The following is a 57671-nucleotide window of genomic DNA, read 5'->3' on the forward strand; positions in this document are numbered from 1 at the left end:
TCGCTTTTTAGGACAGCTGATTTACAACAAAGGGGGGCTACTTTTGAGAATTGGTGTGAAATAGATGAAAATGAGGGGGCGTAATCAGAAAATTACGCCATTTTGAAAATTGTTAGGACAGGTGTGAGGTAATCATAGGAATCTTATCCGCAGGTTAGGGGGGAGTTTGTAAATTCTACAGGAGTCACGTAATGGGGCTTATCTATGGCAGCTTGATTTTTGTACATTCAAATAAAGTTTCTGCTCTCGGTCAGGTTATCTCAAAAGCAAACCAGAGAGGAAATATTTACCTTTTTCAAGTCTTGCCAATTGAAAGAAACAAAGCCCATTTGCAGCCATAAAATTGTCATGGAAAAGCGATTGATAGAGATTCCCTTTATAACGACCCAAATGGCATAGTTGCCGCGTTACAAATAACGCATGTTTTTGAAAAAACGTTCGATGTTTAAAAATGCAACAGAGAACTAAAACTAAAGCCGCGGCGGAAGTGCGAAAATGATTTCGCCGTTTCCGAGGAATTCGCATTCCATCAGAGCATAAGGCAGAAAGAACGCATCTCCGCGATGCAGTTCCAGTATGCCATCGGCGGTTTTGAGCTGAAGATCTCCGGCGGTTATGACTCCAGCACGATGCATTTTTTCGCGGTTGAAGAAACGGTAACTTGTGGAACATTGCAGTTTCTGCACTTCAAAGTAACAGGCCAGCGAATAAGGAATCAGACGGGAGAGCGAAGCGTCAATTGCTTCCGGCTCCGGCGAACAGCGTTTCCGCAGTTCCGCTTCGGTTTCATTTGCAAAAATAAAACTTTTGAGCGCCTCCTCTGGATCGGCATTGCTCCAACGTTCCGACTCAGAAAGACGCTGTTTCCCGCAGAAAAATTCCGGTTGTACTACAAGGTCACTCGGTTCCATCACTTCGATGATCGTACAACCGCACCCGATGGCGTGGGGTGTACCGCCCGGTACGATGAAGCAGTCGCCCGGTTTAACCGTGAGCTTGTGGAGCATTTCTTTGCCGGTCGGAAAATCGCCGTGACGCGCTTCATCGAGGAACGTTTCCTTATCGAGTTTGTCATTGAATCCCAAGAGCAAATAGGGCGTTTCGCCATTCACCTCACGGGTGGCGACGACATACCACGCTTCGGTCTTGCCAAATTTCGAGTTGAAATAGCGCTCGGCATCCGGCACGGTCGGGTGCACCTGAATCGGCAGACGTTCCGCCGCGTCGAGAATCTTCATTAAAAGTACGGCATTCGCGCCGTGCTTGGCAAAGTGTGCTTCGCCAAGCGTGTTGACAGGATCTGCAGCAAGATATTCATGAAAAAACTGTTCGCTGCCGTCAGCGGTGATGATCTTGCTCAATCCCTGATTTTCAGCGGGATACTGCGGATTGTTCGCTTTGGAGGTTGACGCGATCCAGTCCTCGGGAAACGATCCGTCGCACTGCGTTTCTGCCCGACGCAAAGCATCAATGCCGCTACCGCCCTGATAGACACGCCACACCCGGTTCGGGGAAAATTTCACTGCATTCATTTAAAAAAATCCTTATTTATCCAAAATACTAAGATTGCATTTTATTTTGTATTATGGTATAATATAATAAGACAAAATCAAAACACAAGGAGACTTGATATGAAAAAGACAGAAATTTTTTCCGAAGGAATCGAAAAACTTCTGAAGTGGAAGTTTGCGCAGAAACGGATGACCGGCTGGTTCGAGTACCAGGAGTTGAAAATGAATATCCGCGTCAATTACACCGATCCGGATGCGCCGGAAAATCAGCCGGAAATCCTCTGCGAATGCGTTCGCCAGATGAAACTCTCGATTCCCGAAGGCAGTGTAATCGCCGGTACGCAGGATGATGCTTTCAGTCCGAGTTACGCCCTCATCAACCCAGCGTTTCAGATCGAAACTTTCGCCGGATACTGCGATCCCGTAGCAATCTACAACGACATTGAGCCGGACGCTGAATTTACGCGCGAACGGATCGAAAAAGTTCGTTCTTATTACGGTTCAAGCCGTTACACTAAAGCGCTCAGTGCGGTTTATGAGGCAACCGGTAAACTGACCGAAGAGGTCGCGTTTTTCGTCGAACCGGTGACTGGACACACGATTCCCGACTTGCGGCCGATCCTCAGAAACGGCATCGACAACGTGACCGTAGCAGAGAACGCTGCGCCGTTCCGCAAAGCGCTTGAAGCGGCAAAAGTCCTTGCCGCACGTTACGCTGAACTTGCGGAAAAACTCCAGATCGAACGCGCCAACGATGCCAATGAAGTTGCACGTTTGAAAGAGATCGCCGCTGCCTGCCGCCGTGTTCCTGCGCAGGGAGCGCGGAATCTTCACGAAGCGGTGCAGAGCGCCGCTCTCCTCTGGCAGGCGATGACGCTTGAACAGGCCCCGAATCCTTATGCGTTCTCGGTTGGCAACCTTGACCGGATTCTCGCACCGTACCTCGGCGATACGCCGCATGACGAAGCGGTCCAGTTGGTGCGTTCATTCCTCGCGTTTCTGATGGTCGGCGAGCGCTGCTGGGCAATTTCGCAGAACATTATGGTCGGCGGACGCGATGAAAAGGGCAACGATCTCACGTCCGAAATGAGTTACATCGTACTTGATGCGTTCTTTGTTTCCAACAATCCCCAGCCTGCATTGTCGGTCAAGCTTCATGCCGGAACGCCGGATGCGCTTTACCAGTCGCTTGGACGCTTCTTCTTCACGCCGGGGCACTCCACGCCGTCGCTTTTCAATGATGATATGATGTTCCGCATCCTCAAAACCAAGAAGGTCGCTCCAGCGGATATGCCAGACTACTCCATCGCCGGCTGTCAGGAGCCGCTCATCATGGGCAAAGAGAGTGCCAACACCACCAACAGTTGGCTGAACCTCGCCAAAGTACTCGAGTTGACGCTTAACGATGGCAAATCCCTGCTCTCCGGCGAAAAACTTGCGCTCGGTTATCAGGAGCTTGGATACACTTCGTTCAATGCGGTCGCCACCGATCTGGAAGCGGCGTTTTTCCGTCAGCTTGACTGGATTCTAAAGCAACTGGAACACGCCGCGAACGGTTGCACGGAAGCGATAGCCATCCAATCGGTTCCTTTCACTTCTGCTCTGATGGAAGGGTTGAAGAACGGCCGCGACATGCGCGATATCCGTCATCCAGGGGTCACCTACCATGCGAGCGGTTGTTTGATTCACGGCCTTGGAGTCGTCGCCGACTCGCTGGTGGCGGTCAAACACGGTTTGGCGGAAATGCCGGACTTCACGACAACGCTACTTTCGGCTCTGCAAAACAATTTTAAAAACAATGAGGCGTTCCGCTCTTATCTGCAAAACCTGCCCAAATACGGCAACGACGAAGCGGAACCCGATGAAGTTGCCGTACGGCTCTCCCATTTGGTCAGCGAAAAAGTTCACACATTGCGCAATCCAGCCGGAAATCCGTTTCTGCCGGACTATTCCACTCCGAGCACTCATTTACTTTACGGCTATCACGTCGGGGCGACGCCTGATGGTCGATCGGCGCGCGAAATGCTTGGTTATGGCATTGATCCTCGCCGCGAAAGCGTGCACAACGGTCGCATCGACCAGATTTTGAGTGAACGCAAGCTCGCCTTTGGCGATTTCACCGGCGGTTACGCTTCGCATCTCGGTATTTCACCTGAAGTTTTCCGCAACGGTACAACAACCGACGAAAAGATGAAAATTTTTTCAGAAAAGATCATTAAACCGCTTTTTCGTTTCGGAAATGAAGTAGAAAATGCGCCGTTCTATGTCTATTTTAATATCGATTCAAAAATGAATCTGCGCAAAGTACTGGCCGAACCGAAGAAATACGCACCCAACGGCATCTACATCATGCGCATTCACGGGACGTTTGTGAATTTTCTCGACCTTTCGCCCGCCATTCAAGAAGATATCATCGCCCGTCTAGACGCTGACGAAACAGTCGCGTAAGTTTGAGGTTGAGAATGCTTTTAACTGAAGAGATCTATCAAGCGCTGTTTCTGGCGGTGCTTACCGGCGAATTTAAACCGGGAGAGCGCTTTCTCACCGAACAGGAGGCGATGACACGTTTCGGCGCGAGCCGCATCACAATCCGTCGCGCATTTGCCCGGCTTGAAGAGAACCGTATCATTTCGCGACGCACCAAAGTCGGCGGAGTGGTCAATTCGGCCTTCGGCGCCGCCGAAGGTGCATTGCGAACGGTCGGCGCACTTGTACCGATCCGCGATCCTTTCGCCCGCGAATTTCTCCACACCTTGTGTGAGGAATCCGCAAGGCGTGATGCGATTACGACGCTCGAACCGGCGGAGTCCGGCGAGGAACAGAACCGCGCGGTGATGCGCCTTGTCCTCCACGGCGTGCGTGATCTTGTGGTGTGGGGCATCGACCGGACGCTTGACTTTGATCTCTTTCTGCGGCTCCGTATTCTCGGAGTGAATCTGGTGTTCTTCGACCGGATTCATCCGGGGACGATCGCCGATTACGTCGCATTGGATAATGCCGAAGCGCTCCGGCGGCTGACTACGCTGGCGCGAAAACGCGGCATCGAACGAATTTATTTTGCCGATCCGGGCAAACTTGATATCGACACCAGTTGCGAACGGCGCGAATTCTGTTACCGGTACTGCGTGGAAAACAAGATTGATTTTTCCGCTGAACTTCCTGCTGTGTTTCCGCCGAAAAGCGCGATCTTCGCGGTGAACGATCCGGCAGCGCTGAGTTGCGTGGGATACAATGTCCCTATATTCAGCATTGACGGCACGCCCGAAGCGGCAAAAGCTGGAATCATTTCCCTGCGTCAGCCGATGGCAGAACTGGCGAAAGCGTGTTTCCGCTCACTGCGCGAACAACGCAAGCTCGGGAATCACTGGCAGGCGCAGGAGTATCGAATTCCAGCGGAAAGATTGAAAAAATGAGAATATTCAACACGGGATACAGTACTGATTTTGATGGTCCCGGCACACGGCTGATTTACTATTTGAAAGGATGTAATTTCCGCTGTGATTGGTGTGGCGCTCCGGAGAGCATCTCCCCCGAAACTCAAATACTTCGCTATCCGGATAGAACCGCGATTGCCGGAAGCAATATAACCCCGGAAGAGATCCTTGAAAAGGTACTGGCTGCACGGGATTTCATCTCCGGCGTAACTTTCGGTGGCGGTGAACCTACACTACAATATCGGGAACTTGCCGCAACGCTGGAACTGCTCAGGAAAAACAATATTCACACAGCAATGGAAAGCAACGCTTCTACACCGGGGTTCCTGGAACTTGCCGTGATGGTCGACTGGTTGTTTTCCGATCTTAAGACGCTAGATAAAAACAAGTTCTGCAAACGTGTCAATCCAGATGTCGAATATGTGGAAATTGTGCGCGCTAATCTCTGTTTTGCTGCAGAGCATCAGTCGAATTTGGTGATTCGTATTCCGGTGATCGCTGGATTAAACGATGAGGACGGGGCGCAAAATCAGCTGCTTGATTTCTGCCGGGAACTCAGCGCGCTGCGGCGCAATGGTGTTCTGCATGTTCAACTGCTCCGTCAGCATCACCTCGGGAATGTGAAGTATCAGGCACTCGGTTTGCAATGTCGCTGTGAAAATACCGAGCCGCCACCACGGGAAAATCTGGAACGTTTTGCTGAAAAATTGAATGCAAATGGAATAAAAGTCTCTTTATTTGGTTAAAAAAATGAAACTTACTCTTGGAATCGATTTAGGAACGACCAAAGCCGCCGCCGTCATCGTTGATGAAAAACGCAATCTCCTCGCCGTTACCGGAGCCGCGCACAACGCCGCGCTTGCCACAGTCGCCGGCGGAGCAGAACAGGATGTCGCCAAGATCTTCGTGTGTGTGGAAAACATCTTGAATCAGTTGCCGGAAAATTTGCGGCGATTGATCGCCGCCGTCGGCATTACCGGACAGATGCACTCGGTTTTACTCGGTAATATTTCAACGATTTCACCGCTGGTTACGTGGCAGGATCATCGTTGCGGCGAAACGATGATCGCTGAATTTCAACAAAAGTCCGGCAGAACTCTGCGCGAAGGCTTCGGTGGTACGACGCTCGCCCGATTGGCTGAAAAGAATGCTCTCAAGAATTGGGATTTCGCGGCGACGGTCAGCGACTATCTCGCCAGCGTACTTACCGGGAACGACCGGATTTTTACTGATCCCACCCACGCGGCAAGCTGGGGACTTTATGATGCGGCATCGAGCAACTGGGATTTCAAAGCGGTCGATGCGCTCAACATCCCCCGGACACTGTTGCCGGAGATCCGTCCTTGCGGCGCGGTCATCGGCAAGGTTTGTGACGATGCGGCAAAACGGTTCGCCATTCCTGCCGGAATCCCGGTGATCAACGCAATCGGCGACAATCAGGCTTCGATTCTCGCCTCAGGTAACGATTTTTCGCGGGAAATCTACCTCACACTTGGCACAGGCGCACAGCTTTCACTGGTGATTGATGTGTTGCCGCCGGAAATGCCCGAAGAGATCGAAGCGCGTCCATTCCCGGGCAACCGGACACTGCTGGTCGCCGCGCCGCTCTGCGGCGGAGCCGCATTTGCATGGCTCGCGGATACGGTCAACACTTTCCGACGCGACCTCGGCGAGCCGGAACTCCCGAAAGGCGCATTGCTCGACAAGCTTGATGAACTCGCACTTTCCGCCCTGGAAAACGGCGAAGAGGAACTCGTGATCGCGCCGCATTTCCTCGGCGAACGCTGGAATCCGGCATTGCGCGGAAGCTGTGACGGTCTTTCTCTCGCCAACGCGACACCGGGAAAAATCGGCGCGGCACTGGCGCTCGGTATTGTCCGCAATCTGAAAGCTGGATTCGCATTTGAAGTTCTCGCGGGAAAAACGCAGATCATCGGTTCGGGCAATGCGGTCCGGCTTTTGAAGAGCATCCAGTGGGCGATCCGGCACGAATTCGGTCTGGACCTCTTACTTTCTGAAGCGCGCGAAGAGGCCGCCGTAGGCGCGGCACTTCAGGCCCAGCAATTTTAAGGAATATCTATGAAAAAGAAAGAACTTGGCTTTGTCGGCAGTGTCGAGCAACTCGCATACGTCCGCAGTAGTGTGCTTTCGGACGGGGCGGGACGCGGCAACCGGATCATCGATGTCAACACTGGAGGCGGTTTGCAGTTCACCATCCACCCCGACCGCGGTATGGATATTGTCGAATGCTCGTTTCTGGGGATCAACATGGTTTACCGTTCCGGCGGCGGCACGCGTTCCCGGCTGGAGTATCAGCCGCTGGGCACGGAGTGGCTGCGCAGTTTTCAGGGCGGGTTGCTGACCGGGTGCGGTATGCGCAATGCCGGCGTCGCTTCCGGTGAATGCGGTGTGCACGGCCGCCTTTCCAACACCGCCGCCGAAGATGTCTCCGTTTCCCGTGAATGGGAAGGAGAGCAATATGTGATCCGGATCCGCGGCGTATTGCGTGAATACCGGATGTTCGGCGAAGACCTCCGGCTGGTGCGCAACATCACCTGTATCGACCAAAGCAATATCATCACGATCGAAGATGAAGTTGAAAATCTCGCAGGACAGACGGATTATCTGCAAATGCTCTATCACTGCAACTTCGGCTATCCTCTCATCTCGCCCGCCGTGCGGCTCGAAGCACCGGAACATACGGTTGAAGCCCGGGATGCCGATGCCGCCGCCGGAATCGCCGTCTGGAATCAGATGCCCGCCCCCGTACCGGGCGCGGTCGAACAATGTTTCTATCACGATTTCAAAGACACGGCGGAAATGACGCTGAACAACAGTGAACTGAAGATCAAGGCGACAGTCCGCTGTGATACGGCGGAACTGCCGCGCATGGTGCAGTGGAAACTCTTTGACCACGGCAATTACGTCATGGGGATCGAACCGACTAACACACGCATTTCAGGCCGCGAAAATGAGATCGCAAAAAAGATCGCCCGGGCGATCGCTCCGGGCGAAAAGATCAAGTTCCGGATGCAAATAGAATTTGCCTCCACGAAGTGATTACACATCCCAGCTCAGACAGGCGCTTTCATCGGAATACCAGTGAAAGCGCTTTTCTTTGCCGTCAAAACGCCAGATTTCCGGAAGCGTATCCGCAAGCCAATTCACCGGTTCCGCCGCCACATCCTGCCGGGAGGCAACGGCAAAGAGCTGTTTCATTTCGGCAAACTCCTGCGCCGTAAGGCTTCCCGGACGGATCGAAGCGAAAAACGGCGTACTGCTGCAAGCGAGAAGTTCCGTCCATTGCCGATTTTTCTGCCACGGAATTTTTCCGGTGATACCGACGCAGTCCGCATCGACTTCAAAGAACGCCTTGTGCTGACAGAGCCGGAATGCGAGAGAATTCACTCCCATTTTGCGGGTCTTACCCCAGGCGTTGCCGCTGGTATCATCCCCGATGCGGGCAATGTGCATCAGTCCGGCGCCAAGATGTCCTATTGTGTTGCAACCGAGGATCAATGCACCGTTTGACGCGCCAAGGATCGCCTTGTAAAAATCGACGACGATCTCTGCGGAAGTTCTGGAACGGTCCGCAAAGTGCCAATTCTCTTCCGCCGCGAGCCACGGCGTCGCCTCCCAGCCCCAGCGCCCGAAAATATCGTTGGTCGAAAAATCGTGCTTGATGAGCTCATAGCCCCAGCCGGAGAGCCGCCGGATGTCCTCTTCGACCAGCGCGATCACTTCGGGCCGCGAGGGATCGAGCGCCCGGAGATTGGTGTGGTTGCGTTCCGGCAGTTTCCACATTTCCGGAATCGCCGGATCAATGTTCCACAAAGGACGCATCCAGATCCCCGGCCGGACGCCGCAACTGCGCATTTCATCTGCAAGTTTCTGCATATCAGGATATTTCTCGTTGCCGCATGTCCACGGCCCGGAGTTACCTGGTTTCTGGTGCATGATCTCCCAGCCGTCATCGATAACCATGAAAGGACGATTGGCCAGCCCCTCTGAAAGTGAAGCGATATAACGGCTGTCGGCCAGAATCTCCCCGTGCGAACTGTCGCCGTAAGCGTAATACCAGTTATTTCCGCCGTAGACAGGTGTGCGAAGCGGCAATGGATCACTGCACATGAGTTTACAGAAAGATTTGGCCGCATCAAACGGAGTTCCTTTTGGATATTCGGCTGAAACGACCACAGCAACGGCGATTTCGCGCCCCTTCAGGATCACGCCGCGTGTACCGTTGCGGAGGTCGAGAGAAAGCGTGATCCCGGCAGGATCAATGTTCCAAACCGCCATTGCGCCCGGACACACCCGTACACCGCAACCGGCGGTCACACCGGAAAAATGTGCCAGAAAATACCACGGCATGAAGCGGTGACTGTCGAACGTCCGCCATTGCAGATCGCCGTAAGCGCGTTCCCACGCGTCGCCGAGAAAGAGCGTTTCCGCAGGGAATTTATGTTCCCAACGCAACCGCACAAAGGTCACGGGTGTCGTATCAGCAGAAACCCGAATACCGATGCCGGAATTCTCCGGCTTCAATTTCACAACGATATCCTCTTTTTGCATTTCCGCAGTTCCGGCGAAACTGAACTGCGCGGATTCCGTAAAAACACAAAGGTGGTCTGGTATCTGTAATTGAAACATAATAAACTCCTGATATTGAAATTCTTAAATTGATTTTAACCCAATCGGACAGCAAGGATTCCGGCGAGAATCAGTCCGAGAATCAACAGCTGGCGCGACGAAACTCGGTCGCACAGTTTCAACGCGGAAAAAAGCCAGAAAAAAATGATCGCTCCGGAACAGCTTATCGCAAAGACCACGCCGGAACGGTGAAATTTCTCCATGATCTCCAGCGCCCCGAAAAGGATCCGGTAAGAGAGCAATGCAAGTACGCCCCAGACAATCCCGAGCCCCAGCGTCTTTCGGAGCAGTTCCGGCGCGGGACGGCCGCTTCGGATCATGCCCAAAGCGTAAAAAAGAGTGGAAACCGTCAGAAAGAGCGCCGATTTCAATGCCGCAGAGGTCTCGGAGCTTTCCACCGCCAGCAACAGCGCGATTTGTGATAGCCCGCAGGAGAATGAAGCCGCCGTCCCCAGCAGAAGCTCCCGGCCGGAAAGCAGAACACCGGAGCTTTTTTTTTCTTTGTCTTGTCTGCCGTTGGCAGAAAGGCAGATTCCGGCAACGATCAGCACAATTCCTATTAAATTCCACAAACTGATGATCCCGCCAAGAAAGAGCCCGGCAAAAAGAAAGGGGAAAATGAAATTTGTCTGCGGCAACGCATAGGCAAGCACTCTGCCGGAGGCTTTCAGATTGTACATCGCGATCATCTGTCCAAGCGAGTTAAAGAACGCTGCCGCAGTCAGATAAGGCAATAACAGCCGGAGTTCGCCTGCGCTTCCCGGCATCCGGAAACCGAGAGCACACCACGCCAGCAATGCGGCAGTCGCCGTACCGACCGTATAGAAACAGCAGATCGGACACCCTTTTCGCCGTGCCTGCGCAACCGAAGCCCCGAGCGCCGCCCAGACAACACCGAGCAACAATGATAATAAAAAACCTGCAGTCATTTCTCGTTATCTTTGTATTTTCAGAATCAATGCACGATGAAAACGCGGCAGAGTGATCTTCCCGTCATGAATTGCAAGCGCCCCGCGCGTTCCATCCCACGGAGCAAAGAACGATACACCGGAAACTGTTTGTGATGTAAGAGCAGCAAGCGGAATTTCCATTTCGGCAAGCAATTCGGGAGCAATCCCCTCGTTGAATTCATGCTGCCAGTCATTGCGTTTGTCGCGCAGAAGCCAGAGCTGTTGCGTTCTGCCGGAAAGTCCGTAGAAACGCAAACGGCCGGATTCCCGCTGATGCACTGTGAAGTTTTCACGCACAGGATCGACCCCGGCAACCGTTTCGGCAAAGAGCGAAAAGATCTTCCAGTGGTCATGCAATCCGATATAAAACTGATCCCAGTGCCAGAAGTGTCCGCATCCGGCGACGCCGCAGAAAAACGGCGTGAATACACCGTCAAAAAGAAGGATTCCGGCACGATCCTGTTCATAGAGGTGCGAAGGTCCCGAATGGTGATAGGCCGCCGCACCGGTTTCCGCGACAAAGACGGGACGTTCCGGGAAAAGTTCCAGTGTTTCCCGGGTTGCGTCGGCTTCGAGCAGATCGAGAGCGCCTCGGCAGATATCCAGATCCGCACCGGGTTCGAGATAACGGTGAATCTGTCCGACATCGATGCCGGGCACACGCCCGACTGCCGCATAGTTGGCAAAACTTTCGAGACAATCGAAGCTCCCGAGGCTCTGCATAATCAGCTGGCGCGGGAAGAGTCGGTGCATTTCTGCGACCATCATTTCCAGCCACGGCAGCCAGACATTGCGCGGCGCATCGACTGCATTGAGTTCGTTCCAAAGTTCCCACCCCATGACCGCAGGTTCACCGGCGAACTCCCGGCTGAGGATTTCCAGTTTTTTCAGCAGATTTTTCCGCGGAGCATCTTTGGTAAAATAATCGGTCATATTCTCACAGCTGCCGCCACGGCTTGTATGATAAATCGGCTGTTGAAACGTGACAGCCCCGGTAAAAAGTTCCCGTTCCTTACGCGGCGTCACTGTCCTGAAATGTTCGAGTGTGAACTTGATCCTGACATGATTTTTCTTGGCGATCGCTACGAGAGCTTTCATATTTTCGAGCTTTTCAGCGGAGAACATCCCCTCCAGCTCCGGCTCAAGGTTGAGCAAGGCAACTCCGCACCAGACCCGGATCAGATTGCCGCCATTTTCCGCGAAATGCCGGATCTCTTTTTCAAACATGGCGAGCGCTTCGCCGTCATCGGTGATGTAACGCTGAAAACAGAGATTTACGCCAATCGGCAGAAACGGAGCGCCGCTTTCATATTCAAAATAACGCGGATTACACGAACTGACCCGGATAAATTCATTATCGAACATCGTAAAACCCTTTCTTTATTTTTTATACGGATCGAATTACTTCACTCATAACACCCGTTGCCGTCGATGATTTGGCAACGGAAATAACTGCTGTTGACAAGATCGTTCAAATCCACTTTGCACTGCGTGAGCGTTTCATGCGGTGCAGGACCATCCATGCACTCCGGCTGCAAAATACTCCACCCGTGCCATGAATGTGAAATGATCTGCACGGTTTTGCACGCCGTGAATTCCTCGGAAAAGATGCCGTTTTCAAAACTCAACTTCGTAAACCGGGGGGCTGCGTCGTGTAAAAATTTCCGTTGCGGAGCGCATCAAGCACGCTCTCAAGGCAACCGCTCTTTTGCGCAGATCATCACCGGTGATCGGCAACACATCATATCCATGCGCCGCATAACAGTCGATGATCGTCTGCGGCTCTATTCCGCCGTCGGAACAGATCGTGTGCGTATGCAGAGCAGCATCACTCGGCAAGAATTCCGGTCGCCCAGATATCGCGGCGCAGTTCGTTTTCGGCAATACCGTTATAGACGAGACGTTCGGAAAGGCGGCTGCCGTGACCGGCATTGACGATCAGGTCGAATGCAATCTTTTTGCCGGAAGCAGGATCGAATCCGATCTCCTCCCACGGGATTGCAACTTCCATAACGAACCCCTTTTTATTGTTGCGCTCCACCGTTTTGCAAAAAGAAAGCGGTCTGGTATTACTCTTGACCGGACGGCCGTAATTGCGCCATGCGAATTCCGGCGTTTTACCGACATCGGCGCGGATCAAAAGCTGACGGTCTCCGGGCTGCATGCGTCCGGGAATCGCCGGATTCGCTCCGAGAAAAATCTCGATGCTGTCATCGCCATCGATCGGACAGCGTTTCTGCGGCTTTGCCGGACTGTTGTCGGGCATATAAACATGGCAATAGAAGAACTTTTCATCCCATCCGAAACGGAATTCGCCCCATCCTTTTTTCGTATGTTCCTGCGTCAACAAAGAAACATAGAGCGGTTCTTTGGAAAATGCGGCGTATTTTTTTTCGTCACCGTTCAGCGGCAAGGCATTGCGGACTTTACCAACCTTGACAACCCGGTCGCCGGCATAAAGAATTTTGTAAGGCGGCGCGGCAACCGGCCGGAGCTTCCTTTCAATGAGATCATAGACTTTGTTATTCGCCTGGGCCGCGGCATCGGTGAGCACTTTGTACGGACGGTCGCAGATGTTGAAAAGTCCGGTATTGAAGCGTTCTTCATAGAAACTGCTCCAGCCGCGTCCGGTATTGGATTCATCGAGCAGACAGAACCACTGCACACCGACAACACCGGGAGTTGCGGCGGCATTTTCGACATAGCGCCGGTATTGCGCCGCGCGTTCCTGCTGATTCTTCACATTGCGTACTCCGAAGAGTCCCTGCTCAGGACTGCCGAAGCTCCATTCGGAAAGCATCACAGGTTTGGCGCTGACAGCGGTCATATGCGCCACTTCCTTCGGCAGATAACCGTTGGTGTAATAGTTTGCGCTGAAAATATCACAGTGTTTTCCCATGGCTCTGATGACCCGGTCATAGCGGATCAGATGCGGCAGGATGCGTTCACCGAGATAGAGATGGTCGGGATCGACCTTCTTCAACGTCTTGGAAATGAGTGCAAAATAAGCATCCCAGTAAAATTCTTCAAATGCTTCAAGATCCTGTTTTGCCTCAGGAGTCCTGGCTTTCAGAACTGTTGTCGCGATCGCGCTGAAATCGGCGAAAGAGGTTTCCCAGTTTTTGTTGAACTGCGCGATTTTGCTGTTATAACGCTGTTTCATCCATTCGCTCATTTTCTTTTTGGCCGGAATGTTTCCGGTATTTTCCAGAAGCTGCTGCATGACCTGCGGGTAATTGACTTCATTTTCGGTATAATATCCGATCAATGCAGGATTTTTGAGAAAGGATTTTGTCCGTGCGGCAAACTCTTTTTCGAGCAGTTCGGCGTTTTGCGGCGCAAAGGGATCGATATGCCGATCGTTTCCGACCAGCGCGAAACCTTTTTTCCAGTAATGTTCCAGACACTTGGTGAACGCAAAACCAAGTTTATCGTTACCTTCAAAAACTTGCGTAAATTCGCCAAACGCATTGAATCCGAGATGCCTGAGACGTGTCACGATCTCTTTTTGCCACGCAACTTCATCATAGGAGCCATGCTTGCGGATCCAGTTCGCCAAATAGAACGAAACCGAATTTCCCCAGCGCGCCTGCTTGAATTTGCTGTCGGCGGTCGGGAGCCATTCATAAAGCTCCTCGCGTCCCTTGACCGGCGTGAACTCATTGCCCGGCATGGAGCTGCATACGCCGAGATGGAAATAGAGATTTCCCTCTGGATCGACGAGCATGATGCGGCCATTCAAAGCGGCGACTTTTTCCAGATGGAAAAATCCGGTTGCCGTCAAACCGTATTTTTCCCGCGATCCCGGCAGACTGCCGTAAAAAGTACGCTCCGGAATCGGGAAGGAGTCATAATACGCCTTGTCTTTCGCCATATCGGCTTTCAGCTCCTCTTCAGACCGGACCTTTTCCGGGAATTCAAGATCGACGAACTGTCCGAAACGGTCGATCTGAAACTCTGCGCTGCTCAAAACAGCAGCAAAGGCAGATATTCCGAATAACAGAAGTGCTTTCTTCATGTTCATTATTTTCCTTTTTCCTTTACAATGGATTCGTCAATGCTGACTTTTTTCTCGATCAGGTCATAAACACGGCTGTTGGATTCCGCCGCCGCATTGCAAAGCTCTTTGTACGGACGGTCGCATATATTGAACAACCCGGTGTTGAGCCGCTCGCCGTTGTAATCATTGAACCCGCGTCCGGTGAGAGCTTCATCAATGAGACAGAACCACTGTGTGCCGATCACATTCCGGTCGGCTGCGGACTGTTCGGCGTAAAGCCGGAAACGCTTCGCACGCTCTTTCTGGTCGGCAACGTTGACGACACCGGGCAATCCCTGCTCCCGGCAGCCGTAGTTCCATTCGGAAAGAATGATCGGGCGTCCGGTGAGATTCGCCAGTTTCTGAATCATTTCCGGGTCATAATGTTCTGTGTAGTAATTGGCGCTGAAGACATCGCAATATTTCCCCATGATCCGATTCACCAGATCATTGTGAAGCTGGTTGGTGTGAATGCGTTCCCCGAGATAAAGATGATCGGGATCGACCTTTTTGAGTGTCGTGGAGACAAGCCTGAAATAAGTATCCCAGTAAAATTCCTCAAAGAAAGCCAGCGCTTTTTTTGCTTCCGGCGTTTTCGCTTCCAAAGCGGTTGTCGCAATCCGATCGAAACCGGCAAGCGAGATGTTCCACTCTTTGTTGAAGATCGCAATATTGTTCTTGTAATACTCCTGCATCTTCCGGGCAAACTCCTGCTTGGCGGAAAAGGTATCGCTCCGCTTGAGCATCTGCGGCATCACCTCATGATAGAAAACCTCGTTTTCGGTATAAAATCCGATCAGTCCCGGATCATTGAAATAGGACTTCACGCGGCTTGCAAACTCTTTTTCGAGGAGCACGGCATTTTGGGGATCAAAAGGATCAATCGAACGCCCGGCAGTGATGGAGAATCCTTTTTTCCAGTAATGCTCAAGACACTTGGTATAGGCAAATCCGAGTTTATCATTGCCGGGGAAAATCTGCGAGAACTCCCCGTAACCATTGAAGCCGAGCCGCCGCAGACGTTCCACGATCGTTTTCTGCCACTTAACCTCATCATAAGAGCCGTATTTGCGGATCCAGTTGGCCAGATAGAACGATGCGGCTTTCGCCCAGCGTGCCTGCCTGAAATCACTATCGGCAGTCGGCAGCCATTCATAGAGCTCTTCGCGCCCTTTGACCGTGGTGAATTCATTGCCCGGCATCATACTGCAGACGCCAAGGTGAAAATAGAGGTTGCCTTCCGGATCGACCAGCATGACGCGACCATCGAGTTCTTCAATCTTTTCGAGGTGGAAAAATCCGGTTCTGGTCAGATTGTATTTCTCTTTTGAACCCGGCAAACCGCCGTAGTAAGTGCGTTCGGGGATCGTGAAAGATGTATAATATACATTGTGTGCATCGACATCAGCTTTCAGCTCCGCATCGGAAGTGATCTTATCCGGAAACTCCAGCCCGACGGCCTGCCCGTAACGGTCAACTTTAAATTCCGCGCTGTTCAAAACGACAGAAAACACCGCGAGAAAAAGCGCCAAAACTGTCTTTGAAAGATTCATTTTTATCTTCCCGGTTGCATCAGTTTTCCAAGACCATCTGCCCCCAGAAATCGCGGCAGCAGTAGTTTTCCTCAAGCCCGTTCCAGACGAGCTTGTCGCCGCGTTCGTCGTTCTGTGCAGTACTCAGCACAACAGCAGTATCGAAGCGGAGACGTACACCGGCTTCCGGCTTGATGCCCAGCTCTTTCCATGGAACAGCGAGTTCCATGCTCCAGCTTTTCCCGTCGGCGGAAACCCGGCATAACCGCAACGGCACTTGAGCTTTATGCAGTGTCGCGCCGTTGACGCACCACAAGTATCCGGGATCATTTCCGGGGGTGGCGCGCACCAGCAGCTGACGGTCGCCGGGTTGCATTCTGCCGGTCGAAGTCAGATCGGTTCCAAAAAAGAGTTCGATTCCGTCTCCGAGACAGACATGACGCTTATGATTGTTTGTCGCAGGAGTCGTATCCGGCACGGTATAAAGGATATAAAGGTAATTTTCATCCCATCCGCAAATGAAGTCTGCGGTATTTCCTGTTTTTCCGTCGACCGACCGGCGGAGCACTTCGCCGGGACGGCCCGGATATTTGGCGCGGTTGCCGTCGATCTTCGCACCCGGTTTGACCTTGCCGACCGTAAGAACATATTTTTCGGCGCGGATCGCTTTAGCTTGCGAAAGTTCTGGCGGCGTAGCCTTGCCTTCAATCAGATCATAGGTCAGATTGTTGGATTTTGCCGCGTGTGTGATAAAAGTCTTGTACGGGCGGTCGCAAACATTGACGAAGCCGAGGTTGAAACGTTCGCCGTTGAAATCCTCCCAACCGCGTCCGGTGTTGGATTCGTCAAGCAGCGCAAAGTACTGGTGGCCGATCACATAGGGCGAGGCAGCGGCATTTTCGGCGTAACGGCTGTACGCTTTGCCGCGCTCTTCTTGATTTTCCACATTACGGACGCCGAAAAGCCCCTGCTCCGGCGAACCGTAACTCCATTCGGAAAGCAGAAGCGGGCGGCCGCTGAGTTCAGCCAGACGTTTGATTTCATCGTGCGAAAATTCATCGGTGTAGTAATTGATGCTGAAAATATCGCAGTATTTCCCCATCGCCTTGATGACGGCGGAGTTGTAGGTCTGCCCAATGAGCATGCGTTCGCCCAGGAACAGATGGTCGGGGTCGATCTTTTTGAGTGTTCCGGCAAGCAGTTTGTAGAATGCGTCGAAAAACACTTCTTCAAATGCCGCCGCATCGGAGTTCGCCGCGGGAGTATTCGCCGCCAGCGAAGCGGCGGCAACCTCATCGAACGAAGCAAAACTGCTCTGCCAGTTCCGGTTGAATGCGGCAATGTCGTTTTTGTAACGGTCGCGCATCAGCGAAACGAAACGTTCTTTCGCCGGAGAAGATTTTTCCGAGGCGAGCAGATCGGTGATGACACTGCTGTAAAAGCGTTCGTTTTCGGTGTAATAGCCGATCAATTCGGGTTTGCCGATATATTTTTTCATTTTTTGGGCAAAGACTTTTTCCAGCAGCCCGGCGTTGTACGGGTCAAAGGGATCGATGAAATCAGCCGAAACCAGATGAAACGGCGCTTGTTTCATGTAGCGTTCGAGACAGGCGGTCACGGCGAAACCAGTATCGGCATTGTTTCCGAAGATCGAGGTGAATGCGCCGTGAGAGTTGAATCCCCAGCGGCGGCAGCGTTCGATCATCTGTCTTTGCCATGCGGCAAGATCGTAAGAACCGAATTTGCGGATGTAGTTCGCAAGGTAAAACGAAACTGTCACATCGGTGCGCGCCGGTTTGAAAATACCCTCCGCTTCCGGGATCCACTCGTAAATATTTTCGCGCCCTTTGAAACGGGTGAACTCGTTTCCGGGCTGGGTGACGCTCATGCCGATGTGGAAATAGAGATTCCCTTCCGGCTCGACAAGAACGATCCGTCCACCGAGCTTATCGACTTTTTCCAGATGGAAAAAACCGGTCGCAGTCAAACCGTATTTTTCGCGCGAACCGGGTAAACCGCCCCAGAAGGTGCGTTCCGGCAACGGAAACGATGCGTAATACGCCTCATCTGCCGCGATATCCGCCTTGAGCTGTGCGTCGGATGTGACCTTTTCCGGAAAGTTCAAATGGGTGAATTGTCCGTAACGGTCAATCTGCACTTTCGACGGCTCACTTCCGTACGCAAACAAAATAAACAGAGACACACATGTACCGAAAAATGTTTTCATGATTTTTTCTGATTATTTTACAAATTTAAAAGTCTTGATCTGATAAGGAGTTATATTAAAATCAAATATATTTTCTTTCAGCAGAACCGGTGTTGCGCCCTCTTCGACCGAGTTACATTCGACAACCTCGTGAACCGGAAACGCGCAATGAAGTTTTACATTGCCGCGGCCGCCGTTTGCCTCGTAGATGCGGACGATGAAGCCGTTGCCGTCCTCGGCCGGTTTGACGGTCTGCACCACAGCGCCGTCATATCCCGATAGAGAGAGGAACGAAGCACTTTCGGAAACCGCATCAGCCGGAAGTTTGCCGACGGTCATCGGCGTATTGAACTCCCAGCCGCGCCGGACGATTTCCGCCGCCGCCCAGTCGCCGCCGTGCGGCACGAGTGAGCAGCTCATTTCGTGATAACCGTAATCCGCCACCGGATCAGGGTGAATCGTGCCGCGCAACAAGCTCAAGCGCAACGTGTTTTCCAGCACGTCGCATCCGAAACGCGAATCGTTGATGAGAGTAATGCCGTAATTGCTTTCCGAAAGATCCGCCCAGCGCTGAATCGGAATCTCGAATTTTTGCTGATCGAGCAATGTGTTGCGGTGCGTGGCGCGTTCAAATGCGCCGAACTGTACTTCACACGTCGCACGGGTCGTGCGGATTTCCAGCGGAAACGCGATCTTGAGAAGCGTATTGCGCACCTGCCAATCAACGCGCATGGCGAAATCCAGCCGTTTACTGTTGCGATAGAAAATAATATCCTGCTCGAAACGGCTTGCGCGATAGGTGCGAACCACCCGGATCACACCGCGGCAGGCTCCGGATTCGACCACCGACACATGAACTTCACTGTCAAACGGATAACGCCGCTTGAAGGAGCTGGATTGCAGATTCCACGCATCCTCATCCTCGGGGCCATCCTGAAAGAGCTGAAGTTCGCCGCCGACCGCATTGGGGGCGAGCACTTCGCGCCGTAACTCTTTGTCGTAAATGCGTGTGATATCGCCGCGCTCGTTGAGTTCGACGCGAAGCAGTGCGTTTTCAAGCAATGTTTCACATACTTTGAATTCCGCATTGTCAACGGATTTTTGCGCTTTTTGAATCGTAAAGTCAATGTATCCCATTGCCGGGATCGCCGCGCCGGAGATCAGCAGTTTTCCGTCGGCAGTCCGCTGAACCGGAGAGACCGTACCGTCTGCGGCGATCGCTTCGAGTGCGCCATCTCCTGCGACAGCTTCCGCAATAAAGGGATCGCGCCGCTCCCACGAAAGCGTGTTGAATACCCGGAGTTTTGCGGATTCGCCAGCAGTGCATCCGAGCTCCGCAACCGTATTGCGGATGGATTGCTGTGCCGTGTCTTTAACTTCATTGTAGTCCGCGAGCGAACGTGGATAGATCTCGGTGATACTGCTGCCGGGGAGAATATCGTGGAACTGGTTCAACAGCATTGTCTTCCACGCTTTTTCAAGGTTGAGTTCGACCTTTTTCCCTTCCCACGCCGCGAACACAGCGAGGATTTCCGCCTCGCGGAGCATGGTTTCACTGATGCGGTTCGCCTTTTTGATCTCGGCGTGGGTGGTGTAAGTACCGCGGTGAGTCTGCAAATAAAGTTCGCCATCCCATACAGGAAGTTCGGGGGCTTTGCGTTCGACATTGTGGAAGAAGCCTTCCACCGTGTCAATCCGCATATTCGGCATACCGGGGATGTGGGTCTTGGCGCGTTTGATGCGCTCCATCATCTCCTCGGTGACGCCGCCGCCACCGTCGCCGTAGCCAAAGGGATAGAGCAGTTCATCATGCAAATCTTTCTGTTCGTAATCTTTCCACGCGGTGTGAAGCTGTTCGGCGGTGATGAAACCGTTGTAGAAATTAGGCAGTTTCGCAATGTGCGAAAGGATCTCCGAGCCGTCGAGACCGCGCCAGACAAAGAGATGATCCGGAAACGGCTCTTTCGCCTGCCAATGGAGTTTGTTGGTACTGAAATAACGCAGGCCGCAGCTGACGAGGATTTCCGGCAGCGAGGCCGGATAACCGAAAACATCGGGCAGCCAGCAAAGTTCCGGGCGAGAGCCGAACTCTTCACGGTAGAACTTCAGACCGTAGAGGATCTGCCGGATCAGCGATTCACCGTTCGGCACATTGCAGTCGGGTTCGACCCACATCGCGCCGGTGTTCTCCCAGCGGCCGTTCTTTACATGTTTTTTGATCTCCGCAAAAAGTTCGGGATAGTGCTCACGGGTGTAGTCGTAAAGCTGAGCCTGACTGCACGAAAAGTGGTAGTCAGGAAAAATTTCCATGTAACGGCACGCGGTCGAAAAAGTGCGGCTGCATTTGCGCACCGTTTCCTTGAGCGGCCAGAGCCACGCCGTATCAATATGGGTGTGGCCAATCGCACAAAGCGTGCCAGATTCCGGGTCGGGGGCGATCTCTTTCATATCCGCTCGGAATTTTTCGAGCGAGGCAGCAGCTTCTTTGTCGAGTTCCGCACGCGGGAGCGTCAGATTCACGCCGAGCATTGCCTTTTCGAGGGCGGCGAGCATCCGTTTTTTCCGCCGTTCATCATCGATGACGCAGGCACATTCGTGGACAAATCCGGTATCGTGGCGGAACGCTTCGACGATGCGGTCGATGCGGTGGATTGCCGCACTGCGGAATTCGCCATGACCGTAACGATCCTGTTCGGGCTCAAAAAGCGCATTGGGAACCGAGTTGAATTCCAAAAGAAGTTCCATTTTCCCGGCGCGCGGCACGGGAATACGCATGTGGTTGATGTCGATTCCGCAGTAGAGTTTTCCGTCGATACGGAGAGCGCCTTCCATACCGCGGAAATCGAAAACAAAATAGAGGTCTTTGAGGTTTTCCGCCGGAACCTCGGCAACGGTTTTCAGAAAAACCGTTTTGCGTGGAGGAAACATTACCGGCAAATCCGTAGAGTTCCAATCATCATCCCACGTGTAGTCGCCGGGAGCGTTGTAATTCGCGGTACGGCAGCTCCAGTGCTCCAACTGCAATGTAGCTTCTACCTCAAGACCTTGAAGCAGTTCCAATTTTTTAGCAATAATCCGATCATCCATATCAAAAGGTATTCCTTTGGCGTTCCTGTCATTGGGTCGTATTTTTTATTCTGAGCGGCCGGCTAATCCAGCGAAAACGGACAGGGGTCGGCAACCAACGTTTGGTCAGGAAGATTCGAGGTTGCGAACTGGTACCACTGATTGCGGAAACAGAAAAATTGTGCAGCGTACCAGTAGCCCGGACCGCACGGTTCCAACCTTCGCGCATTGGAGTACGGTCCCAGCAGCGAATCCGAGGTCATCACAAAATTACCACCCGCTTGTGGTTCCTTGAGCAGATTTTCGTGAGTACAGAACAGTAGCCGATAACGGCCGCCAATGCGATAGATCTGCGGCACTTCCAGTTCTTCCGCAAAGAGATCGTGCCGGACTTCTTTCCCCGGGGACCAATTGTACAGATCGCCACTGGTGAAGTGTGCTACCGTCCCCCGCGTTTTCACATCGCCCGTTTTACTTCTGGCACAGAGGAAAAGGTGAAAGCGTCCCTCTTCTTCCAGCAGAAACGGATCCCGCCAGTGGAGACTTGGACGACTGCCGGTAATGACTGATTCGAACCGACTGCTGTCCAACTCGAGTAATGGGAAATCACGGCATTTCTCCCAGCGAAACAGATCTTCGGATACGGCCATACCGATTCGTCCGCAAGGCGGAACATTCGCCAGCGAGTGTCCTGTGTAGGCCATAAAATAACGGCCGTCATGGTGGAGGACGGAACCTGTCGCCAACCGGCAGTCGTCCCACTCGCCGGCATTTCCTGGAGATAGGACGGCGCCGTAAAACTCCCAGTTTTTCAAATCTCTGCTACTCGCGTGTCCGATCGACCAGCGTTTGTTCCTGTTTTTAGGACTAAAGAGACAGAACAGATGGACGGTATCCGCCGCTTCGTCCACATAAATCCAACCATCCCCCACATCGTGTCCTGGAATCTGAAACATCTTGTTCTTCCTCTGTTATGCCGGTAGATCCTGACCGGCAGCAAAAAACGTTATTGAAAAAGCCCCGCAGTACTCCAATCTCGCCAGACATTTCCCGGCTCGATATAATTTTTTGGGGGGCATGGGCATAGTATTTCAGCGTCAGAGGATTGAGACCTTTTACAGTTCACTAAGCATTTTATGCCGGGAGATATGAAGGCATCTCTCCCGGCAATATTTTAAGGATTACCGGAAATATCCCTTGTCCTGATCCTGCCAGCCGTTGCCTCTTTTCGGCATATACCAGCTGTTCGGATTATTGTAAACATAATATTTTACAGTCGGAGCATTGAGACCTTCACCACTGAATGGATGATTGTTGATATCCTGCCACTGCTCAAAAGATTCCCACGTTCCGGAACCGTCACCAACCAACACATTGCCACCTGCACTGGCATGAACTTTACTTTGCGCCAGACGAGTAGCTGTGCTGTTCAGTAACGTCATCGGGCAAAAAGCCAATGCTTTAGGACCGAGAGTCTCGCGCTTCGCCATTTTTGTGGCGCGTGTATTTCGGCTTGCATTGTAACCGGTTCCGCTCTGACCAAGAACATAAACGTATCCGGCAATACTATCGTTGGTATTGGCGGCATCAGTACATTTGTAGATGTGCCTCGAATTGGAAAGCTGGAAATCGGTTGAATTCGTATAGGATACACTGCCATATCCCTTGAGGAATGCACCGAAGTTGCTATCCTGCCAAAACTGCTGATTGCCGTAGCTTCCAGGAGGCGCGATCGGATACCAGTCGTTGTAATCAACGGAGTACATTGCCAGCTGTGTTCCATTTTGCTTGAGATTGGAAAGGCACGAAGATCTGCGTGCCGCATTGCGTGCTTTCCCCAGTGCCGGCATCAGCATTGCAGCAAGGATCGCGATAATTGCGATAACCACCAGCAATTCGATAAGTGTGAATTTAGAGTCCATAACTTTGCTGGCCGTAAGTTGTTTTGAGTGATTTTTCATTTTTTCTTCCTTTCCTTGATGTAAAGATTTTAGTCCCCGGATTCGGTCTACAATCTGTCCAAAACGTTTCGTTTATATCGCCCAAACTATACGCTCAAAACAGAAACCGCGAACGGTCAGTTAATTTCCTGCATTGAGTGATTACGAGTTTTTACTAGTTCTGGAATATTTTTTCCGGCATCCAATGCCCGGAACACGGCGTTCCCGGCCGCTTCTCCTGATTGATTCATATTCACCATCACCCGCAATGCCCCGTAAGCTCCGGCATCAGCATCGATCATGCGTCCAGCCGTAATCAAATTGCGGAATTTTACCGGAATCTGACTCCGCAACGGCCATGTGTAATACGGCGGTGTCGGCAGAGACGCATTACGCCAGCGTCGTTTGTATGCCGGTTCGCAAGGAGTAAGCAGAATTTCCGTCCCATCCAAATAACGAAAGAGTGTTCCCGGCGGATCTCGACGGTGAACATCGCTGCGGTAGGTTCCCTTGCCTGCCGCATCCTCGAAAACCTTTCCGCTGAAAAGTTCATCCAGCGTGATCCGGTAAAGCGAATGGATGTGGCAACTTTCACGAATTCCGGCTAATGATGGAACTGCTTCAATTACCGGACGCGGATATCCGGCTTCACCGACAATATCGGCAACTGCCCGCATTTGGCGGCGACTCTCGATCTCGATTTCCGTGAGCTCCTTTTGGTTTGAGGAGTCAAGCAATGGAATATTCGTTCCGGCAAACATGTATGTATTGCTGCAACAGCAGTCTGCCCCCCAAATTACACCTTCTGGCATCTTGTATTTTTCTTTGGCGGCGTGGATCATTCGACCGATCCGGTTTTCCGCCATAATTTCACGCGGCCAACGACTGAATTTCACGCACGTCGTGGAAGTCTGCAATTCTGAATTGCGCCAGACTTTACCACCCGCAAACCGTACCAAGTCTGCATCGCCGGTCGCATCAATGAAATATTTCGCCTTGATAACCGAAAGTCCGTCCTTGCCGGCAATGATAACTCCATCTACGTACGTTCCTTCACCAGAAGTGAGAACATCAGCTACCCGCGTGTGCAGAAACGGCAGTACACCGCTCTCGATAACCATTTCATCGAGTTCACAGCAGAGCTCTTCGGTGTTGAGATTCACATACCAATGCGGATTCTTTTCTTTCCAGAATTCAATAAGGCCGCGCTTTGCCATCCGATCAATGACTTCCTGTGTCAATCCGGTAATGATCTGCGACGAATAGTCCGAATTGAAGAGCGAATGCCAGTAACAGACCTGTCCAGCTGTCATTGTGCCGCCAAAACGGTTCTGCGCTTCAATGATCGCACATTTCGCACCAAGCCGAGCAGCCGTCACTGCGGCGAAAACTCCGGTACAGCTACCACCAGCTATGGCGATATCTACTTCAGCGGAAACAGGAAGTAAACGCGATAGCAATTGTGTTCTCAATTTCGTATCTGTATTCTTCATGATAATTCAGGTTTACGGTTATCAATATCGAACTTGTTATTGGTTTTTCTCATAGCTGTTTTTCTGTTGTTATTATTTGATTTGTTTTTCAAACGGTGCAACTGGAATTCCCGCCTGATTGACCAAATTCGGGGTTGCCAGACAATCGAATCCGAAACGCAGTGTCATCGGCTCCGGTTGAGCAGCGGTGACGCGAAGCATATCGTTGTTTTCACCGCAAATTACACCGGTTGCAGCCTGAAACTTGCCATCGCGTCCGGCAGTCTCCAGCCAGTTTATCGATTTGCCGTCGCGGGTTTTCAGAACGTTTGCGTTATGGAACGTAACCAGAAGTGTTTTATTGCTTTCACGTTTCACATTCAAAACCGTCGGTGTCATCACTGTGGCATCACCCCGGCCGTATTCCTTGTAGAGCACCAGATTTGCCAGCCGCAGAGCCAGCGGCTCCTTGCTCATCGGATGAACCGATTTCGCATCGCCGCAATCGGTCGTCGAAATCAATTCGGAATACTTGTCTTTATTGACGAAATTTTGTTGAGCCATAAGTACTTGCGGCATTTTATCGTCAAGACTGTCGTTGTTGTATTCCCACGGCGGAAGCATTACCAGATAGATCGGCAATTTCGGGTTTCTGAAACCGGACCGGAGCGTCCACGCGAATGCCCGCAATTTTTCTTCATAACTGATACCGTCACGGTAGTTTTCCTCGCCCTGATACCAGAGCACGCCGCGAATCGTATACGGCAGAATCGGCGCGATCATGCCGTTGTAGATCGCCAGCGGATAACGCTGTTTTTCCCTCGCCAGTTCCTCTGGCTTCTTGCCCGTGAAGGAACGGACGCTCTTTTCAAATGCGGTACGCACCTGCGCTGAAACTCCGGCTTTGCGGAATGATTCCGGCGAACAAAACGCTTCAATCCGACCGCCGCCGACCGCAACGCTAATGAGACCGATCGGAACATTAAGTGCCTTATGCAGTGTCGAACCGACAATGTAACCAACTGCGCTGAACTGTCTTGCATTGTTCAAAGTAGATACCGCCCAGCCTGGGGAAACAAAGGAGTTCTGCGGCATCTGCGTGAACTGGTGGCAAATTTTCAACACCCGGATTTCCGGCTGATTGATCTGGACAAGATATTTTTTTGCTTCGGTAATACCATCAATGTACCAGTCCATATTGCTCTGGCCGGCACAGAGCCAGACATCGCCGACGAGCACGTTCTCGAACCATCTTTTCCTATCGCCCTGAATCGTCAGCGTAGCTCCCTCTTTCGAGGCTGGCATCGGCGGCAGTTCCACCAGCCAGCGGCCGTCTTTGCCGACCGTACAGGAAACCGTGTTTCCCTTGAATTCGACACTTATTTTCTCGCCGGCACGCCCTTTCCCCCAGACTGCTACCGGACGTTCACGCTGGAGAACCATGTTGTCCTGGAAGACTTCTGCGATTTCCAGCGCGGAAACCGCCCAGCTGAGCCCGGCAACCGCGATCAACAATTTTTTCAACATGCCTCTACCTCCGTTTATCTGCCGATTTCTGCGGCATTGAATCCGTTATCCAGTGCGGCAATGGCCGGAAGCCATTCGTCGCGGAACTTCCTGAAATCGTAGCGCGGCGTTCCGGTTACTTTGTGGTTGCCGCCACGCGTACCGTCGTCAAACTCCCATTCGATCAGCAAAAGCTGTTGGTCGGTCGCCAGACAGCGGATACGCGTCAGTTGCCGGATCTCGCCGGGCGCGGCGGTGAATTCGCCGGAGACCAGAACTTCTCCCTGATATGCTCGAATCGTATAAACACCGCGCCGCGTACGGTTTGAATCGTTGCACATGGTGATCGCCCAATGCCAGTCCGCCGCGTCGCCCGCCATGATGAGAAAGTCATTCATGTGGCGTTTGCAATAGTAATACGAGAGTTTTTTGCCGTAATAGTAATCCACAACGGAATCGGAGAAGTGCGGCCAGCAGTCGATCAGATTCCAAATCAACATGCCGGAGTATTTCCGGGAGGCGCGGGCGCGTTCCAGAAAATATTGGTTCGCCTCGGCCTGACAGATCTGACTTGCGAGCGCAAACGCTTCGAGCCCGTCCGGGATTTCTCCGAAAAATTCTGCGATCTGATCGGGAATGATCTGAATGCGGTAGTTGTAATCCATGTTCGGCATGAAGGGGTTGCACGCATGATGATACCAGTCGTCGTTATCCCACGGCCAAAGTTTTTCCGCCGGAAGAAATTTCTTCAATGCGGAAACATTCGGACAGGCGTGATAGCCGGTTTCGCTGACAAACGAAGTGGTCGCTTTGTAAAAATCGTTCTTGAAATATTCATGCGAGCCCCACAGATGCTGTTCCGGGGCCATGAGACTAGCATCGCGCACTCCGCTTTCGCGCCCCTTTTTCTGGCACTCCTCCGAAATATAGGGCGAACTCGGCAGATAGACTGCGCCGGGCGCATAGCGTTCGCACACCTGCGGCAGAATTTCGCGCGTCAGTTTGTTGTGCGCCGGATCACGGTAGCGGCTCCGCATGAAGTAGGTTGCAGAATCGCACTCGTTATCCCCTGCCCACAATGCGATGCAGGCGTGATGTCGTCGGACACGCAGAATTTCGATCGCTTCATGTTCAGCTTCCTTCAGGAACGCATCGTCATCCGGGTAAAGCGCACAGCCGTACATGAAATCGTGCCAGATTAGAATCCCTTCGCGGTCACAGAAATCGTAGAACATCTCATCTTCGGGAATTCCACCGCCCCAGATGCGCAGCATATTCAGATTCGCCTCTTTCGCAAGTTTGAGAATCTGCGGCATCCGTTCGCGGTCACGGGAGTGTAGAGCGTCGCAGGGGACATGGTTCATCCCCCACGTGCGAATCGGCACGCCGTTGACGATAAACTGGAAATCCGGTTCTGGATGATAGGTTGCAACCGGTTTGTATTCAAGTGCTATCGAGCGGATTCCATACATGAATTTCACACGATCGAGAACGTTTCCCGACGTTTCGTCGCGAATGGTGATCGATGCGTGATAGAGTTTCGGCTCGCCATAATGTTTCGGCCACCACAACACCGGATTTTCAACCCGGATGCAGAGCGCCTGCTGTGACGACCACGGTCTTTGCTGAACAAACCAGCGGGAATCGCCGCAGACCCCTTCAGTCTCAACGATCAATCCGGCGAAATCGTGACGATCGGTTTCAAATTTGCAGAAGAAACGCAAATTCGCTTCGGATTCATTCGCATCACACATCACCGTTGCCCAGTCAACAATCCGGACCGGTTTCAGTTTCCGCAATGTCACATCACGGAAGATTCCGCCGAGCGGCAGACGCGGCGCGATATCCCATCCCCAAGAATGTGCCGGTTTGCGCATCCGGGTTTGCTCCAGTCCGAAAGGACAGATATTCACCGCCATCGGCACGAGCGGCTCACTGCGGAACACATTGATCGGCGAGGCGATATGCACCGAAATCGTATTGCACCCTTTTGTCAGAAATTTGCTGGGATCGAAAACCGCTGGGATCAATGCGTTATGACTATTTCCCACTTTTTCGCCGTTGATGAAAACAGTTCCGTAACAATCGATACCGGCGAGTTCGAGTTCAAAGTTTCCTTCGGCATCCTCCAGAGTAAATTCCCGTTCAAAGCACCACTCGAATCCCTCGTAGGCATGGTAGGCATTGGAATTTCTGCCGAAAAACGGTTCCGGCGTCATGCCGGCGCGGCAGAGTTCCAACTCAATGTTGCCGGGAACGGCGGCATCAGCAATCTGAATTGGCCCGTCATGAAAAATGCCGGGGGCACGGCCGATCACCTCGGGGCGACCGTAAAGCTTCCAACTGCCATTCAGTGAAATATTTTCTGAGAACATTATACAAACCTTTCTGTTCAATATCGATTACTGCCAGTCTGGAGTACCTTTCTTCCGGTACTCTTTTGCTTTCCAGCGGGAGCCTTCGTTTTGCTGCATACGAAGGCACTCAAAACATTGTTTAGCCATTTCGAAGATCGGTTGAACAATATTGTATATATTGGACGCATATTTATGTTCCCGAGTGGAAATGGAGTAATATTGTCCCTTTCCGTCGACGGCATGATGGATGCACTCCGCCTGAAATGCGTTGGCACAGAATATTGCGCACTCCGCCATATCCGGCAAATTTTGGAAAAATTCCCGGCACTGCTTCTCGGCTCCGTTTACAAGCATCTCCCTCCATGAAAGCGCAACAATTGAATATGGCAAATTTCGCTCTTGGCATAACTTCACAAAGAAATATTCGCGTTCCTTACTAGTTTCAACTTCCAAGCCGCCAGTATTGACAAAAACAAATCGACGAGCGCCATTCACCAACGCTTTGTCGAATAACAACCGGATTGCATGTTCGTTATCCAAACAAACATAGTCAGCAATTTTACCCGGCATAACGTGGTCAAAGAACACAATATTGATCCCTAGAAGCCGCAACCGTCGGAAGGTTTCAAGATCAATATTTTGGTCATACCCCCACACCACGAGATTGCGCACGCCCCCACAGACTAAATCAATCGCAACATTACTTTGGCTAACACTGTCGCTAAATGGCGGAGCAAGGACAATTAGTGCTTTTTCTCGTACCGCTTCCTGATTCAAACTATACAAGAATACACGAGAGAATTCATGTTCTACGGGTAGTACTGCTCCAAGCATTCGGATTGGATCGGTCGCGGCAGTCAGGCGCTCGTTCACGATCGTATTACATCGAATTTTACGTCGTAAAATCCCTTTTTGTTCCAAATTCGCATAAACTCGCCGCACCGTTACTCGACTGACTCCGAAACGCCGAACAGAATCAAATTCGCTTGGAAATACTCCTCCTGGCGGGTACACCCCATGCATGATCTCCCGCGTCAAGATATTTTCAATTTTCTCAGTCAAACTTTTTTTCATATATTTCATTTATCTTTTTAATGCTTTCGATCAGGAAATTCCCTAAAGTAGGAAATTTCCTCCTCTCATGAATTAATATTGTCTTGTATTATATTATGATACAAGGGAGGGCTGTTGTCAATAGTAATTCTACTTTTTTTTAAAAAAATATCTATCTTTTCACGAAATACCGTCATCCCGAGCTTTCAGATCTTTGATGTATCCAGTTTCCATCGCTTCCGCCGGAAAGAGCCAGAAACAGTCCATGCCAGCCTGCAATACCATGAGAGCCTTTGTCGAAGTCAGAAATTCCGGCATGGAGATCAAACCTGCCGCTCTGGTCGCCTGGATGACCTCGGGATCGGTATTCGGAGAGATGACAAAGGCACCTCCCGCCACAGCCGTCTCCCGCATCTGCTTCACGGTCAGTACCATACCCGCGCTGACCAACAATGTGCCCCCGGCGTGGCAGTGTGCTGTAGGCTTATTTATTTCTGCGAATTCATTCCATTTATCTCGGATTTTCCAGACGGGAAACCAGGTGTCCCTCCGTGATTATCACCGAGAAATCTTTGAATAGCACGAACGTGCTCCCGATTTGAATATTAATATGGAAATCAGATTTCCCGGTTACAGGATCACAATTTCTCATTCCGGGGGCTTATCCGCACATTGTAAGTACCTTGGCTTTACCGGGGAAATGTGTCTTTCAAAAATATTTCCCCCTAATCATGTCTCCTGTGGTTCTGCGCGTTCTGCGATTGAGCGCGCAGAACCAAAAGGACAGGAGGTATCATGAGAAGATCCGAGGTGTACGAAGCGATGAGCCGGGAACGGATTATTTTGTTCCCGACGCTCATACTCAAGCTCGACAGACTGCCGGAAAGCGATCTGATTGCCCGCTGGCGGGGAACGGTCGATCTGGCAATGGATTACTGCCCGGAGAATCGCCCGGGCTGGATGTCCAAAGTGTTCTGGACGCCCACGGCATTGGAAACCGGCAGAGTGATTCTTGCCAAAGAGCAGGCTCATCGGGAACGTGTCCGGCTGCGCTTGCAAAAGCTGGCCCGCTTAAACAATCTCAAACTCCGAAAATGGGCTTCATGGCAACGGTGTGCAGACAAACGAAAGCTGATTGAAACCCACCTCGCAACTCAGGACCATGATCCATTCTACTGCCGCTGTATCCAGACACAATTCCTGAATTCCGGTGTCGATCTTGAAGCGCTGCCGGCCTCATATGTCACCCTCTGGTTATGGGAGGCGCTGCCGCCGCCGGAACAGTCCCTGCCGCTTCCCCGGCCGAAGGCAGCCGCCATACAGGAGGCTGTATGAAGAACGGACGCCGGACCATCGTCATGGCTCATGTCAATCTCAAGGCAGGCAGAATCGAATTCCTGATAAAAAAACAGCTCATCCTTCCCGGCAGGAGGCAGCCTCCTGAATTCATATCATTCAGTTCCGAGGAACGCCGGACCATTGGTATGGATTCCATTGAATACTGCCTCAACTACTATGATGATGACGTTGCCTATATCTGGCCGACCTACTTCGCCCACATTGCTTCAATCCGGCAGCCGGAAGAGATTCTGAAACAAATCCTGATCAATGAATTGAGCTGCCGTGTGGAGATCGAATTGACACGAACACTGGAAACCCTGTGCATCTGTGATTTGAGAGAGCAATTGATCGGCAAGAACCGGAACATTTTTGAGCAGGTGGAGGAGCAGGAGAATCATGAGGTCGATTTCTTCAAGGGAGTACGATATGAATCCGTTTATCTCTTCATGCTGCCGCAGGAAGCGAAGATGCAGTTATGCAGGTTGGAACACCCGCACCTGCCGGCCAACCGGAACATGGTTCAGTTGCGGTTCGACCGGTCACTGCCGAAAGTCCGAAGCGTGGTTCCCGACAACAGAACTTCTCCGGAGGTTCATTTTATCAGTTCAATTTCACTTCACGGTCAGCCGCTGATCTTTTACTTCTTCGATGAGATTCTGGCTGACAACGGCAAGCGGCAGATAAAATACCTGGATCAGTACCAATGGCTGCGGCAGATTTATCATGCCATACGGACAAACTGCCAATGAAAATACGAAAAGTGTTTTATCACTTTTACCTGCTCAAGTCTGAAAAAGAAAAATCATCTCGGAAGTTTCATTCCGAATCTTGATTTTTCAGCAATGAAGAATCATATTTTACGCCGAACAAGAGGAAAAAGAAATGCTGTCAGCAATTACCAAACCAACGGAACTTATCGTCGATATTCAATTGGAACAACGCAAAAATCCTGACGGAACCATTCAGATTTTCTACCGCAAATCGGACGGTGTGCTGTACGCCGTCAACGGTTCAGCGGCAAAATTACAGGATGGAGAAGCAATCGTAATCTGCAGCGAGTCCGCCCAGATCGCCGCTGCAGACATTACGGCGGAAGCATTTGCCCGCCTCAAGCGAATATCCGCGTAATTCGGGCCGGTATCATTTGTAAATATAATTGCAAATGTTATATTGAAGTACCAAAGTTTGCGATATATGGGAAAACAGGTTGCGACAATGATTGTCTATCACGGTGGTTACAGTGAAATCCGGACTCCGGAAGTCAAACCAAGTCGAAATAATAAAGATTTCGGACCGGGTTTTTACTGTACGAAACTATTGCCTCAAGCAGAGCGTTGGTCAAGACGTTTCGATACTCCGGTCGTCAACATCTACGAATACACTCCGAATCTCCAACTGGATATCCTTGCTTTCGACCAGATGACGGAAGAATGGCTGGATTTCATCGTGGCCTGCCGAAACGGCAAACCGCATCCGCATGATATTGTGATTGGGGCAATGGCCAATGACCAGATCTGGAACTATGTGGCGGATTTCATCAGCGGTATTCTGACACGCGAACAATTCTGGATTCTGGCAAAATTCAAGCATCCGACTCATCAGATCGCTTTCTGTTCAGAAAAGGCCTTGAGCTGTTTGAGCTTTCAAAGCAGTCAGGAGATTGCCAAATGACCGGACGTGAAGATCAGCGGGAAAACGATCTGTTTTTCGTATGTTCTCTGCTCGAATATATCGGACGTAAAACCAGAAACCACCGACGTGTCGTAGTCAACGCTCTCGGAATTGAAAAAATACGGCACCTGCTGGAGCTAGCCGATATTTATCATAATGAGAATATGGATAAACTATTGGATGAGCTGGTGGAAAAGTGCCACATTCAGCCGGGAACATTCGACAATGTCGCAATGTGCCGCTATTCGTTGCCATCCCACTTCGATATCGGCAAAGTTTACAAACGTCTGATTGCTGCGGTAGCCCGGGAAAAAGGCATTGATTTTGCAGATGCCTTGGTCGAGGTTTATAATTCGTGGATCGCCGATAAGCTGGATGACTACAACAGCAGCATGTTTTTTGAAAACCCGGATTATATTTTCCAATCCTATCTGGCTGGGCAGCCGCTGATCTTCTGATCCGAATAATTTGCTTTTGCAAAAGCTGAAACTTCCAATCAAGCAGTTTGTCCAAACGGGGGGAAATTAATCTATTTTTCTGCTTTCGTTCTTCCTGCGTACTTTCACGAATTTCCAAACATTCGACGGTGATGTTTCGATGCCTTGTCTGTGCAACTCCTCGGCAATCGCTCTGGCACTCATGTGTTGCTCATTCCAGGCTTTCAGTATCCACTTTTCATGCGCCGCCAGCTTGCTGTGTCCAGGACCATTCCGTTTATGGCGGGAAAGCCTGTGAAATCCCAGTTCGTAAAGCTGCGCCGGGCTGTAATGCCAGACTTTGGTTTCCTCTCTTTCCAGTTGCTTATACAGGGAAGAACGATAAAACAGGAGCAACGCCTCTTTCAACGGCATTCCGGTATTCTTTGAAATCAGACCGGCAACTCCCGCCGCTTTCCCGGGAATCAGCAAGCGCAAATTCTGCTGGTTTATTTCCTGCATCGAATCACCTCGCTGCCCGTAAAATTCAAAATCAAAAGAGACTTTTCCGTATGAAACAAAGTCTGATCGACCAACCGGCGCACTTTCAGCCGTTCCAATAATTCCGCTTTCGAGATCAGGTCATTTTCATACAGAGCAAAACTGGCGTACACCTGATCGTTCGCAACCGGCCCCGCAACAATATCATAATCATGGCAAAAATCCGGTTGCCGCCGATTCTTCAAAACAAAATCAACCCATTCTTCATCCGCAGCTTTGAATGTCCGAACTCGGAGAAAGTCATTGTGCAGAAAATCATCCGGCACATCGTAGATCGAAAGACAGCCTTCGGCCACATTTTGCCGGGCAGCTTTGCTTTGGACAAAACGCCGGGCCTGCTCTTCGCTTGAGGTTGTGTAAAACCCGATGCCGAAATCTCCGATCCTGTCGGCCGATAAAATTTTCGGCTCCTTGACCGGAATGAGGCCGCCGTGGAATAATTTCATGCCTGCTCCCTCCGATTGCGAATGAAGGCTTCAATTTCCTCCAAAATGGCGCGTGCTCCCATCGAGTGCAACACCTCATAATGCTCTAGCAGATATTCAATCACTCCACAGCGATTGAAAAAATCGATCACCTTCTGACCGGAACACCCCATCTTTGCCTTGTACTCTTCCACGCAGAAAGAGACAAATGCAAGCTTTTTTTCTTCCGATATGCTCATTGAAGTCCTCCAGCATTTACTATAAGTCTATTATGCCAAAAAACAAGCTGAAAATACGGAATCATATCAACTCTTATTTCTTCTTTTGGAACAGCGCGAAAAATATTAATTTTCGGCCGAGATTTGCGGTGAGGAATTTCCCGGCTGCATCATGTGAGCCGGGAAATTCCCATAACGAAACTCTTGCATAATGGAGTCAGGCAAAATGATCAAACAGAATTTTTCCCAAAATTCCCTGTCGGTACTCAAAACTCTGACCGATTGGGTAAAACTTTAACTCGGAGGAACCATGAACACCAAACTCTATGAACTGACTAAACAGGGAGTCATCCGAATGATTCTCCGGCGAGGTGACGACGGCAACTACCTGCTTGGCATCAGCGATGGCACTCACAACCCGCTTTACCTGAATGGTTCGCAGGAAACAATCGAAAATAAACTGGATCAGGCACTCGCGAACTTTACCGCCGATACCCGAAAGCAGGATATTGCGGATAAGTTGAATGAGGCAGAGGAGGCTCAAGTTGAATCGCCCCCCGCATCGGTACAAACGCCTCGGAAAACCACTGTGCCGACCTCTGCTTCCGCGCATACGACCTCGCGTACAGAACGCTCCGAAGAACAGATGGAATTGGACCTGGCTTTCAACTTTTAATCGTATCTTACCAATCAACAAAAGAAGGAAAAATTATCATGGCACCCCGCTCATCCTCCCGCATTTTCAGCTACAACGGCAAAGTTCTGGAAGATCCCGTTCCGAATGAATCGGTCAAAAAGGCGATGGAAATTCTTTCGGTCATGCATCCGGAATTGAACAACGCTGTCTTGAAAGGCCCGACTGTCGGCCGGGACGGCGTCAAACATTACAAAATCGAAAAACGGGTGGGAAATTTCAACTGATGAGAAAAACACTCACCTGGCAGAAGCTGCTCAAACGATTTGTTACCGAGCGGAAAGAGTATAAAATCCAATTGGCTCATTTTAACGAAAGAAATTCAAGATGCGCCTCCAGCCTGCTTCGTGCGGCAGAAAACGCCAAACCGGTTTCCATGCCCGGCCACGTCCTGCCGCCCATTATGTAACGTTGCCCTCTTTGGACAAGGTTCAGGAATCCATCGGGACCCGGCAACAGGTCACGGGACTTTGCCATATTCTGGCGGAGCTCAATACCCTGTTTCCGCTGGAAGGCATTCTTCAGAAAGAAAACAATCCGGCCACAGTCTTATCCATGGGGATGCGGCAGTGGCTGGAAAGTTTTTTGCCGTCCGATGTTGTTCAACAAATAAGCCTTTCGGTCCAGATTGCCTCTGACGAGGATTTTGATGAGGAGTTATTCGGAGAACTGCCCCCGGATTACATGGCGGTCACGTTTCAATTGGATCGATTTCTGGATTGCTATTGTCCGTTCGGCAATCTCATTGAAGAGTATGAAAAGAAATCTCCGGGACTTGGCCGGTATCTGCTGCACATTTTTACAGCCTGTCCGTTCATCATCGGGACGCCGGGCAATCTTTATGAACTGGCCTCTTATTGCTGCTGGGAGAATGAAGACGATGAAAGGTCATTCATTGAAGATCGCTGTGCCGAGGAAGTCGCAGCAGGGAATAGCGAGGAGATTGCCCGGGAGTATGCTGAAAGTCAGGTGACAATCAGATATGAGGAATTTGAGAAAAATCTTCCGTTATGGAGTTTCAGCCGGAAAGAGAATCCGGCTGACTATCGGAAACGCCTTCCGGAAGAACTGCGGCATCTGGATCGGCTTTACCGGACATACCGTCGCCATAAGTACACCGATAACTTCTGGCCGCGGCTGAACTTGCCGTGCGTCATCCTGGGGCTGGATCAACCTACATTCGATTTTCTGTGTCATGCTTACAACAGGATCGGCAATGAACAGGTCCAGTATTATGACGGCTGCTACTGCCTGGCCGGTTTCGGATGCGCTTTTCAGCCGACGAACTCATCGCAAATCCGAAATGCGCTTCAGGAAATCCGGTTTGCCCTGGAATATTTTGGAGCCTGCATCCAATTTTTACTGCAGCATAGAGAGGAATATCCCAATGATTGAAGTTCAATATCAGCCTCAGGAACATCCCTATAAGCTCTCACACGCAATCCTTTTCTATCGGAATAATCAGGGTACGCTGGCAACGCTGCATAAGATTCGCAACAAACAGTTCATGTCCGGCAAAAGCCTTGACCCTGCCGAGTTGGAGGAGCTGCTGCATACTCCGAACCAGCAAAGGCACATGAACTACCTGCCGGCTCAAGTTATCGCCTATTCTCAAAACGAAATTCTGTGGTTTGAGAAAAGTGCTGTCCGTCCCATCTACTTCAACGTCCCGAAGGAAGAGAAAGAACGTCTTTTTCTGAACCGGATCTCCGGGAAAAAGGTGATCTGGCCCAGTTTGCTTTTCAAAATAAGCCGTAATTCGATTTCCTGCTGGGCACTCAAAAGCAACCGGCATCCATTACCCACGACGCAATTGTATTTTGCACCTTTTACCAATTTGTTCTCCGATCAGAAATTCTGTCTGCCCAATGCGGTTTACAGCAATCCCCCGGACAACCTGCTGAAATTCGCCACCCATGCCGTCGACATCATCTTTCAGGGACATTTTTCCCATTTGTGCGGCGTAAGGGAGAACACGTCCTATCCGGGCGGCCGGGATCGTTTCTGGGCGGATATGGCCCGGCAGGTCGAACAGAATGCGATCAAAAGTTTTCCGACGAAATATCTGCTTCCCATGAATAAAACTTTGGAGAATATCCTGTGAAACACCATACACCGCCTGAATTTCATGAGCAAACTGTTTTTGTCGAGTTGATCGGCGCCGGGGCCACCGGCTCCAAGATTCTTGCCGGACTCGTGCAACTGCACCATGCCATGCTGGAGCTGGGACATCCGCGCGGACTTCACGTCCGCTGCTGGGATTTCGACATGGTTTCCCATTCCAACCTCGGCAGACAGCTTTTCACAGAAAGCGATCTGGGCTGCAACAAAGCGGTCTCCTTGATTTCCCGCTACAACTATCACTATTCGCTGGAGTGGACTGCGGAACCGCAACGTTTTACCGCAATTCCCATGGGATATCCGGGCAGTGCCATCCTGATTTCCGCTGTCGACTCCCGCAAATCCCGTTCGGAAATCAATCAGCATCTGCATAAATATCCCAAACCGTATTTGATCGATTGCGGCTGCGGCCGGGACTATGCTCAGTGCGCCATCGGAAACGGTTCTCCTGAACTGCCTTACCCATGGCAACTCTACCCGGACTGGATCGATCCCGCAAAAGACGGGAAACTGCGCTCAAGCTGTTCCATGGAGGATGCCTTAAATCGTCAGGGGCTTTTCACCAACCAGTGGATTGCCACCGCCGTTCTGGAATTCATCTGGCAGCTCTTCCGATTTGGCGGGCTGGATTATTCCGAATTGTATATCAATCTGCAGACCGGCCGCATGACTTCCCGCCCCATCATGATTCCTCCTCGGAAAAAAGTTGCCGGGAACAGGAAAAAAAGAAAAGCGGTTTCATAACATGTTGTTTTCGTCGGCGCGGGGCACGGAAGTGACCGCGCCGACTTATCAGGGACTCAAAAGAGTACCGGTCAGGGCGGGTAAACTCCAACAGAGGAGAGAACCTTATGCCGATCAAACTTGATGACCCGAACGCTCTGGAGCAACTGACGGAAAAGCTCAGCAAACGCCGACAGCTTCAGGAGATGATGAAAGAGGTCAATGCCGTTATCCGCAGCTCCAAAAGCGACGATGCCAAGATCGATTTCATCATGAAGAAATGCGGCAAAAGCCGGGAAGAAGCCCGGAATTTTCTTCATCCCTCCGAAAGCTGGTGCGACCCGGGATTCGCCGCGTGGGAACTTGCCAACAACAATCAGGAGATCGGCCGCCTCCGCAAGAGAATCCAGGAGGTCGAACGCTATCGGGAAGCCGCCGCCAGAGCGGAAAAAGAAGGCAATTCGGAATTTCCGTTCGACGGCGGCAGGATCGTGGACAACGTTCCGGCCAATCGCCTTCAAATCTTTTTCGACAGGAAGCCCGATGCCGATGTTCGGACCAGACTCAAACAGAATGGGTTCCGCTGGGCGCCGAACAGCGGAGCCTGGCAGAGTTACCGGCACGGGTATACGCTCGACTGGGCCAAACGGGAATTCAATGCCGAGGCAATCCAATGACTCGCGTCATCTATTACCGGGAACTGATGTTCGATCCGACTGTTCCCGGCTGTTTTCGACCGCTGACCCGGCAGGAAATTCAAAAACAGCGTTTGCCTAAACCGGAACCCGTGGATGTGTTCCGCAATGATCCCCGGGAAAAACTCTGGCTGATGAACGGTCTACCTGATCCTGATGGATGTCTGGCATATGCTCTCGACAGCATCCGGCATTTCTTCTATGGTGATCGGGACAAACTGAGCAATATCCTGCTCCGCCATGACAGCCGCCACGACTGCGGAATCGATCTCTATTATGAGATGAGCAACTATCTTCTGGAACGCGAAGCATGGTGCCGGTTGCTTGAAACCGAACAACTTCACGTCTGCTTCGATGAATTCGTCCGCCCGTTTCGGGATTACATCGCCGAACTCTTTCAACAAATTGAAATCAGGAAGGAACAAGCAGTATGAACTACAGAACGGTCAGCACAAAATATCTGAAAACCACAACCGAGCAGGAGCTCAAGGTGGAAGTCTATTATGCAAAGGGAGGAGCGAACTATCTGGCCGGCGGTATTATTCAACGGGGTTATTGGTTGTCCGTCCAACCTGTCTCCCGGTCTGTCTCAAATGGACTCCGAAGCGAATCATTCACCTTGGGCAGTGGGCTGAAATACTTTCTGAAAGAAACCCGGGCCGACCGGCGCGGGGGGAAAACGGAACGGGAAGCCGTCAAATTGGCGGCGGCTCGTGAGCAGCTCTTAATCAAAGAGGTCTGTCTGCAGGAAAAGCTCGAACTTGCCGCCTGATTTTCTCAAATCGCTTCACGTCTGGAACGGAGAATACTTTCTGTTCCAGATTTTTCTTTTCCAGACTCTATGGAGAATAAATACCATGCACAAACAGACCTTGAAAAATCTGCTTCAATATCACCGCGAGGTCCAATTCAAACAGTTCTGCAGCGAAATTTTCCCGGACTTCAGGCTTTCCGAATCCTACGGCTACCTGAGCGGAAAATTTTCGCTGTTCCAGTACCGCTTCATGCAATTCCTGTCGGAGCTGGATGAAGCCCATCTGGAAAATTTTTCCAATGCCATTCTGAAACGCTATGGCAGCGATGAACCGGAGTTCTGCAACATCATGGATTCCATGCAGGAACTGATCGCGCGGAAACGACGGACGAATCTCCCGGAAGATCAGCGGCAGTTGCTGCGGCTTCAGGCGCAGGCATTGCTGGTGGAGGAAGTGTACCCGTTTGAAACCAGATTGAAAGCGGACGAACGGGAGATGGAGCTTGCCGCGCTTCGGTCGTTGCTGGAGGAACTGAAAGCCTTTGCCGAGGAATCCTTATGAGCGATCTCGACCTGACTCCATACAACCTGATTGCACTCTCAACCTCAGGCGGCAAGGACAGCGAAGTGACGATGATCAAAGTTGCCGAAGCCGCGCGGAAGCAGGGCGTCCTGCAACGGGTGATTGCGATTCACTCGGCAACCGGCGCGGAATGGAGCTGTACGGAAGATATTGCGTCTAAAATTGCAAAACTTTTGAATATTCCACTATATGTTGTACATCCGAAGTGGACGATTCCAGATTATATCGAACATCGATTGCGCTTCCCGGATATGCGACGGCGTTTCTGCACCTCTTTGAAAACATCCGCCATCGACAAACTGCTGCGCAAGTTTTTTCCGGCAACAGCGCCATCCAAAATTCTTTCCGTTACCGGGGAACGCCGGGAAGAAAGTTCCCATCGTGCCAAATTGTCGGAATTTGAACCCTGCACCCGGCTGACTGCCGGACAGCGCCAGGTCTTTCATTACCGCCCGATTCTGGACTATGAACTCGGAGAGGTCTGGGAAACCATTCGCAAATCGGAATTGCTCCACCATCCCGCCTATGACATGGGCAACGAACGGCTTTCCTGTGCGCTTTGCATTTTCGCCTGCAACCGGGATTTGTGGAACGGCGCCCGCGACCGTCCGGATCTGAAGGAACGATATCTGCGTCTGGAGGAACAGACCGGATTCACTTTTCGGCACAAGGAATCCCTGAAGCAGATTCTCGCCGGGGAAAAAGAGATGGAACCATGTCCATTTCAAATGAAAAAACAAAAGTAGGAAAGCATTGATGGAATCGGCAGTCAATCACATCCTGTTTCTATACTGGAATCATCAGATCAGCCGGAAACAGACACTTGAATATCTGGCTGATATTCCCTCAGATATTCTGGCGGAGTGGATCGACGACCTTGTCAACCGTGTCAACGAGGCGATGTCGTTCGCCACTCTCGCAGATCGTCTGGATTATCCGGATGGGCGCCCGCTTCCGGCCGGAGAGATTCACGAGCGGATTCTTGAAGCGGCCAAACGCTTCTGTTTCAAAGGCTCCATCAAAAACTGGACGGCCGGCATGACCATGAAAGCCCGCGATGAAGGACTGATTGAAGATTATGAATACTGGACCGCTGAGCGAATCGCCAATGATATGGCGGAGAAGGCCCGGACGGGGAAACGCAAACTTTACTGATTTTTTCACAGGGAGTAAACTATGAAAAGACCGATTGAGCTGAAAATGCGTTTTGTCGTCAACTGGACGCTACGCCATTACCACTCCGACCTGAAGCATGATTTTGCATTTATCCAGATGTATGATCCTGACCGTTTCATTTGGATTACCCATGAATGCGGTACTCATTTTGCCCGCTTTTGGAAAAGCGAAGAACTGCCGGAAAGTGGAAAAAGTGTTCCGTATCTCTTCGGAACAGCAACCCGCGAGCGGCTTGTCGACAATGAGCTGGAGGCTTTACGCAATTGTTTCAATGAGGCTGTTCACGATTTTTATCTGATCGAACCGAAAATCGGCACATTCCGGAAAATCCGCCAAAAAGAGGCCGTTGCCATGCTGGAAGAACATACTGAAAATCTGCATAAACTTTGGCAAGAAGAAAAAAGGAATGTGGCATGAACGACACGCAGAAATCAGAAACCGTCACTGTTGAAACGCGACAGGAAGAAACGAAAAAATCTTCAAATATTCTCCGGGAATCCGGCTGGTATGTTCTGTGGCGTTCCGGGGATTGGTATGTAATCGATTATTTTTCTCCCACGTACACCACCAATATCGGATGTTTTCCCCGGGAAGCTGCCGCCATTGCCGTTTTTGAACAGGTCAAGGAACAGATTCCCGCCGAAGCGCAGAGAATCGCGTTGAATCATGCGCTTGAACATTTCCCGGAAATCTTCAGAACTCATATTCCCTGCGAGATGGATTTTTAATACAACAAGAAGGCGATTGATATGGAAACAGACCTTTATCACGTATCCAAACAAAGACACCGTATGCTTTTTGACGCGATCAAATTCGATGGTTTTTCGCGGATCGACGGTATTGCGGAACCGAATTTCCATCATCTGGCCAATGCCGTCAACGACATGCCTCATATCATGGTCGAGGACTGTCTGTCGTATCTGGATTGGTGCAAACGGGAAAATCGGAACGGCTATATGGATGTACTTCATGACATCATGAGCTTTTATTGGGACAAGCCTGCTTATCAGCCCCGGCTGACAAACTGGCGCAACCGGGAACGCAATACAACTGAAAGACATGTCTGGAACATTGTCGCGGAAGCTCGGGACAGCGGGGAACTGAATGCTCTCGACACCATTCTGGATTATCTTTTGCCCGGCTGCGACCATCAGGAAACACCGCAAGGCGAAAAAACAGTTCTTTCCTGCTATGAATTTGATGACTGTTTTTGTATTCCGCAGGGTTCTGAAGAAGGCATCTATCTGCACTGGGTGTTGAGGGGGCGGTTCCGGCAGGAACAAAAACGGAATACGGATGTCCATGTTGATATTGCTTCAATCAAAACACTACAGACGGATCTTGCGGCCTATAAAATCATGGGGGAAGCGGCCGGTGTACTGGAATACTTTTCCCGGCAGTATGTCGGCAATAACCTGAAACTCTACACGCCGGATGAAGAATTGAAAAAAAGATGATTGATCCGGCTGATTTCCCGGCAGCAGGGCGACCGGGAAATCAGAAGATAATCCCCCGGCAACCGTAACCTGATTGGAGGATAGAATGAAAGAACTCACCACCGAACAGATCCAAATTGCCGCAGCCAATTATCGGCTGGCACGGCAACACATGACCAATGCCGTCGAAGAACTGCGGAAATTCGTGATCGCCATGACGAACGTCAATGACGGAAAAGTCACCGTTTTCAATCCGTTCGACGAACGCCGCGGCGGCCTGAACCTGAACAATCTTGATGACCGCGATCTTGCCGACTACCGGAGGCGGCTGGAAAAAGGCTGCTGGCGTTTGCTGCTCAATAACACAGGAATCATGGAAGCTGCCACCAGGGATGACCGTTGCAGTCTTGAGGAACAAATCAACAACGGTACTTTCGGAGCATTCACCGAGGAAAGTATCATCCATGTTTTGCAGGAGCTGAAAGAGACCGAAGGCAGCTTCGTGAAAAATGTGGTCCGGGAAGCATTCCGGTATTTCAGCCCGAATTATGCCAGAAAGGAGCCGATCCGGCAGAAAACCGTTTACTGTTGCGCCGCATACGGTTCCATCTCTTTTTCGAGCTGCTACACTCCGGCCTGGGAGCTGTTGGAAAAAGCCCTGCTTCTCTTGGACCGCAAACCGTTGCCGGCCTACAGCGACAGTCTCGTCTGCCGGATGAATGAGGCTGTACAACGCCATCAGCTGGAATTTGAGTGTCCGTATTTCCGGGCGAAATTTTATGAAAAATCCAAGACGGCCCATCTGACCTTTACCCGGATGGACTTGATCGACACCATCAACGAAATCGGGAGGGCAGCATAATGAGTTCGACTCTTCTTCGCAGCATGAAAGCCTATCAATGCCGGGGCGAGCGGGAGATGATCTATGCGTTGATCACCGATACCGCCGAAAGCAATCTGCACCCGATCTGCTACAATCACTGGCCGATCGCAGCCGGCCGCAAATATGAGGTGATGAAGACGATCTGCCAGATGGCCGCCGATGTATACGGAGGCATGCTCAAATGGCGCGGCCGCGACTGGGGACGGGATGGCTCCTGTTCCGAGTTCATGACCTATGGCGAGAATACGCTGAAACGCGCCGCCGAACTTTCCGGCCCGGTTCCGGATATCGACTGCTGCAATATTCTCTATTTCAAGGAGGATGATCCCTGCGCCGACATCTTCGGCAACTTTGAACAGATCGGCTATAAGGTTAAAAACTTTTTCAATGAAAAGGTGCTGGTAAAAGAACAGCCGACCGTACTCGACCTGGAAATGGCGTTCCGCATCCGGGACCACTACGAATCCTGTAAACGATATGCGCAGAAAAGCCAAACACTCGACATCGCCAAACTGCGCAAGAATCTTTATTCCACTTCCTACCTGTTTCCGGCACAATACCGCAATGCGTTCAAAGGCTGCGAAGCTGCCTGAGCATTGTCATTGGTCTAAAGGGATTTATCATGGAAGCACTGAATTTCGATCTGTTCGACCTTGAGGCGCCGGAAGAATCTCTGGCGCTGCCGTCGCTGGAGAGCCTGGGCTGGAAGCCTCGCTTCACATCACCCGCCGCACTGAAACCGATTGCGGACATTCCCCGCAGCAACTATCGGATCAGGCCGGAGGATGTGCTGTATCCGGCTGGGGCCAAACACAAAATCGCGGCCAACATCACCGCGATCCGGCTTCTGAAGGAGCTGGAACACTCCGGCCGCTCCCCATCGGATGACGAATGCCGGCAGTTGATTCAATACTCCGGTTGGGGCGGGATTCCGCAGGCGTTCGATCCCGACCGGCAGGAGTTCGCCCGGGAGTATGAGGAACTCAAAGCAGCACTGACCGTTCAGGAGTACGTTTCAGCCCGCGCCTCGACGTTGAACTCCCACTACACGCCGAAGTTTCTGATTGAATTTCTGTGGAAAATTGCGGAAAAGGCGGGGATCGCCGGAGGCGAGTTCGGGGAGTTCGGCGCCGGCGTCGGCCACTTTATCGGAATGATGCCGGAACAGATCCGCGGCCGCTTCACGGCGGTGGAAATCGACGACATCTCAGGGCGGATCATGCGGCAACTCTATCCGAATGAGCGAATCATCATCGACGATCTCGCCAAAACATTGATTAAACGCAATTCGCTGGATCTGGTCATCGGCAATGTTCCGTTCGATCAAGTCGGGCCGCACGATTCGGATTATGTCGGCTACAACCTGCACAATTACTGCATTGCGCGCGCACTGGACGCGCTGAAGCCGGGCGGGCTGGCGATTCTGCTGACCACCGCCTCCACGATGGATTCCAAGTCGGTCAATGCCAGAGGCAACTTCGCTTCGAGAGCTGTCTTGCTTGCCGCGATCCGCCTGCCGAATACCGCATTCGAAGAGGTTGGCACCGAAGTGGTCGCGGATATCCTGATATTGCAGAAGGGAGCGGAAAACAGGGAAAAATTCCTTGAACTCCAAGCGATTGAGACGCCGGATCACACCGGAATCATGCGGGTGAATGAATATTTTGCCACCCATCCGGAAATGGTTCTCGGAATTCCGTCCAATACCGGGAAGATGTACGGCAGGGGCGGCAGCGCCACCGTCCTGCCGTTCAGCCGGCCGCTGGCGGAACTTCTGACCGTGCCGGAGCTGGCAGTACAGCAGGTCGAACAGCCGGAGCCCGATCTCTTCGGAGACACCGGAGAACAAACCCTGGAAGTTGAACTGCCGTATCCCATGCGCGAATACACCCTGTTCCAGTTTGACAACCGCATCTGGCAGTGCCGCAACCACCGGGGAGTGCTGTTCACCGACAGAAACGGACGGGAGTTTTCCGGCAACGAATGGCGCAAGCTGGAACACTTCATTGATTTCAAGGAAACCTTGAATACCCTGCTGGCGCTTCAGCTCGATCCGCAGGCCGCCGCCATCGCCATCGAAGGGAAGCGGGCTCTGCTGAACCGTCAATACGACTACCATGTCAGGCAGTTCGGCCGCCTCAACAACCGGATCGTCCACCGCAATATGCAGGAGGACCCGGATTACCTGAAACTCGCCGCGACCGAAAACATCCGCAAAGTGGTGGAAACGACGCTTGACGGCATCAAAACGCATAAGCTGGTCTACGAAAAGGGAGACATCTATTTCAAGCGGACGCAGCACCCGTGGAAAGAACCGGATTCGGCAGAGGACATCGTGCAGGCGGGCCTGATCTCCCACGCCTACCGGCACCGGATCGACATGGAATACGTTGCGGAGCTGGTGAAGCTCGATCAGGCGGAAGCCCTGAAACTGCTGCTGGCCTCCGGCGAGTTTTTCGAGGAACCGGTCACGCGGGAAATCCAGCTCAAAAGCGAATACCTTTCGGGGAATGTCGTCCGGAAACTGCAGATCGCCCGCGAACTGGCTCCGCAGAACGTCCCGGCGCTGGAAGCGGTGCAGCCTAAGCCGCTGCGGATCGAGGAGATCGACTTCCAACTGGGCAGTTTCTGGATTCCGCCGGAGATCGTTCAAAACTGGCTCGAAACCTCATTCGAGACCAGATGCCGGGTATCCTATGCGAAAGCCGAGGACAAATGGTATGTGACGGCAGACTTCGCCGAGCGATACAGCGTGACGGAATTCCAGATCGCCGACTGGAACCTTTTCCGGCTGGTGGAAGCTGCTCTGAACCTGAAAGAACCGGCTGTGTACCGCAAAGAGTACGATGCGGACAATGAGGAAAAGCTGGTGCTCGACCAGGAGGCGACATTGACCGCCCGACGATACAAAAACGAGTTGAAGAACCGGTTCCGCAACTACGTCATGGACTCCCCCGAGGCCGCCGAACAACTGGAAAGTATCTACAACGCCATTTTCAACTCCCATGTGACGCGGCAGTACGAGTTGCCCGCCTTCGACGTTTATCCCGGAGCGGTCGACATCGTCAACGGCAGGAAATTCATCCTGCGGGAGTATCAGAAGCGGGCGGTCAGCCGCTGCATCGAAGGCAACGCCCTGCTGGCGCACTGCGTCGGAGCCGGTAAAACCGCCATCATGGTCACCGGAGCGATGGAACTGAAGCGGCTCCGGCTGGCGAGCAAAACGCTGATCGTGGTCCAGAATGCGACGCTGCGCCAGTTCGCCGAATTCGCCCCGAAGCTCTACCCCCACGCCCAAATCCTGATCGCCGACAAAAAGGATCTGGTCAGGGAGAAGCGGAAGCGGTTCATGTCCCGCATCGCGGTCGGCGACTGGGATATGGTGATTATGGCGCAATCCTCGTTCGATATGATCAAGGACGATCCCGACCTGGTGGCCCGGCATTATGAAGAGCAGATCGCCGAGCTTGAACAGATCATCGAAGAGAGCGAAGATCAGGCCACCATCAAGAATGTGGAGCGGCAGAAAAAGCGTCTGCTGAAGATGCTCGACAAGCTGAACGACAAAAAAGCCGAAGAGGATATCATCTATTTCTCGGACCTCGGCATCGACGCGCTGATGATCGATGAAGCGCACGCCTACAAACGCAACTTCTTCCCGACCAAGCTGCAGCGCATCCGGGGACTTGACCGCAGCGCCAGCCAGAGGGCGTTCTCATTGTGTCTGAAAATCCGCTATATCATGGAGAAAACCGGCGGCCGCAACATCTACTTTTCCACCGGAACGCCGGTCACCAATACCATTGCGGAACTCTGGAACATGATCCGGTACATCAGCCCCGCAACGCTGGAGGAGTTCGGCATCAGCACCTTCGACCGTTTCGCCTCGGTATTCTGCGGTGTGGAGGTGGCGCTGGAGCAGGATGCGGCGGGACGCTTCCGGATGATACAGCGCTTCGCCAAATACTGCAACGTGATCGAACTTTCGAAGATGTTCCGAAGTGTCGCCGACGTGATTCTGGAAGAGGATCTGGCCGGAGTGGAGCGTCCTCCGATCAAAGGGGGCCGTCCCGAACAGGTCAATATTCCGCGCAGCCCGGTGATTTCCAGATTCATGGACTACCTCTGCGACCTGTACGAATGGTATGAGGATCACCCGGACAAGCGGCTGCTTTCGCATATTCCGCTGCTGATCTACGGCATGAGCCGCAAGGTGACGATCGATCCGAGGCTGATCGATCCGCGTTTTCAGGATGACCCGGAATCCAAGCTGAATGTCTGCGTCCGCAATATTCTTGACAAATACCGGACCTATGAGTCCGTCAAAGGGGCGCAGGTGGTCTTTTGCGACCTTTACCGCAATGTCTGCAACGGCGTCGAGCTGTTCAATGCCTGGCAGGAGATCAAGCGCAAACTGGTCGCCAACGGCATCCCCGCCGATGAGATCGCCGTAATCGGCGATTACAACATCGACAAGCAGAAAGCCGACCTGTTCGAGCGGGTGAATTCGGGAGAGGTCCGCATAATCATCGGCTCGACCATGAAGCTCGGGACCGGCGTCAACATTCAGGAACGCCTCGCGGTCGAACACGACCTCGACTGTCCGTTCCGGCCTGCCGACGTAGAGCAGCGCAAGGGACGCATCGTTCGTCAGGGCAACATCCTCGAAGAGGTGGAGATCATCCGCTATGGAATCGAGCAGACGCTTGACGCCGGAATGTACGCGATCCTCGAACGCAAGCAGAAATTCATCAACGACGCGATGAAGGGCCGCAGTTCCCGCACCGTTCAGGAGATCAACGATGACTGCGCGCTGGACTACGCCAGCTTCTCGGCCGCGATTTCCGGCAATCCGAAACTCAGGCGCAAGGTCGTAATCGAAACCCGCCTCAAGGAGCTGGATGTACTGGAGTTCCAATACCGGCGGAATCTCCGCAGCCGGCAGGAGCAGCAGAAGGCGCTGGCCCGGCAGATCCCCGAGATGCAAAAAGAGATCCCGGAGCTGGAAAAATTCATTCAAGCCTATCCGGAGCTCCCGCTCGGAAGCCTTCCGATCTACTACGGCGACCGGGAACTGACCGGGACGCTGAAAAACAAAATGGAAGTGTTGGACCACATCCTGCGCGACGCTTTCAGAGCTGCCGCGAGGAATAGTTCGTTTGCGAATCCGGAGGGGATGCAGATCATGAAGCCGCTGACCATCGGCACGCTCAAATTCCAACTGGTCGCCAAGGGGTGCAGGGGGTGGCTCGATTATGACACCAAGCAGTCATGCGTGCAGTATCAGTTCGCCGGCCTGGAGTTGCCGAATCTCCCGGTGCAACTGCAGAAAGAAGCGGATGACGCCGAAAAACTGCTCAACGGCATCCGTAATCTCGTCGCGAACAAAGCCCGGGAACTGGAAAAAAGCCGTCAGGAACTGGCGGCGAAGATCGCCCGGCTCGCCAAGCTCCAGTCAACTCCGCCCGAAGAATTCGACGCGACCGGCGAACGCAGCGCCCTGTCGCTGGAGCTCGAACAGATCATCTACGAACTCAACAAAACCAGCGAAGGGATGCGCAAACGATATGAATCTGAAGAGGAACCGCTTCTCTCTGACTACTTTCCCATGCTCGGTAAAGTCAAAGCTCTCGGTAACGTCGAAATCATCGACGGCAGCGAGGAAGATGCGGCAGAGGAAGAGAGCGCATGACTACGGTCGAAATTCTTTCGCCGTCAATGAAGCGATTTCCTTATAATGTTTTTTATTGGCACTGCAAAGAGTTATTGTATGCTCACAGGCAGTCGCAAAAATCAAAGCATCAGCGAGTCCCATGCCGGATTTTAAACAGAATTCCTCCATGAAAACGGTCGCCCGAAGCGAGATGTTTTCATCAATCGGCACGGTTTGAAAGCCCAGCGAGGACAGAAAATCCTTGATCAGCTTTTGCTCGGCCTTATTTCGTGCTCCCTGAATCAGCTCCATGTATGTGACGGCGGAAATGAAACGGTCTTCCGCATCGTCAATCACTGCCGCCGCCTTCGGATTGCCGCGCAAGGCCCAGATCAACACATCGGTATCGAAGAGCATCAGAAACTCCTCGGCTTACGAAGTTCGCGAACATACGCGGAAACATCCTGCATATCTTCACGGTCGGCCCACATGCCGAATGCCGCAAGGTCGGTTGCTTTTATCTTCCTGGCCTGCTTTTCACCGGCAGGTACGATAACCGCCATCTTGCGACGGCGGCGAGTCAGCGTCACACGCTCATTGCGTTCGAGTGCCGACATGACTTTCTTCATATTTTTTCTCAGATCAAGGATACTTGCTTCCATTGCATACCTCCAAAGTGTACATGACAACTATACACTTTATTGATAAAAAATCAAGAGAATATTCTTCTCAAAGTTAATCTCTTCGACATTGGATATCTATGCAGCATCAAAAATATAAGATACAACCCTTTATCTATCATTCCTCCGGCGCAAAGCGCCGGGTGGTTGGTCTGCGAAGCGAGGAATTTCCCGGCCCTGTGAGGTGAGCCGGGAAATTCCCGACGGAATATCCTCAACGCGAAAGGAAAGCAGAACATGAACACGAAACTTCCCGTCAGTCGAATTCAGTGTGAACCGGACCGTACCTACAACAAAGCGGATGACATGCACCTGCGTGCGAGCATCAAAAGCCGGCTGGACAAAGGCCTGAAGCCGCTGCTGCAGCCGGTCGCGCTGAAGAAGCTGGAAAACAATCCCGATTACGATTATGCGGTGGACGACGGCCGCCGCCGTTTTCTGGCGCTGCTCGACTTCAAATTCACGGAACTCGAACTCGGTCAGGAGGCGATCCTGATTGACGGCGATTCGGAGATCAACGCCTATCTGGCGAACCAGCATACGAACCTCTCGCTGGCGGAAGAGATCGCCAAGCTCTATTCCATGCGGGAAAAATTCCCGACGCTGGACGGCCTCGCCGCGGAGATCGGCCACTCTCCGAGCTGGGTGGCGCGCCGGCTCAATCTGCTGAACCTTTCCGAACTCTGGAAGAAGGCGATGGAGGGCAAGACCTTCGGCTATATGACGGTTTCGCACTACGAAACGATCGCGACGTTTCCGCCGGAGATTCAGGATAATATTTTCGATTACATCCGCGGCGTCGAGGGCCGGGAGTTGAAAACCATGAGCGTACGCAAATTCAGCGAAACGCTGTATGACCGGTTCGCCACGCTGCTGTCGAGCCTGCCGTGGCCGGAAGAAGGGTGCGGCGAATGTCCGGCCTGCCGGGAACGCCGGGATTCCGGCTTTCTGTTCGCCAATCTGCTCCCCGAACCGCGCTGCATGAACCGGGAATATCTGGAAAAAAAGCGCAAGGAATATGTGGCCGGCCTTGCCGCACAGGAGCCGGAGACGGTTCTTGTATCGCAGAAGTACCACACTCAGGAAGAGGATGACCAAAAAGATGATGAAGATCCATTGGCGGGAAATCCGGTTCTCGGTCCCGGCGACTGGCGCGAAACCGACAAACCGGAGGAAGGTGTTCCGGCGATCATCGCGGACGGGCCGCGCGCGGGAACGAAAATCACGATCCAGCGCCCGAAAGCCTCTGAGGAAGCCGCTCCGAAAAAGAGCAAAACGCTGGCCGAGCGCAAGGAAGCGAAGATGCGCCAGCGCAAACGCAAGGCCATCGACATGCTGATGACCGCGATCAGGGATGGCAAAGCCGCGACTCCCTCCCGGACCGCGATTTACCTGATGATCGCCTGCAAAGGGACCAAGCCGGCCTGCGGCAGCCAGTTCGACTATAAAACGAAAAAGCATGTCAATGCAGCCGGCCTGCCGGACAAAATTCAAAGCTACTGCTCCCTCGATGCGCGGGAACTGACCGCCTCCGGACAGCTCGACGATCTGCTCTGGAACCGGGTCTGCGAAAATATCTTTTCCGAACTCACGTATGGGCAGAGCGGCCCCGAAGAACCGCGCTGGCAGGAAGCGGAGCTGATTGCTGGGCTGGTACAGTTCGATCTGGCCAAGGCGCTCGAAGAAACTACCGCCCTGTTGCCCGATCCGAAAGCCTGGGAGGCGTTGGCCAGAGCCGAGGCGAAACAGCCCGTGCCCCAAGCGGCCTGAGGATCGAATCCGGTGTTGATTTCACCTTGGAAACGCCGCTCCGCCGCCGAAAGGGCGGACGGGCGGGCGTTTCGTCAGTGAAAGGTGAAATCAACAACCAACCACAGGAGGTGCAGAATGGGTACGAAAATCAATGAAATGACCATGACGGAGATCGTGAACCGCGCGGTGGAGCTCGGCTTCCCGATGCGCAAAGCGAAGGGCGAAGTGTATTTCCACTGGAACAGCTCGCGCGAACTGGAAGCCTACCAGTTCGTTCTGGAACATGATCCGGAACTGGCGGATGAGGATGACGACTATCCGGACGACGCGGCGTGAGGTGAAGTCATGCAGGACATCTATCAGGAAATCACCGACCGGATGATTGCCGAACTCGAAAAGGGCAGGATTCCGTGGCATTGTCCATGGCGCCCGGCAGAGTGGCGTCACCGCAATCTGATCAGCGGGAAACCCTATCGCGGAATCAATGCGATTCTGCTGGCGATGAGTCCGTATGCTTCGCCGTTCTGGCTGACCATGCGGCAGCTCCGGAAACTCGGAGGCGAACTGCGTCCGAACGAGGAAGGTTCGGCTGTCGTATTCTGGAAATTGTTTGAAAAAGACGAGGACACCATATTGCCGGTATTGCGCTTTTATACCGTTTACAATCTCGAACAGACATATGGTATTCCGGCAAAGCACATTCCGCAGCTTCCGCCACGGGCAATCATCGAATTCAATCCGATCGAAGCCGCCGAGGAGATCATCGCTGGGTATGAGGATTGCCCGCCGATCATCCACGGCGGCAACAGCGCCAGCTACAGCCCGTCACTGGACCGGATCAGAATGCCCAACCGCGTCCAGTTTGAGAATGAGGAGGAATACTACAGCACCCTGTTTCATGAAGCCACGCATTCGACCGGACACAAATCTCGGCTGAACCGCCCCGGAATGGAACACATCAGTTTCGGCAGCGAAGTCTACTCCAAAGAGGAGCTGATCGCCGAAATGGGCGCCGCATTCCTTTGTACGCAGACCGGAATCGAACACGCCACAATCAAAAACTCCGCCGCCTACATCCAGAACTGGCTGGAACATCTGCGCAACGACAAAAAGCTGGTACTGCAGGCAGCACAGAAAGCTCAGAAAGCGGTGGATTACATTCTCAAGCCCGTTCAAACGCAGGAGAAAGCCGCATGAAAACTTTCCGAAACTGGACAGCAACGGCCATGTCATTGACTTCTTTCCTCAAACCGGGTGACGAGGTCGATCAGGAGATGGCCGACTACTTCATCAATGCAGTCCCGCCGAAAACCATGACCACCGACTTGATTCAGCTCGGAGAACCGCACGATCACTTCCGGGATCAAGACCGGAAATACCGTCCGGTCTTTGCCACGCTGAAGCGGCAGGGAGGAAAATGGTTCTATGCCGGGATATGTTTTTCCGGCCAGTCCGAGCCGGCCCGTCACCATCTTTTCGTAACGCTGGAATCCGAAGTGCCGGATTTCGGATTCAAATACTATCGGAGTCTATGCAATCCCAAGCTCCAATATTTGCGGGACCGGTTCGGATATTGGCATGGGCTGGATTCCACCGGCAAGCCGGACGGCCCGCTGAAGGCTGGAATCGTCGTTCATATCTGTAACGCTGGCGGGACACGGATTTCAGAAGAAACCACTCGGCAATGGGAAGTATGACATGGGACAAATTTATACTCTGACGGAGCACTGCCCGGAATGCGGCGGTAACGAAATTCAGGTCATCGACCGCATCCTGAACGAGGAAACCCGCGAATATGAAAACCGCTGTATCTGCTGGTCGTGCGGACACGACTGGCACGAAACAGAAGAGAACAAAGAGGGCTAATTCCATGTATGCAATCTGGAACATCAAAGCAAGTGATATCGCCGCCGAATTGAATCGGTGCGGGACTTATGAGGAACGGAAGATTATCTCCGCTGCCGAAAAACTCGGCTATACCTGTATCGAAGAAAACGGCGATATGCTTGAAGCCATAGACCCCAATGGAGACCGTACAATTATCGCTGAACAATAAATTACTCAAAAGGAAATATCACAATGAGTTATGGCTCTGCTTACAGCTCGCTGTTTGTCATTTGCAAAACAGTGAAGCAACGGGATGAACTGCTGGCTCGCTTTCAAAAAGAGAAACCGGGTCAGGGAGAGTTTATTGCTGAACTGCTTTCGGCAAGTTCGCCTCTGTATATCGACATCGATTTCCCCTCTGGTGAAGTATCACGCAATCTCGACAATTATCTTCTGGAACTTGATCGCTGGCTTTACGAGAATTTCAACCTCCGTCTGAAAGGCCACTGGCAGTTGGAGGTTGATGACGGCGATTTTCGATGTGAAATCGCGGAAGGAAAAATTTCCGATGCCGCTTTGAACTGGCTGAAAACCTATACGGTGGAACAGATCAATGACATCCGCAGATATGCCGAAAATATGTATCTGCCGGAATCCACATCTGTGTCTGATGATCCGGTGTTCATCTGCCCGAGCTGCAAGACGAGATCAGTCGAGATCGTAATGGTCGACTGCACCGTTTCGGAAGAAATCCATTATCAAAATGGCGAACTGGTTTATGGTTTTCCGAAAATCCATGACAGTCTGAACTCTCATTACCAATGCAGCAACTGCGGATGGCGGCTCCCCGTCACGCCCAATCCAGTTGACGATGGCGTCTTGGAAAAGTGGCTGCGGCAGCGACCGCAAACTCCGGATGCTTTTCCGGACTATGCAGAGGAGATGTTCAAGCTCATCCGGAAGACTGGGCATCAGGCGGTAAAATTCTGCAACTGGCGGTTGGACCTGAAAGTGAAACGGAGTATGCCGCCCTTCTTCCTGCCGGGACTCTGCCCGACAACCTATCCGGATGCCGATCCGTCGCTGGATGACGATCTGCGGATGATCTGCCGTGATTTCGTTCACCATGCTCTTGCCTCCGAATGCTGTCAGGAAGCACCGCTGGATAAAACCATCTACACAGCCTCTGACATCAACGAGCTGGAACCGTGAAAGTTTGCTCAAATTGCTGTGGTTCACAATGTATCCGGCTCCGGGCGGTTTTATCACCGCCCGTTTTTTCTGATGGGAGTTTTGTCCCCGCTGGAAGCGAGGGACAAAACTCGGAAAGGAAACTTAGATGAACAACAAAAATGAAAAAATCCTCTACCGCGTCAAAAGCAACCGTTTCCTCTTTGTCGCCAAAGCAGTCTGGAACATCATCTGGTTCAGCATTGGAACCACGATAAGCATCGGCCTTGGAACTCTGCTGCTCAGTGGAATTCTCGGCTTTCTCTGCAATGACAACAAACTGAATCTGCCGGTCGTTTATCTCGGAGCGATCCTGATTCCGTTGACGATCGCCGTCAGAATCCTCCACATCATCTTGCTTCGGAAGAATCAGTTTTACACGATCAGCACCCAAAGCATAACCAGCGAAGGCGGGGTACTGATCCGCTTCAACCACACCTTCCGCCGGAACCAGATTCAAAGCGTAAGTTACACGCAGACCCTGATCCAGCAGCTCCTCGGCTGCGGCAACATCGTGGTCAGCACCGCGGCTTCCAGCCGAGGCGGAATCATTCTGACCAATATCGATCACGTGCAGGAAATATATAAGGCGATCAGCTATAACCGGTAAGCAAAATATTGCCGTCCCAGATAACATGTTTTCCAAGCGAGACAAAGACAAATGGCGCCGCCATAACTTTCTAAATGAAAGCGTCAAGTTTCTTCTGTTCTTCGGCAGTCGGAACTGATTTTCCATGTTCCCAAGCTGAGATTTTTTTAACGGAAACGCCGAGAACTTCAGCAAGCTTGATCTGGGACAATCCTTTTGCTTTCCGACGACTGCGGAGTGTTTCCGGAATACCCGGCGTTGAGGCTGGTGAAACAATCTCCGGCTCCGAAGTCAGCAAAAACATACCCGGAACAGCCGGCGGTGGCATTTCCTGCCCCAGGCGCACGGTCAGATTGACGGAACCCGCTTCCGGCACCAATTGGAAATCTTCAATGGTAAACCGCAATTCAGGATATTGCCGATTTTTCCGATCAACAAGTTCGATAATCTCCTGGCGAATCATCCGCTGTTCATCCGGTGACAGCCGGGCCTGCTGGAACACGGAATCAATCCGCAACTGCCGACCGGTTACGGCAAGGTTCCAAGCCGTAATGCCCATTTTGAAAACAATCTCCCGGCCAACCAGATCACATTCCTGACTGTCATCGATATATTCCGGTAAAATCGGCAAACACAATTTGTAGAGAGCTTCTGCTGTCTGCTTCGATATGATTTCCCGGTCCAGAGCTTCCTGCCGCGCCTCCGCACGATATCTGGCCAGACGCTTGGCCGCTTTATTCTTCTTTCCCATAAAACTCCTCCTCAAAAGAAAAGTTTGACAAATTCTGCAGTCAGATTTGCTCCGGCACGTTTATCTGACGGAGTGGCTGAAACTGATGTAAAAAATGCGGAGTTATCACGACGCAGCTTATAATGTTTCCGGCCTTTGGTTACCCCAAATCCTAATTTTTCCAATGCTGCAATCTGGGATTCTTGTGCGTTCCAACCTTTCAAGACAGTGCAAGCCTCATTCCGCAGTGCGGCACGAACACCGATTTCGTGATTTACCGACAGAAGCGCTTCGCAGATCTCCCGCCGACGGCACTTGGTTTCTTCCGGAATATTCTTGACTTCTTTTCTGATCAGTTCTACCAGAAAATCATGAATTTCTCCTTCACAATATTCAGGAAGGAGTGGTTTTCGCAATAATTCCGCCATACTTCCTTCTCCAGTCTTTCCGTCACCCTTACAATTACCCGATAAACACAACAATATATCATTTTTTTCCCAGATTTACAACATTTTTACAATTCCATGAACTACTCTTCCTGTTGAAGCAGCCGGATTTTCAGCTTTGTCCCGTCGATTTTCCACACCCTTTCAACCTGTAGGTTCTCGAAGAGTTCCTGTAAGGATGTCGGGGAATCGATCTGGACTATGCCATGTTCACACTCGAATGAGAGCGACAGAAAATCCACGGTTGCCCGGATTCTGCTGATATTTTCCCAGCCGATCAGCAGATGTTCTTGCGACAGTACCAGCCACAGGCGCGGCAGGTGTGTCCCCGGCGCCAGCAAGCTCCAATATTTTTCCTGACTCATCGTTTATTCTCCCTTCGGTTGATTATAAATCCATTCCACGCCCGGAATCCTTTGGGATCTCCGGCGGCGCCGGAAAACGGGGCTGCGCCCGTTCCGGCGATCTGCTTTTAACGGCTTTCTCCTTCTTCGGTTTCGGCTTCGATTCCGGTTCCAACTCTTTCTGAGCAGCCTCGCGCTCATTGAGCTTGCGCTTTTCCTCTTCAACCCATGCATCGAACTCCTCCCAACCCCACGAATTGCGGGACCGTGCTGGAACGCCGACCTTTTCAAGTACCGGCTCCGATTCCAGCTTTTCCAGCTCCGAGGGGTTGTGTTTTTCTTCCGCATTCCATCTCTCCGAACTATGATGATCCTCCTGAGCGGCTGTTCTTTCAACTCCCGGCTCCGGATCATTCCCGCCATGCTTGCGCTTTTCCTCTTCGATCCATGCCTCGAACTCATCCCATCCCCATGAACTACGAGAACGGGCTGGAGCATTGTTTTTTCTCACCGCCGGCTTCGGCTCATCCGGAACGGCGTTTCCCTGACGAATCAGTTCTTTTATGACCGGTTCCGATTCAAGCGGCTTTGGAGGCTGGACCGCCGGAAATTCGACGGCGTGTTCCTTTTCAAGTTCAAGCAATGTCTTTTCCGTAACGATTCCGAAACCGTATCTGGCATTGCGACTGCGGCGGTCCGCCACTCTCCGACAATAACGCCTTACCCGGGCCGCCACTCCCTTCAGATATCTCCGCAACTTCCTCAGTCGCCCTTCCACAGACTTGTACTCTGTATCCGGCCGCTTCTCTGCCGCCAGCAGCCGAACCTCCTCCGGCAAAGGCCGCCGTTCCGGAACGCGGGGAATCTCCCCCTCATCGACCAGATCATGCACGCTCAGGCGGCATTTTTTATCTTTCAATAACTGTTCTTTCAGAAACTCTTTATCCGGACAGTGCAGCGCCATATTCAACCGCCCGCGACTCAGGGCCACATAGAAACTTTTCCGG

The 57671-nt window shown here is 51.9% G+C and carries 60 protein-coding genes (1 of these 60 running past the window's edge); 36 read left to right on the plus strand and 24 right to left on the minus strand.

The features are described 5' to 3' along the window. Window positions 1-470: 470 nt before the first annotated feature. Entirely contained in the window at window positions 471-1532 is a 1062-nt protein-coding gene (locus tag FYJ85_RS17395; RefSeq protein WP_154419780.1) for a class I mannose-6-phosphate isomerase, read from the minus strand. A 99-nt stretch (window positions 1533-1631) separates the two neighbouring features. Between FYJ85_RS17395 and FYJ85_RS17400 the strand changes: the two genes are divergently transcribed. The 5 genes from FYJ85_RS17400 to FYJ85_RS17420 are packed head-to-tail and all read left to right on the plus strand — an operon-like array spanning window position 1632 to window position 8005. After that, window positions 1632-3959 carry a pyruvate formate lyase family protein gene (locus FYJ85_RS17400; protein ID WP_154419781.1) on the plus strand — a complete coding sequence of 776 codons (2328 nt, stop codon included), beginning with the start codon at window positions 1632-1634 and terminating at the stop codon, window positions 3957-3959. Window positions 3960-3973: 14 nt separating this feature from the next. Continuing rightward, entirely contained in the window at window positions 3974-4924 is a 951-nt protein-coding gene (locus FYJ85_RS17405; RefSeq protein ID WP_154419782.1) for a GntR family transcriptional regulator, read from the plus strand. After that, a complete protein-coding gene (locus tag FYJ85_RS17410) occupies window positions 4921-5691 on the plus strand; it encodes a radical SAM protein (protein ID WP_154419783.1) in 771 nt (256 codons plus the stop codon). Before FYJ85_RS17405 ends, FYJ85_RS17410 begins: the two co-directional genes overlap by 4 nt. A 4-nt stretch (window positions 5692-5695) precedes the next feature. After that, the gene (locus FYJ85_RS17415; RefSeq protein ID WP_154419784.1) at window positions 5696-7015 is read left to right on the plus strand and encodes a sedoheptulokinase; all 1320 of its coding nucleotides are present in this window, start codon (window positions 5696-5698) and stop codon (window positions 7013-7015) included. A gap of 9 nt (window positions 7016-7024) precedes the next feature. Beyond that, on the plus strand, window positions 7025-8005 hold the full coding sequence (locus FYJ85_RS17420; RefSeq protein WP_154419785.1) for a DUF4432 family protein: 981 nt from the start codon (window positions 7025-7027) through the stop codon (window positions 8003-8005). On the opposite strand, the gene FYJ85_RS17425 is transcribed toward FYJ85_RS17420, so the two are convergent. From FYJ85_RS17425 to FYJ85_RS17490, 14 genes are all read right to left on the minus strand, one after another. Beyond that, on the minus strand, window positions 8006-9496 hold the full coding sequence (locus FYJ85_RS17425) for an alpha-amylase family protein (protein WP_206213271.1): 1491 nt from the start codon (window positions 9494-9496) through the stop codon (window positions 8006-8008). It lies immediately after the preceding gene. A 134-nt stretch (window positions 9497-9630) separates the two neighbouring features. Further along, the gene (locus tag FYJ85_RS17430; protein WP_154419787.1) at window positions 9631-10524 is read right to left on the minus strand and encodes a hypothetical protein; all 894 of its coding nucleotides are present in this window, start codon (window positions 10522-10524) and stop codon (window positions 9631-9633) included. A gap of 6 nt (window positions 10525-10530) precedes the next feature. Next, the gene (locus FYJ85_RS17435; protein WP_154419788.1) at window positions 10531-11910 is read right to left on the minus strand and encodes a glycoside hydrolase 5 family protein; all 1380 of its coding nucleotides are present in this window, start codon (window positions 11908-11910) and stop codon (window positions 10531-10533) included. A gap of 463 nt (window positions 11911-12373) precedes the next feature. Further along, on the minus strand, window positions 12374-14563 hold the full coding sequence (locus tag FYJ85_RS17440) for a sugar-binding protein (protein WP_206213272.1): 2190 nt from the start codon (window positions 14561-14563) through the stop codon (window positions 12374-12376). A 5-nt stretch (window positions 14564-14568) separates the two neighbouring features. After that, on the minus strand, window positions 14569-16137 hold the full coding sequence (locus FYJ85_RS17445) for a hypothetical protein (RefSeq protein WP_154419790.1): 1569 nt from the start codon (window positions 16135-16137) through the stop codon (window positions 14569-14571). Between the two features lie 19 nt (window positions 16138-16156). Beyond that, window positions 16157-18274 (minus strand): sugar-binding protein, encoded by a 2118-nt coding sequence (locus FYJ85_RS24325; protein WP_206213273.1) that lies wholly within the window; start codon window positions 18272-18274, stop codon window positions 16157-16159. Between the two features lie 81 nt (window positions 18275-18355). Beyond that, window positions 18356-21409: an alpha-mannosidase gene (locus FYJ85_RS17455; RefSeq protein ID WP_154419794.1), complete on the minus strand. Its 3054-nt coding sequence runs from the start codon at window positions 21407-21409 to the stop codon at window positions 18356-18358. 62 nt (window positions 21410-21471) lie between these two features. Next, a complete protein-coding gene (locus tag FYJ85_RS17460; RefSeq protein ID WP_154419796.1) occupies window positions 21472-22344 on the minus strand; it encodes a glycoside hydrolase family protein in 873 nt (290 codons plus the stop codon). Between the two features lie 225 nt (window positions 22345-22569). Further along, window positions 22570-23349 carry a prepilin-type N-terminal cleavage/methylation domain-containing protein gene (locus FYJ85_RS17465; RefSeq protein ID WP_154419798.1) on the minus strand — a complete coding sequence of 260 codons (780 nt, stop codon included), beginning with the start codon at window positions 23347-23349 and terminating at the stop codon, window positions 22570-22572. A gap of 116 nt (window positions 23350-23465) precedes the next feature. Further along, window positions 23466-24821, minus strand: coding sequence for an FAD-dependent oxidoreductase (locus FYJ85_RS17470; RefSeq protein ID WP_154419800.1), 1356 nt, complete (start codon window positions 24819-24821; stop codon window positions 23466-23468). Window positions 24822-24893: 72 nt separating this feature from the next. Continuing rightward, complete coding sequence (locus FYJ85_RS17475; RefSeq protein WP_154419802.1) at window positions 24894-26327, minus strand: sialate O-acetylesterase; 1434 nt, start codon at window positions 26325-26327, stop codon at window positions 24894-24896. Window positions 26328-26341: 14 nt separating this feature from the next. Next, entirely contained in the window at window positions 26342-28681 is a 2340-nt protein-coding gene (locus FYJ85_RS17480) for a glycoside hydrolase family 2 protein (RefSeq protein ID WP_154419804.1), read from the minus strand. Window positions 28682-28708: 27 nt separating this feature from the next. Next, on the minus strand, window positions 28709-29737 hold the full coding sequence (locus FYJ85_RS17485) for a GntR family transcriptional regulator (protein ID WP_206213274.1): 1029 nt from the start codon (window positions 29735-29737) through the stop codon (window positions 28709-28711). 159 nt (window positions 29738-29896) lie between these two features. Then, complete coding sequence (locus FYJ85_RS17490) at window positions 29897-30169, minus strand: beta/alpha barrel domain-containing protein (RefSeq protein WP_206213275.1); 273 nt, start codon at window positions 30167-30169, stop codon at window positions 29897-29899. Window positions 30170-30511: 342 nt separating this feature from the next. Here FYJ85_RS17490 and FYJ85_RS17495 point away from each other — a divergent pair, with 342 nt between their 5' ends. The 5 genes from FYJ85_RS17495 to FYJ85_RS17515 all read left to right on the plus strand — a co-directional run bounded on the left by FYJ85_RS17495 (window position 30512) and on the right by FYJ85_RS17515 (window position 33186). After that, window positions 30512-31051 carry a hypothetical protein gene (locus FYJ85_RS17495; protein WP_154419810.1) on the plus strand — a complete coding sequence of 180 codons (540 nt, stop codon included), beginning with the start codon at window positions 30512-30514 and terminating at the stop codon, window positions 31049-31051. Further along, entirely contained in the window at window positions 31048-31806 is a 759-nt protein-coding gene (locus tag FYJ85_RS17500; protein WP_154419812.1) for a hypothetical protein, read from the plus strand. Before FYJ85_RS17495 ends, FYJ85_RS17500 begins: the two co-directional genes overlap by 4 nt. A 133-nt stretch (window positions 31807-31939) precedes the next feature. Further along, window positions 31940-32185, plus strand: a complete 246-nt coding sequence (locus FYJ85_RS17505; RefSeq protein ID WP_154419814.1) for a hypothetical protein — start codon at window positions 31940-31942, stop codon at window positions 32183-32185. Window positions 32186-32272: 87 nt separating this feature from the next. After that, window positions 32273-32728, plus strand: a complete 456-nt coding sequence (locus FYJ85_RS17510) for a DUF3990 domain-containing protein (protein WP_206213276.1) — start codon at window positions 32273-32275, stop codon at window positions 32726-32728. Further along, the gene (locus FYJ85_RS17515) at window positions 32725-33186 is read left to right on the plus strand and encodes a hypothetical protein (protein ID WP_116884164.1); all 462 of its coding nucleotides are present in this window, start codon (window positions 32725-32727) and stop codon (window positions 33184-33186) included. The genes FYJ85_RS17510 and FYJ85_RS17515 overlap by 4 nt, the downstream gene beginning before the upstream one ends. 66 nt (window positions 33187-33252) lie before the next feature. On the opposite strand, the gene FYJ85_RS23250 is transcribed toward FYJ85_RS17515, so the two are convergent. Genes FYJ85_RS23250 through FYJ85_RS17530 form a run of 3 tightly spaced genes read right to left on the minus strand, consistent with a single transcriptional unit; the run spans window position 33253 to window position 34369 of the window. Next, window positions 33253-33666 (minus strand): hypothetical protein, encoded by a 414-nt coding sequence (locus tag FYJ85_RS23250; protein ID WP_206213277.1) that lies wholly within the window; start codon window positions 33664-33666, stop codon window positions 33253-33255. After that, complete coding sequence (locus FYJ85_RS17525; RefSeq protein WP_154419818.1) at window positions 33654-34151, minus strand: DUF3990 domain-containing protein; 498 nt, start codon at window positions 34149-34151, stop codon at window positions 33654-33656. Before FYJ85_RS17525 ends, FYJ85_RS23250 begins: the two co-directional genes overlap by 13 nt. Next, window positions 34148-34369 carry a DUF3791 domain-containing protein gene (locus FYJ85_RS17530; RefSeq protein ID WP_154419820.1) on the minus strand — a complete coding sequence of 74 codons (222 nt, stop codon included), beginning with the start codon at window positions 34367-34369 and terminating at the stop codon, window positions 34148-34150. The genes FYJ85_RS17525 and FYJ85_RS17530 overlap by 4 nt, the downstream gene beginning before the upstream one ends. 289 nt (window positions 34370-34658) lie before the next feature. On the opposite strand from FYJ85_RS17530, the gene FYJ85_RS17535 reads away from it, so the two are divergent. From FYJ85_RS17535 to FYJ85_RS17615, 18 genes are all read left to right on the plus strand, one after another. Beyond that, window positions 34659-35024: a hypothetical protein gene (locus FYJ85_RS17535; protein WP_154419822.1), complete on the plus strand. Its 366-nt coding sequence runs from the start codon at window positions 34659-34661 to the stop codon at window positions 35022-35024. Between the two features lie 38 nt (window positions 35025-35062). Then, a complete protein-coding gene (locus FYJ85_RS17540; protein WP_154419824.1) occupies window positions 35063-35269 on the plus strand; it encodes a PRTRC system protein C in 207 nt (68 codons plus the stop codon). Then, window positions 35269-35451 carry a hypothetical protein gene (locus FYJ85_RS23255; RefSeq protein ID WP_206213278.1) on the plus strand — a complete coding sequence of 61 codons (183 nt, stop codon included), beginning with the start codon at window positions 35269-35271 and terminating at the stop codon, window positions 35449-35451. The genes FYJ85_RS17540 and FYJ85_RS23255 overlap by 1 nt, the downstream gene beginning before the upstream one ends. Before the next feature lie 11 nt (window positions 35452-35462). After that, window positions 35463-36437: a hypothetical protein gene (locus FYJ85_RS17545; RefSeq protein WP_206213279.1), complete on the plus strand. Its 975-nt coding sequence runs from the start codon at window positions 35463-35465 to the stop codon at window positions 36435-36437. After that, complete coding sequence (locus FYJ85_RS17550; protein WP_206213280.1) at window positions 36430-37146, plus strand: hypothetical protein; 717 nt, start codon at window positions 36430-36432, stop codon at window positions 37144-37146. The genes FYJ85_RS17545 and FYJ85_RS17550 overlap by 8 nt, the downstream gene beginning before the upstream one ends. After that, window positions 37143-37907 (plus strand): PRTRC system ThiF family protein, encoded by a 765-nt coding sequence (locus FYJ85_RS17555; protein WP_154419830.1) that lies wholly within the window; start codon window positions 37143-37145, stop codon window positions 37905-37907. Before FYJ85_RS17550 ends, FYJ85_RS17555 begins: the two co-directional genes overlap by 4 nt. Before the next feature lie 107 nt (window positions 37908-38014). Further along, window positions 38015-38563 carry a hypothetical protein gene (locus FYJ85_RS17560; protein ID WP_154419832.1) on the plus strand — a complete coding sequence of 183 codons (549 nt, stop codon included), beginning with the start codon at window positions 38015-38017 and terminating at the stop codon, window positions 38561-38563. A 26-nt stretch (window positions 38564-38589) separates the two neighbouring features. Then, a complete protein-coding gene (locus tag FYJ85_RS17565) occupies window positions 38590-39015 on the plus strand; it encodes a hypothetical protein (protein WP_154419834.1) in 426 nt (141 codons plus the stop codon). Beyond that, complete coding sequence (locus FYJ85_RS17570; RefSeq protein ID WP_154419836.1) at window positions 39012-39353, plus strand: hypothetical protein; 342 nt, start codon at window positions 39012-39014, stop codon at window positions 39351-39353. The genes FYJ85_RS17565 and FYJ85_RS17570 overlap by 4 nt, the downstream gene beginning before the upstream one ends. Window positions 39354-39438: 85 nt before the next feature. Then, window positions 39439-39897 carry a hypothetical protein gene (locus FYJ85_RS17575; protein ID WP_154419837.1) on the plus strand — a complete coding sequence of 153 codons (459 nt, stop codon included), beginning with the start codon at window positions 39439-39441 and terminating at the stop codon, window positions 39895-39897. Then, on the plus strand, window positions 39894-40664 hold the full coding sequence (locus tag FYJ85_RS17580; protein ID WP_154419838.1) for a phosphoadenosine phosphosulfate reductase domain-containing protein: 771 nt from the start codon (window positions 39894-39896) through the stop codon (window positions 40662-40664). The genes FYJ85_RS17575 and FYJ85_RS17580 overlap by 4 nt, the downstream gene beginning before the upstream one ends. A gap of 10 nt (window positions 40665-40674) precedes the next feature. After that, on the plus strand, window positions 40675-41073 hold the full coding sequence (locus FYJ85_RS17585) for a hypothetical protein (protein WP_154419839.1): 399 nt from the start codon (window positions 40675-40677) through the stop codon (window positions 41071-41073). 21 nt (window positions 41074-41094) lie between these two features. Further along, window positions 41095-41511 carry a hypothetical protein gene (locus tag FYJ85_RS17590; RefSeq protein ID WP_154419840.1) on the plus strand — a complete coding sequence of 139 codons (417 nt, stop codon included), beginning with the start codon at window positions 41095-41097 and terminating at the stop codon, window positions 41509-41511. Continuing rightward, window positions 41508-41822: a hypothetical protein gene (locus tag FYJ85_RS17595; RefSeq protein WP_154419841.1), complete on the plus strand. Its 315-nt coding sequence runs from the start codon at window positions 41508-41510 to the stop codon at window positions 41820-41822. The genes FYJ85_RS17590 and FYJ85_RS17595 overlap by 4 nt, the downstream gene beginning before the upstream one ends. Before the next feature lie 21 nt (window positions 41823-41843). Next, a complete protein-coding gene (locus tag FYJ85_RS17600; protein ID WP_154419842.1) occupies window positions 41844-42551 on the plus strand; it encodes a hypothetical protein in 708 nt (235 codons plus the stop codon). Window positions 42552-42636: 85 nt separating this feature from the next. Then, window positions 42637-43392, plus strand: a complete 756-nt coding sequence (locus FYJ85_RS17605) for a DUF4942 domain-containing protein (RefSeq protein ID WP_154419843.1) — start codon at window positions 42637-42639, stop codon at window positions 43390-43392. Then, window positions 43392-44006, plus strand: coding sequence for a hypothetical protein (locus FYJ85_RS17610; protein WP_154419844.1), 615 nt, complete (start codon window positions 43392-43394; stop codon window positions 44004-44006). Before FYJ85_RS17605 ends, FYJ85_RS17610 begins: the two co-directional genes overlap by 1 nt. A gap of 29 nt (window positions 44007-44035) precedes the next feature. Then, window positions 44036-49105: a DEAD/DEAH box helicase family protein gene (locus tag FYJ85_RS17615; protein WP_154419846.1), complete on the plus strand. Its 5070-nt coding sequence runs from the start codon at window positions 44036-44038 to the stop codon at window positions 49103-49105. Here the strand turns inward: FYJ85_RS17615 and FYJ85_RS17620 are convergent, their stop codons facing one another. Then, window positions 49106-49483, minus strand: coding sequence for a type II toxin-antitoxin system VapC family toxin (locus FYJ85_RS17620; RefSeq protein ID WP_154419848.1), 378 nt, complete (start codon window positions 49481-49483; stop codon window positions 49106-49108). Then, entirely contained in the window at window positions 49483-49728 is a 246-nt protein-coding gene (locus tag FYJ85_RS17625) for a type II toxin-antitoxin system Phd/YefM family antitoxin (RefSeq protein ID WP_154419850.1), read from the minus strand. Before FYJ85_RS17625 ends, FYJ85_RS17620 begins: the two co-directional genes overlap by 1 nt. 255 nt (window positions 49729-49983) lie before the next feature. Here FYJ85_RS17625 and FYJ85_RS17630 point away from each other — a divergent pair, with 255 nt between their 5' ends. The 8 genes from FYJ85_RS17630 (at window position 49984) to FYJ85_RS17665 (ending at window position 55165) form a co-directional block, all read left to right on the plus strand. Then, window positions 49984-51516: a ParB/RepB/Spo0J family partition protein gene (locus tag FYJ85_RS17630; protein WP_154419852.1), complete on the plus strand. Its 1533-nt coding sequence runs from the start codon at window positions 49984-49986 to the stop codon at window positions 51514-51516. A 117-nt stretch (window positions 51517-51633) separates the two neighbouring features. Next, window positions 51634-51834, plus strand: a complete 201-nt coding sequence (locus FYJ85_RS17635; protein ID WP_154419854.1) for a hypothetical protein — start codon at window positions 51634-51636, stop codon at window positions 51832-51834. A 9-nt stretch (window positions 51835-51843) separates the two neighbouring features. Then, entirely contained in the window at window positions 51844-52695 is an 852-nt protein-coding gene (locus FYJ85_RS17640) for an ArdC family protein (protein ID WP_154419856.1), read from the plus strand. Then, a complete protein-coding gene (locus FYJ85_RS17645) occupies window positions 52692-53195 on the plus strand; it encodes a hypothetical protein (protein ID WP_154419858.1) in 504 nt (167 codons plus the stop codon). The genes FYJ85_RS17640 and FYJ85_RS17645 overlap by 4 nt, the downstream gene beginning before the upstream one ends. Window position 53196: 1 nt before the next feature. Continuing rightward, a complete protein-coding gene (locus FYJ85_RS17650) occupies window positions 53197-53364 on the plus strand; it encodes a hypothetical protein (protein ID WP_154419862.1) in 168 nt (55 codons plus the stop codon). A gap of 4 nt (window positions 53365-53368) precedes the next feature. Then, complete coding sequence (locus FYJ85_RS17655; RefSeq protein WP_116886086.1) at window positions 53369-53554, plus strand: hypothetical protein; 186 nt, start codon at window positions 53369-53371, stop codon at window positions 53552-53554. A gap of 23 nt (window positions 53555-53577) precedes the next feature. Further along, a complete protein-coding gene (locus tag FYJ85_RS17660; protein WP_154419864.1) occupies window positions 53578-54537 on the plus strand; it encodes a hypothetical protein in 960 nt (319 codons plus the stop codon). Window positions 54538-54664: 127 nt separating this feature from the next. Continuing rightward, complete coding sequence (locus tag FYJ85_RS17665) at window positions 54665-55165, plus strand: PH domain-containing protein (protein WP_154419866.1); 501 nt, start codon at window positions 54665-54667, stop codon at window positions 55163-55165. Window positions 55166-55235: 70 nt separating this feature from the next. On the opposite strand, the gene FYJ85_RS17670 is transcribed toward FYJ85_RS17665, so the two are convergent. The 4 genes from FYJ85_RS17670 to mobF all read right to left on the minus strand — a co-directional run. Next, window positions 55236-55895: a helix-turn-helix domain-containing protein gene (locus FYJ85_RS17670; protein WP_154419868.1), complete on the minus strand. Its 660-nt coding sequence runs from the start codon at window positions 55893-55895 to the stop codon at window positions 55236-55238. An 11-nt stretch (window positions 55896-55906) separates the two neighbouring features. After that, the gene (locus FYJ85_RS17675) at window positions 55907-56302 is read right to left on the minus strand and encodes a hypothetical protein (RefSeq protein WP_154419870.1); all 396 of its coding nucleotides are present in this window, start codon (window positions 56300-56302) and stop codon (window positions 55907-55909) included. Between the two features lie 101 nt (window positions 56303-56403). Continuing rightward, on the minus strand, window positions 56404-56685 hold the full coding sequence (locus FYJ85_RS17680; RefSeq protein WP_154419872.1) for a hypothetical protein: 282 nt from the start codon (window positions 56683-56685) through the stop codon (window positions 56404-56406). 22 nt (window positions 56686-56707) lie between these two features. After that, window positions 56708-57671, minus strand: partial view of a MobF family relaxase gene (gene mobF / locus FYJ85_RS17685; RefSeq protein WP_154419874.1) — the final stretch only. The gene runs 2540 nt beyond the window's last position; the window shows 964 of its 3504 coding nt (coding positions 2541-3504); its start codon lies off the right edge, out of view; the stop codon is at window positions 56708-56710.

The organism is Victivallis lenta, from assembly GCF_009695545.1.
Taxonomy (GTDB): domain Bacteria; phylum Verrucomicrobiota; class Lentisphaeria; order Victivallales; family Victivallaceae; genus Victivallis; species Victivallis lenta.

Coding starts and splice junctions, on each gene's coding strand:
- FYJ85_RS17395 (WP_154419780.1), bottom strand. CDS start 1,532: ATGAATGCAGTGAAATTTTCCCCGAACCGGGTGTGGCGTGTCTATCAG.
- FYJ85_RS17400 (WP_154419781.1), top strand. CDS start 1,632: ATGAAAAAGACAGAAATTTTTTCCGAAGGAATCGAAAAACTTCTGAAG.
- FYJ85_RS17405 (WP_154419782.1), top strand. CDS start 3,974: ATGCTTTTAACTGAAGAGATCTATCAAGCGCTGTTTCTGGCGGTGCTT.
- FYJ85_RS17410 (WP_154419783.1), top strand. CDS start 4,921: ATGAGAATATTCAACACGGGATACAGTACTGATTTTGATGGTCCCGGC.
- FYJ85_RS17415 (WP_154419784.1), top strand. CDS start 5,696: ATGAAACTTACTCTTGGAATCGATTTAGGAACGACCAAAGCCGCCGCC.
- FYJ85_RS17420 (WP_154419785.1), top strand. CDS start 7,025: ATGAAAAAGAAAGAACTTGGCTTTGTCGGCAGTGTCGAGCAACTCGCA.
- FYJ85_RS17430 (WP_154419787.1), bottom strand. CDS start 10,524: ATGACTGCAGGTTTTTTATTATCATTGTTGCTCGGTGTTGTCTGGGCG.
- FYJ85_RS17435 (WP_154419788.1), bottom strand. CDS start 11,910: ATGTTCGATAATGAATTTATCCGGGTCAGTTCGTGTAATCCGCGTTAT.
- FYJ85_RS17440 (WP_206213272.1), bottom strand. CDS start 14,563: ATGAAGAAAGCACTTCTGTTATTCGGAATATCTGCCTTTGCTGCTGTT.
- FYJ85_RS17445 (WP_154419790.1), bottom strand. CDS start 16,137: ATGAATCTTTCAAAGACAGTTTTGGCGCTTTTTCTCGCGGTGTTTTCT.
- FYJ85_RS17455 (WP_154419794.1), bottom strand. CDS start 21,409: ATGGATGATCGGATTATTGCTAAAAAATTGGAACTGCTTCAAGGTCTT.
- FYJ85_RS17460 (WP_154419796.1), bottom strand. CDS start 22,344: ATGTTTCAGATTCCAGGACACGATGTGGGGGATGGTTGGATTTATGTG.
- FYJ85_RS17465 (WP_154419798.1), bottom strand. CDS start 23,349: ATGAAAAATCACTCAAAACAACTTACGGCCAGCAAAGTTATGGACTCT.
- FYJ85_RS17470 (WP_154419800.1), bottom strand. CDS start 24,821: ATGAAGAATACAGATACGAAATTGAGAACACAATTGCTATCGCGTTTA.
- FYJ85_RS17475 (WP_154419802.1), bottom strand. CDS start 26,327: ATGTTGAAAAAATTGTTGATCGCGGTTGCCGGGCTCAGCTGGGCGGTT.
- FYJ85_RS17480 (WP_154419804.1), bottom strand. CDS start 28,681: ATGTTCTCAGAAAATATTTCACTGAATGGCAGTTGGAAGCTTTACGGT.
- FYJ85_RS17485 (WP_206213274.1), bottom strand. CDS start 29,737: ATGAAAAAAAGTTTGACTGAGAAAATTGAAAATATCTTGACGCGGGAG.
- FYJ85_RS17495 (WP_154419810.1), top strand. CDS start 30,512: ATGAGAAGATCCGAGGTGTACGAAGCGATGAGCCGGGAACGGATTATT.
- FYJ85_RS17500 (WP_154419812.1), top strand. CDS start 31,048: ATGAAGAACGGACGCCGGACCATCGTCATGGCTCATGTCAATCTCAAG.
- FYJ85_RS17505 (WP_154419814.1), top strand. CDS start 31,940: ATGCTGTCAGCAATTACCAAACCAACGGAACTTATCGTCGATATTCAA.
- FYJ85_RS17510 (WP_206213276.1), top strand. CDS start 32,273: ATGATTGTCTATCACGGTGGTTACAGTGAAATCCGGACTCCGGAAGTC.
- FYJ85_RS17515 (WP_116884164.1), top strand. CDS start 32,725: ATGACCGGACGTGAAGATCAGCGGGAAAACGATCTGTTTTTCGTATGT.
- FYJ85_RS23250 (WP_206213277.1), bottom strand. CDS start 33,666: ATGCAGGAAATAAACCAGCAGAATTTGCGCTTGCTGATTCCCGGGAAA.
- FYJ85_RS17525 (WP_154419818.1), bottom strand. CDS start 34,151: ATGAAATTATTCCACGGCGGCCTCATTCCGGTCAAGGAGCCGAAAATT.
- FYJ85_RS17530 (WP_154419820.1), bottom strand. CDS start 34,369: ATGAGCATATCGGAAGAAAAAAAGCTTGCATTTGTCTCTTTCTGCGTG.
- FYJ85_RS17535 (WP_154419822.1), top strand. CDS start 34,659: ATGAACACCAAACTCTATGAACTGACTAAACAGGGAGTCATCCGAATG.
- FYJ85_RS17540 (WP_154419824.1), top strand. CDS start 35,063: ATGGCACCCCGCTCATCCTCCCGCATTTTCAGCTACAACGGCAAAGTT.
- FYJ85_RS23255 (WP_206213278.1), top strand. CDS start 35,269: ATGAGAAAAACACTCACCTGGCAGAAGCTGCTCAAACGATTTGTTACC.
- FYJ85_RS17550 (WP_206213280.1), top strand. CDS start 36,430: ATGATTGAAGTTCAATATCAGCCTCAGGAACATCCCTATAAGCTCTCA.
- FYJ85_RS17560 (WP_154419832.1), top strand. CDS start 38,015: ATGCCGATCAAACTTGATGACCCGAACGCTCTGGAGCAACTGACGGAA.
- FYJ85_RS17565 (WP_154419834.1), top strand. CDS start 38,590: ATGTTCGATCCGACTGTTCCCGGCTGTTTTCGACCGCTGACCCGGCAG.
- FYJ85_RS17570 (WP_154419836.1), top strand. CDS start 39,012: ATGAACTACAGAACGGTCAGCACAAAATATCTGAAAACCACAACCGAG.
- FYJ85_RS17575 (WP_154419837.1), top strand. CDS start 39,439: ATGCACAAACAGACCTTGAAAAATCTGCTTCAATATCACCGCGAGGTC.
- FYJ85_RS17580 (WP_154419838.1), top strand. CDS start 39,894: ATGAGCGATCTCGACCTGACTCCATACAACCTGATTGCACTCTCAACC.
- FYJ85_RS17585 (WP_154419839.1), top strand. CDS start 40,675: ATGGAATCGGCAGTCAATCACATCCTGTTTCTATACTGGAATCATCAG.
- FYJ85_RS17590 (WP_154419840.1), top strand. CDS start 41,095: ATGAAAAGACCGATTGAGCTGAAAATGCGTTTTGTCGTCAACTGGACG.
- FYJ85_RS17595 (WP_154419841.1), top strand. CDS start 41,508: ATGAACGACACGCAGAAATCAGAAACCGTCACTGTTGAAACGCGACAG.
- FYJ85_RS17600 (WP_154419842.1), top strand. CDS start 41,844: ATGGAAACAGACCTTTATCACGTATCCAAACAAAGACACCGTATGCTT.
- FYJ85_RS17605 (WP_154419843.1), top strand. CDS start 42,637: ATGAAAGAACTCACCACCGAACAGATCCAAATTGCCGCAGCCAATTAT.
- FYJ85_RS17610 (WP_154419844.1), top strand. CDS start 43,392: ATGAGTTCGACTCTTCTTCGCAGCATGAAAGCCTATCAATGCCGGGGC.
- FYJ85_RS17615 (WP_154419846.1), top strand. CDS start 44,036: ATGGAAGCACTGAATTTCGATCTGTTCGACCTTGAGGCGCCGGAAGAA.
- FYJ85_RS17620 (WP_154419848.1), bottom strand. CDS start 49,483: ATGCTCTTCGATACCGATGTGTTGATCTGGGCCTTGCGCGGCAATCCG.
- FYJ85_RS17625 (WP_154419850.1), bottom strand. CDS start 49,728: ATGGAAGCAAGTATCCTTGATCTGAGAAAAAATATGAAGAAAGTCATG.
- FYJ85_RS17630 (WP_154419852.1), top strand. CDS start 49,984: ATGAACACGAAACTTCCCGTCAGTCGAATTCAGTGTGAACCGGACCGT.
- FYJ85_RS17635 (WP_154419854.1), top strand. CDS start 51,634: ATGGGTACGAAAATCAATGAAATGACCATGACGGAGATCGTGAACCGC.
- FYJ85_RS17640 (WP_154419856.1), top strand. CDS start 51,844: ATGCAGGACATCTATCAGGAAATCACCGACCGGATGATTGCCGAACTC.
- FYJ85_RS17645 (WP_154419858.1), top strand. CDS start 52,692: ATGAAAACTTTCCGAAACTGGACAGCAACGGCCATGTCATTGACTTCT.
- FYJ85_RS17650 (WP_154419862.1), top strand. CDS start 53,197: ATGGGACAAATTTATACTCTGACGGAGCACTGCCCGGAATGCGGCGGT.
- FYJ85_RS17655 (WP_116886086.1), top strand. CDS start 53,369: ATGTATGCAATCTGGAACATCAAAGCAAGTGATATCGCCGCCGAATTG.
- FYJ85_RS17660 (WP_154419864.1), top strand. CDS start 53,578: ATGAGTTATGGCTCTGCTTACAGCTCGCTGTTTGTCATTTGCAAAACA.
- FYJ85_RS17665 (WP_154419866.1), top strand. CDS start 54,665: ATGAACAACAAAAATGAAAAAATCCTCTACCGCGTCAAAAGCAACCGT.
- FYJ85_RS17670 (WP_154419868.1), bottom strand. CDS start 55,895: ATGGGAAAGAAGAATAAAGCGGCCAAGCGTCTGGCCAGATATCGTGCG.
- FYJ85_RS17675 (WP_154419870.1), bottom strand. CDS start 56,302: ATGGCGGAATTATTGCGAAAACCACTCCTTCCTGAATATTGTGAAGGA.
- FYJ85_RS17680 (WP_154419872.1), bottom strand. CDS start 56,685: ATGAGTCAGGAAAAATATTGGAGCTTGCTGGCGCCGGGGACACACCTG.